Below are 57671 nucleotides of genomic sequence, written 5' to 3'. Positions count from 1 at the left end.
ATTCGCTTTAACGATACTTTCATAGAAAGCTTCGTCCCCAGGAGTGCTCCAGTCCAGCAGCAGGAATGCCCGATCAAGCGCTTTCATTATAGCCTGCCGTTCCCAGCTGTTCTCGCCTAGAACATCAACCGTATGCCACGCGGCCAAAGCTGTATGGTACAAATCATCCGTGTCATTCTCCAGAATAGCCAATGCTGACATTTCAATTTTGTGCTCCAGCACCGTCTTCTCTCCTGTGTCCCCATTCAAGCCGCTCCATATTTTGAAAAGCAGCTCGATCTTCTGTCCAACCAAGCTTTCCGGGAAAAAAACTTCCTTATGATTGCTGCCGACTCCTTGAAAGGGACGACCATCGACGTAAAGCAGTGATTCGAAGCCGGAATTGTGACCAGCGCCGGTTTTGCCAAAATCGAACAATCCCAGCACCGTTTTACCGCCCCATGCTTGGGGAATAACAACCTCTGTCTTGAGCCAGGCGGTTACATCCCACCCTGTCCATCGCTCTCCTACGGATATTTCTCCCCACTTCGCATCACTGGGAGGCATGGCTGCTACCTCTGCTTCTTCATCCAGCAGGAATTCATAGGTGGGAATATTCAAGTGGTGGCTGTACCGATAATTGTCGAGCTCGTGAATACGTCTTCCAATTTTCTCAAAGGTCAGAAACATATGAATCCTCCTGAATGAATGATATAAATGATTAAATGATTAATGTCTTCGTATTTTTACTTATTGATTAAGTTAATTATAAGGGATGCACTATCTTCTGTAAAGAAAAATTCCTATTGTTTCCCAATTAGACGGGATGAATAGCTTCGAACTCAAGCCATGACGATAGACTCCCCAGTGGAGGTATTACCAGTGCCAGCTTCTGCTCCACCGCTTCCCCCAAAGTCAGCTTTGGCGGAACATTAAACATTTCCAAACCAATATTATAATCACGGCCAAAAAACGGATAATCCTGATCAGCCTTGAAGTTCTGCCAATACCACAAATACGGCCAGATGCTGCCATCCCAGCGTACTTCAAGTGCGGTGCCGCGCTGCGGATTTGTCAGCCTGTACGAGTTGTCCTCCGTAAGGACATACAACAAGTCGCGCTCCGTACCAGGGGCGGGCATTCGCGAGATATCGAGGGTTTCTCCACCCCGTTCCATATGAGGCCAATTCCAGCTCTCTCCGCTTTCCGGATGATGAATTGTCGCGTCTTTTCCCAATGTTATGAAGGATTCTTCCGTAAGAAACGGCGGACCATAAGCAAGGTGATGACCCCAATTGGCTTCCATGGAAGTGGTAGGGGATAGATTGAACACCGTTTCATCGATTCTTACGGTTTCACTGCCAGCTTTCAGCGTAATCCGCTTCTCTGTACGAAGTGGAAGCGACCGGATCTGATTGATCAGGACGACCTGAATTTCCTCGGGTTCGTCCTTGATAATCCGGTAATCCCATGGCGTTACCGCAGATTCGCCGCGATGCACCGTAGCTCCGCGATAAGTGGAGGTATAGCTGACCTCCGGGAACATCTCCTGCCACCCTCCCAAATAGCTGATTTCATATTCGCTATACAAGGCATTGGGAGGGACGATTCCCTTTTGCGATATCCAGATGAAATCAGTATCTGTAGGCTTGTGCAGCCAACGAATCGGCTCTCCACCTTTGTCGAGGAGCAAATGGATGAGGAGCCGCTCGTTCTCCAGAAGCAGGGAACGGTACCCCTTGAAGACGACATCATCGATAATTCTGCAGCCGTAATTGCGCAGCGGACGGTATATATGATTTTCCATTTTCGACCCCTTCCTTATGTAATTTGACCTCAAAAAGAATTGTCTTAAAATCTACCTTTCAATAAGCAGCTTCACTGGTTCATTCAGCAAATAGCGGAACAGCAAGGCAGTCGCCCCAACGGCACTTTGCGACGCTCCAAAGGTAGACGGTTCGAGCCGCAGACGGTCTTTGGCAAAGGCATAGAGCCTTGACTGCAGCCGCGATTGAACGGATGAAATGGATGGCGCCAAATACGGAAATAATCTCCCTCCCAGGACCACCAGCTCCGGATCGTATAGATTGAACACATTAATTAAGGCCGTTTCCAAATAAATCAGCGTATCTTCCAGACACTTCAGTGCTTCCGGCTCTCCTCTATCAACGGCAGCTTTGAAAGCATCCATCGTACTGCCTTCGGACCAGCGGCTCAGAATGCCGGGAATGGAACCTATCGGCTCCCAGCAGCCCCGGTTCCCGCAATCACATACCTTGCCTTCCATCACAATCGTCATATGTCCAACTTGGCCGCATAGTCCGTTGGTTCCACGTACAATCTCACCCTTGGAAATGACACCGCCCCCGATGCCTATTCCCATTGTAATGAACACAAGATCCTCCACATTACGGCCAATGCCATACCAACGCTCTGCCAAAGCTGATGTGCGTGCGTCATCCTCAATCAAGGTCAGCAACTGAAAGCGTTCATTTAGCGTTTGCTGCAGCTCGAACCCGCCCCACCCGGGAAAATTCGGAGGATTGAGCAGCGCACCCTTGCCATAATCAATCGGTCCGGGCACACCTACGCCCAGGCCCAGAATTTGATGTCCAGCCTGCTCAATTTGCTCTTTGATTTCAGCCAGAACAGGCTCAATTTCCCGAAAATAAACATCAGGCCCCTGCTGATCTGCGATTTCCCGGCCCACCGTTTTCAAGATACGGCCGCACAAATCAGTTACCGTAATTTCGAATGTAGAGCGGCCTATATCCAGGCCAAGTATGCGGTAATAGTCCGGGTCAAAACCGAGCAAAACTCTTTTGCGCCCTACATTACCGGATACCGATGCATACTCGCGAATCACTCTGAGCTCAATCAGCTCATGGGTCAGGTTCGTAATTGTGCCCGAGGTCAAGCTGGTGTGATCGACAAGCTCCACACGCGATACCTGCTCGTACTTCCAGATTTGCTTCAGAATTGCTGCCATGTTCTGCTGTTTAACTTGCTGTAAATAAGCAATTTTATTTGAATTGATGGGAATACCCTCCATTAACTTAATCATTGAATTGATACGTATATCATACATCAACTGTTAAAGACGGCACAAGCGAAAATGAGAGCCTGTATCGTGAGGGTAATCACGGGTAAATGAGTAAATGAGCCTATTGAAATCTGGGCAGCCAATCGCCATGCGCTTCGATCATATCATCACAGAGTGATACGATGTCATCCATCGACAATTCCGCGGCAGTATGAGGGTCAAGCATCGCGGCATGATAAATGTGTTCCTTCTTATGGGTTACAGCCGCTTCTATCGTTAACAGCTGTGTGTTGATATTTGTACGGTTCAATGCGGCGCACTGCGGCGGCAAATTCCCGACATAAGTCGGAAGTACGCCATTTCGGTCAACTATGCAGGGCACTTCCACACATGCTTCCTTTGGCAGGTTAGGGATCAAGCCAGTGTTCATCACGTTACCGCCAATTTTTACGGGTACGCCAGTTTCCATCGCTTCAAAAATTAATGGCGCATATTCATGAGTCCGCCGGTGCTCCAATTTTTTGTTATTTACAAGCTCTTCACGCATCGTTGCCCAGCCTTCGATTTGACTGCGGCAGGTACGGGGGTAATCGTCCAGCGGGATATTATAGCGCTCGATCAGTTCAGGATAGCTTTTCTTGATGAAATACGGATGGTACTCTGCCGAGTGCTTCGAGGATTCCGTTACAAAATATCCGAATTTCAACATCATTTCGAAGCGGACCATGTCATCATGCTTTTCCTGCTGCATCTTCTGCGCGATGCGTTTCATTTCCGGATACAGATCAACGCCATCCTTGCTTACTTCAAGCAGCCAGGCCATATGGTTGATACCAGCAATTTTCCACTGCACACCTGTGGAATCCATCCCCAGCTTTTCGAAAGCTCTCGGCACACATACCTGTACGCTGTGGCAAAGCCCAACTGCTTTCACCCCGCCATATGTAAGCATTACATTGGTCAATACAGCCATCGGATTCGTGTAATTTAAAAACAAGGCATCAGGACAAACTTCCTGCATATCCGCAGCGAAATCAAGCATCACCGGAATCGTCCGCAAATTGCGGAATATGCCGCCGATTCCCAGTGTATCGCCAATCGTCTGACGTAAACCATAACGCTTGGGAATTTCAAAGTCGGTAATCGTACACGGATCATACCCGCCAACCTGGACGGCGTTAATGACGTATTTTGCCCCGCGCAGTGCCTCCTTTCTCTCGGAATAAGCCTTGACTCTGCACCCGCTGCCCAGGGAATGCTTCAGATTATTCATCATATTCTCCGAATCGTTCAGCCGCACAGGGTCAATATCAAACAAAGCAATTTCGAATTCCTGCAAAGCCGGGATCAGCATACAATCGCCTAGAATCTTTTTGGCAAATACGGTGCTTCCTGCACCCAAAAATGTAATTTTGGACATGGGTTAATTGCCTCCCTTAATGGCTGCTTATTCGCTGCTTATTCGTTGCTTACTGGTCACACAATCGCTGCTTAATCTCACTTAATATTACTCATTCGTTCATTAGAGCTTCTAATTCGCACTCCCGGGCATCAGCAAATTCCTCAAGGCGGGTATCGTTTCCTGATGCAAGCCCTCGAAATGGTAACCCGTGCCTCCTAGGCTCGTTGGACGATGAATAATGTTTTTGCGCGGGCGGTAGTAGTAATCCCAATCCTCGTATCCCACTTTACGTCCATAGTCACCAAGCTTCACGATATCGAAATTAGCTGTACTAATCTGCTGCACAATATGTCCTAAGTTGCGGGCGATAGACAACGCCTTCAGGAACACCTCCGGTCCTGTTACGGTTGAGCCGAAATTGGCGAATACGCCGCCGTCCAGACGGGATACCGTATGGGCATACAGATGGAAATCTCTGCCGCTGGCACCACCTTGAATCGCAAAATCAACATCAGGATGCTGCTGAATCGCATCAGTACCGATCGTAACATGCACTGTACAGGGGATTCCATGCCGGCTGCATGCCTGCAATAAACTGAAGCGGCTGTAGGGATACAACTCTTCGTGTGAAGCCATATGGGCAATCAGACTCTCTCCATAGCCAAGTCCCTGAGCGTATCCCTCACGCAACGCCGTATGCAGCAGCTCACCAGGCTCCCGCCACATCCCGAGCTTGCCCTTGGCCAGCGATTCACCGTCTCTCTCTTCTGTCTGCCCAAAGGCAGCCAATTCGAGATCCTGAAAGGCTCCGGCTCCATTAAGCGCCAGATGGGTAATAAAGCCCGCAGCAATCAGCTCGCATATGACAGGAGATACGCCGCTGCCAATTACGTTGCCGCCAAGCGATACAAGCACTTCTCGGCCTTGCTCATGAGCTTTCGCGATGGAGCCTGCAAACGTCTTGAACTTCTCGTCATCGGCATTTGCCCAAGTCACATGTCCTTCACCGTCGTGCTTCATAGAAGACTGCTGTGAGGATTGCTGTGAGGATTGCTGTGAGAACTGCATAGAGGGCTCCAAATGGTCTGCCTGCAGAGCTGCTTGCCGTTCGGCGACAGGAAACAATGTAACACCCTGAGCCGTCAATCGCTCTTTCCGCGAATAATCGGGAAATTCGATACCAAGCTCCTGCTTACGCTTAAGTACACGATGAAATAATTGAGGGATGGTCATTTGGTGCAATCCCTGGAACAAATATCCTTGGCCACCAACCTGTCTCAGACGATCAAGGAAATTACGGCGCGGACGATAATAAAACTCCGCTTCACTCACCGAGGGAAGAGGCTCCTCGAAGACCGGCAGCAGATCAAAATTAGCAGCCGTAATATGAGACATCGGCAGTCCTTGATTCCGGCAGATGCTCAGCGCCTTGAGGAAAATTTCCGGTCCGGATATGGCTGAGCCGAAATTTAAAAACACGCCGCCGTCAGCCATTTCAGCCACAGACTGGCACATCGTATCGAAATCCCGCCCGCTTGCCCGGCCAAGAGCTTCGAAATCAACGATAGGATGCTGGTGAATAATATCTGTGCCTATCGATATGTGACAAGTATACGGAACCCCCGAGCGCTGGCATTGAACAAATACACAGTCATCATAATGCGGAAAGCGCTCCGGATGGCGATTCAAATAATGATACAGACTTTCGCCATAGCCATATTTGTCTACTCCCTGCTGAATCGCTTCATTCATATACCTGCCGGTTTCTTCCCACATGCCGAAAGAGCCGTCTTCAATAGCCCTGGCCACATCCTCGGACGTTTCACCAAGAAAAGCCAGCTCGAAATCATGAATACTGGTCGCCCCGTTCCCCGAAACATGAGTCAGAATGCCCCTGCGTACCATTTCGATCACATAACGCGACATGCCGTTCTTGATGACATGCGCTCCCATCGACCATATAACCGGCTTGCCCGCTGCCCGCGTTTGGACAATTAAATCAATCAATTCGTCAAATCGCTGTGATTCAGCTGCAGCCCGCGGCCATTCCTCATACGCATCATCCATAGGTTTGGCCATGTTCTTAATCGTGACCAGGTTAGTTCGGGTGTAAACCGAATTAGTTTTTACTGCTGCAAAAGACAGCCTCTTATGCCTTGTCATTGAAAGCTTCTCCCTTCCAGTTGATTTATTCGTGTGTAATTAATTCGGTTCAAAGCCAACATTAGTGCTTGACGGACATGAGATCCTTTATTTGCCCAAAATCAGTCTTAAACAGGGGAAAAATGCCTCATTAATTGCTGCTGTGTCCGTAAGCTTTTCAAATCATCCGATTTGTCACAAATAGCGGCTTTATCCTCTATCCCATGGAGTCCAGCACTAACTTGGATACAGACCCAACTTAAAACCGTCCAATTAGAGGCACAAACTAACTTTATACACTTTAAATATTGTTACGTTCTTTTTACTTAATCATTAAGTTATATTCATATAAACTAGCTACTTGATCGTCCACGAACTTGAATTTTATTATATAACGGACAGCGGGTTCGAACAAGAGTTTTCTTAATCATTAATTTAATTTACAAAAATGCCTTAAGAACACCTTGGGGGATCCTTTGTGGTGCGTGTCAAACGTGGATGCATAGAGGGTGAGCCGGCTACGAGCAGACCCTATTAGGCCGCACTCTCCCCTGCTGCTGCTGTTTTAACGATGTTTTTCATCGCTAAAAGCACCGGATCGCCTGCGCCTACTTGCTTTAACGATGAAAACCATCGCTAAAAGTCTCATTTTCAGACTTATAGCGCCCTGCATGCCACTTTAATGATGTTTTTCATCATTAAAGTATTGTTATACCTGTAGATCCTTACTTTAGCGATGAAAAACATCGTTATCCAAATGCAGCAAGCCTAATTCAGAGAAAGCATAAGTTTCTAGTGCAAAAGGGAATCCTTCCGTGATAAAATTGAGGAAAAGAAATACACAGCTAAAATGTATGCTTACATGGCGCTTTCTTTAAATGCTCACTAAGAGCTCAGAATTCACATGTAACCGCCGAGGAGTAATGGAAAGTGAAGCTTGAACAAGATCCGTTTGACCGAAGTTTTGACAGTCTGCAGGCGCTTGCCGATACAATTAGCGAGGTCATCCGCTCGCCGATAACGATAGAAGATGCCCACTACCGCCTGCTTGCTTACAGCAGCCATGAGCCCAAGACAGATCCGGCGAGAATTGCTACGATTGTCGGGCGTCGTGTTCCTGAACATGTGACTAGCGGCCTATGGCAAAGCGGCGCAATTACGAAGCTTATTGAGAGTGACAACCCCGTACGGGTAGAGGCGATTAGCAGCATCGGGCTAGGAAATCGCGTTGCCATTTCGATCAAGCACCAGAATGATGTTATCGGTTACATCTGGGTCATGGAAGAAGAGCAGGAGATAAGCTCGGATTTCTTATTTCACCAGCTAAAGAAGGCCGCTGTGGCAGCCAAAACAAAGCTGCTACAGCCGCATATGCAGAAGCGCAAGGAAGAAGAGGAATACCAAGACTTGTTCTGGCAGCTCTTAACAGGTCATGTGGATTCGGACACAGCCGCCAAAAATAAGGCCACCAAGCTGGGCCTCAAGCTGCCTCCTGTCTTTCAGGTGTTTATCTTTGAATTTGCCTCAGACATCGATAAAAAGCTGCAGCAGCAGCTGCAATACCTGTTATCCGCCTCTGCAGGACGGCTTATTCGAACCATCCTCCATGTTACGGATCGCAACCGGTATACGATGCTTTGCTCTCCTCCTGCAGACCACATACATGCTTCTTTAAAAAATTCCAGCGAAGCCATCGACATTTGTGCCGCGCAGTTGAAGGAACGATTCGGGACTACCTTTGTTGCAAGCAGCTGCGGCTCTCTATATAAAGATTATACGGAAGTTGAGAAGAGCTATAAAGAAGCTCAAACTGTACTGCAAGTGAAATCTTATTTTCCAAGTGAGCTGTCCGATGTCCATCACTACCAGAAGCTTGGCTTTTACCGCTTACTGCCATTAATGCTGGAGCAAAAGCAGGCTTCAAACTACGAGAATGAGAATCTGCTGCGCATTAAACAATACGATCATGAGCATCAAAGCAACCTGCTGCAAACCTTGAAACAATATTTAGTAAGCGACTGCAACATGAAGGCTGCTGCCGATGCCCTGCATGTGCATACCAATACGCTGATGTACCGGCTGAAACGAATTACGGAAATAGGCGACATCGATTTAACAGATATGGATCAGAAAGTAACCCTCTACCTTGACTTAAAAATGCTTATTATCCAATAAACAGTACCATTACAGTACCTACAATACCTAAGGGAACATTCGAATGCTCCTAGTGATTTGATGGATTTGATGGATTTGATGGTTCGGATCGTTGATCGTTTGGCTTCTGAACCGCCTTCTTCACTGAATAAAACACCCAAAAATCCTTGCCACGCAAGGGTTTTTTAATATAAAAAAATGAACCCAAGCCACAGAGGTGAAGGTTCGGAGGGGGCTCGGTGTTTCAGCAATAACTCTAGCGCGGCGGAGCCATTTACACTAGTCTCATTCTGTTACTACTACTACTTTAATGCTTCAAAGGCGCGTTTCACGAGCACGATTGCCTGCTCCCGTGTCGTATTACCGAGCGGGTCGATGCGGCCCCCGCCGACACCCAGCATGATTTGACGAGAATAAGCAAACTTTACTGCGTCAAATGCCCAGGGAGCTATTGCAGCCTCGTCTTCAAATGCAGGCGTCACGCCTGAATCTAGTAGAAGATCTGGCTTCGCAGCCTTGACCGCCTGAAGGATCATGACGGTTAATTCTTGTCTGGTGATCGTAGCTTCCGGAGCGAATTTGTCTGCCGCAATACCGGATACAATACCGGCTTTGCTCGCTTTCAGCACATCTTCGCTTGTAGTGTCTGTAAACGGATTTGGGGACACGGCCTCCGCTTTGTTCCCGCTTAACGATTCGTACAGCTTCACTGCTATTCCGGCAAAATGCTCGCGAGTAATAGGCTGCTGATAGTTGCCGATTACTGAGTTAGTTGTCAGTTGCTGCTTAATCGCCTGCTTCAGCACTGGCTTGGCCCATTCGCTTGAGCCCTTTACTAGCTCCTCCAGCACCGCATTATCTTGATTCCCTCCGCTAGAAGTCATACTTTCGCCAGTCTTGCCACCTGAAACACCATTAGAAATGCCATTGGACGTGCCACTGGACGTACCATTGGAACTGTTTCCTGTGGTGCCAGAATTGGTCGAGCTTCCATTAACACCCTCTCCGAGGTTCGTTAAATCAATCGATTTGATCGTCTCCGCATCGAAAAGATCCGGCAACTTTTGCACGATAGCGTCCTTATCAACTTTGACCATATTCTTGGGTAGAAGTGTTACAACTTTACTGACTATGGTTGACATATCTATCTTATCTCTAAATTTCTGAATCCCACTAGGCGGCTTATTGGTCACGCTCGCGAATTGAACACTTGGCCTGACTTCTTTATCAATTACGACTTTATCAATCACCGGGATTATCGTATAAAGGTAAAAGGTAGCTTCACCCGTGCTCGTTTCTTTGTCCACAAAGGAAAGCGGTCCGAGATGATCACTCGTGTCCTTCACGATAAAGGTTTTCTCGCCGTCCTTGCCTCCACCACGATTGATCTGGTAGTACGACTCCAGATTGGAATTGTCGTTCCAACTCAGCTTTACCGATCCATCTGTATTCGCCGTGGCGACGAAATGACTAGCCGAGCCGGGCTGCCAGACTCTGATTGGAGCCAACTCGATTGTCGGAAAACTATCACTACCGATTACAGGAGAATAATGGGCACTTACTCGAATCTTGACAAACGTTACTGCCGGATCAATAGGAAAACGGAAGGTGCCTCTAATAAAACCATTATCATCTACCCAGTGAAAATCGGGGACAGGCTGCCAATTCACCCAATCTGTCGTATACGAATAACTTACATCCTCAAGTGTGGTACCCATCCCTCTGTCATCAAAGAAGTTAATTCGGATCTCTTCTCCTCCGACATAGAAGAGATCCCATTGATATGACATAGTAATACTAACTTTAGCATGCGCTCGGGACATTGGTAGGAACGCAACAATGAACAAGCATAAAGCCATGAAACCTACTACTACTTTACGGGACATAGTCACGCTCAATTCCTCCACATGTTTGTTTGTCTTATTACCTGCGCGGCGAATTCCTTACGGCTTTGAGAATCGAAATTACCTATTTTAACGCTTCAAAAGCCCGTTTCACAAGTACAATCGCTTGTTCCCTCGTCGTTTTGCCGAGCGGATCCATACGGTTATCGCCAATGCCACTCATTATTGACAAATTCGAAGCGAAGCGTACCGCGTCTATCGCCCATGGCGCGATGGAGTTCTCATCGGCGAAGGTAGACTTGTGGCTCGTATCCATCGCGAGTGCAGGCTTTGCCGCTTGCACCGCACGCTGGAGCATGACGCATATTTCTTGCCTGCTGATCGTAGCGTCCGGTGCGAATTTGTCCGCCGCAACACCAAATACAATGCCCGCATTATTGGCCTTAAGCACATCTTCACTTGTCGTATCCGTAAATGGATTCGTGGATACGGCCTCCGCTTTTTTCCCGCTTAACGTTTCATACAGCTTCACGGCGATCCCGGCAAAGTGCTCCCGCGTAATCGGCTGCTGGTAGTTACCGATAACCGCAGCTGTCGTCAGCAGCAGTTGAATCGCTTGCTTCAGCTCTCCCTTGGCCCAATCGCTTGAGCCCTTCACAAGCTCTTCCAATACGGCATCGTCCACTGGTGACCCTCCCGTACTTGCTCCCCCCCCCGTTGAACTGCCGCTGCCACCACCTCCCGGGGTCGGTAAATCGGGCCATTTGATCTCCTCTGGATCGAGAAAATCCGGCAGCTTTTGCACAATGGCATCTTCATCAACTTTGGCGTAATCCTTAGGAAGCATTGTTATAACTTTGCTTATTATGGCGGACATTTCCAACTTTCCAAACTTTTCTTTAAATTTCAGAATGCCATTCTGCGGCTTGCTGATCACGCTCGCGAATTGCACGCTAGGCTTTACTTCGTTATCCATCACGAATTGATCGATGACCGGGATTATCGTATAGAGATAAAAGGTATCTTCGTCAGTGCTCGTTTCTTTATCCACAAAGGAGAGCGGCCCAATATGATTCATCGTGTCCTTCACGATAAAGGTTTTCTCCCCATCCTTGCCTCCGCCGCGGTTGATCTGGTAGTACGACTCCATGTTGGAATTATCGTTCCAGCTCAACGCAACAGATCCATCTTGATTAGCTTTAGCGACGAAATTGCTAGCCGATCCGGGCTGCATCATTTCGTACGTATAAATATCGGTAGTTGGAAAACTGTCACTACCGAGCAGGGGAGAATACTTGGCACTTACACGCAGCCTAATTCTCGTAACTGCAGGATCAATTGGAAGACGGAACGTTGCGGTCTCGTATTCGCCATCGTATCCTTCCTGATGGAAATCAAGCACATTACTCCAATTTTTACCGTTATCACTAGAAAACAATATTCGTAAATACTCAAGCGAAGTGCCTATCGCTCTGTCATCCATAATTCTTATCTTGATCTTTTCTCCTGCAACATTGTAGGCTTGGGGTCCGAAATCGAGTGAAATGTTACCGAGTTTAACTGCAGCATGAGCATGAGATATTGGCAGTAACGCGAAAATGAACAAGCATAATGCAGTGAAACCCGCTATCTTACGAATCATATTCAAGCCCAATCCCCCCATAAGATTTATCTTAAATCAGGCGCCGCGGAATTCGCACCGCTTAACATCCTCATAGTATCATCCCTTCAATTTGAAGGATATTGTTCGAAGGTAGTATTAAGGTAGAGGTAAAGTAGTATAGTGGATGATCCAGATGAAAAAAAGCCAAAAAAAATGAACCCAAGCCACCGAGGCGAGGATTCCAAGTGTTTATATATTAAAAAGGGGGTCATGCCTATTATATTACTCCATATATATTAAGGAATGCAGTCAGTAATATTACATTTGTGTAACAAATAACTAATTATTAATCGATTTCACTTTTTGTGGAAAGAAATTATGCGGGTTGATCATTTTTACGGGACGGTACAAAAAAGATGATAGCAAAAAACATAACAGCGGCAAACAGCATCGGTATCGATAACAGCTTAATCGCTTGCAGCAGCCCCGTTCTATCGGAGATATAACCAATGATGGCCGTACTGAAAACATCACCTAACACATGCATAATAAACAGAGCCAGCGCCTGGGCCGTATTCCAGATATGCCTGCTGGATACATCAAAAATAATCGATGAAGCGATCCCGACATGCCACATCATGAAAAAGATAGACACATAAAGCATAAAGAGATTCAGCGTCGAAAGTCCGATTGCCAAAAATAGGGCTGATAGCAGCATAGCAATCGATACCGTATAAATCCTGCCGCGCGGGCTTCGTTTCATCCACATATCTGCCAAGATTCCTCCGAGGGGCGCACCTAGCAGGCCAGCAGCTACGATCATCACGCCAGCAAGTGTGCCGGAAAACTCTACTGAATAGCCGAACTCCCGATGAAACAGACTCGTCCCAAAATAAGCAATGGCTCCAAACGCAAAGGAAATTCCGGCATATCCCAGAGCAGCAAGCATAAACGGTGCATTCGAAAACAGCTCGAAAATATCTTTTTTATTAAATGTCTGCTTTACTGCTGCTCCTACAGTTACTTCTGTAGCTAATTCTTTAGTTTCTTCTGATGTTACATCTGTAGTTTTTGTGCGCACTGCTTGACGAACGCCTTGTTGAGGAAGCTTCCATGTGAAATAAGCCAATACTAACCCTGGCAGCCCTACAATAAGGAACGCCCATTGCCAGCCAAGCTGTCCGCCGATCGCCCCTCCTAAGGTGACGCCAAGCGCACTGCCGATCGGCAGGCCAAGATTGAACAAGCCCAGAATGCGGGCTCTTTTGTTTTGCGGGAATAAATTGGATAGAATCGTACTGCCCGTTGTCACAAATGCCGCTTCTCCTATTCCCACCAATGCGCGAAACAAATAGAGCGAGGAGAAGGACCAGGCAAACGCAGAGCAAATGGTAGCCAGACTCCAAATTAATGTACCAATAGCAGCAACCTTGTAAGGATTCCAACGGTCAGACCATATGCCAAAAGGAATGGCTGCGATCGAATAAGTGATCATAAAAGCAGTCCCAAGCAGTCCGATCATCGCATCATTGACTTGAAAATCTGCCTTCAACAGCGGCAAAACTCCAGACGTTACGTTCCGGTCCAAATAATTTACAATATTTAACATTAAAAATAAAACAAAAATGCGCTTCGGATTCATCCACTTGTCTCTCCTCGGGTTGGTTGGAGTTTTGGTATTCGAAACAAGGAAATTTTTGATTTCATTTTACCACACATTCCTCCATGCAAGCAGATGAAAAAAAAGAACCCAAGCCTTTCCAGCTAGGGATCCAAATTAAGGGATCAGTGAAATTTTATGTATTATAATATAGGCAAGTTTACTTTTTATTTTCTAAAGCCCCTGGCTTATCCGATACTCATAATTATTCTGGCAAAGCTTTAGCAGCTCATATTTCAGTCCCCGTTTGGGCTGTGTAATTTTCAGCGGCTTGCTTCCCCTAAGACGTAGTAAGGCGTTTACCTTGCGGGAATCTGCTATCTTATTAAGAATAAGCTCATCAGGCCGCTCGTGAACATATCGCGAAACAAGAAATCGGTCACAGGCCAATTCTCCATGCTCATGCTCCTGTTCAAGCTCAATCATCTGAAAATCGAGCAGCATCCCCTCCCGGACTTTCGCCACCATCACCCTGCCTTCTCCAAAATACAGCACATCCTGGTCAATAACGGCTTCCCGATCCACGATCTGCTTGTCCGGCACCTTCTCCAGATTGCGGATATGCTGCAGTATATTGTCTGCCTTTTCGAATTCGAGCCTCTCCGCATAAGCTTCCATCTTGGCAACCATGGCTTCAATCAGCTTCTCACCACGATTGCTCAGCAATTGTGCCGCCTGCTTCACTCTACTCAGGTATTCAGCTTCAGTAATCATCCCTTCGCATATCCCGCTGCATTTACCAATGTGGTACAGCAAGCACACCCGCTTGGGCATGGAGGTACAAGTACGAAGCCCGAAATGATCAGTTACAAATTCAAGCAGGGCATCGCGAAACCTTCTGCTCTGGAATGGACCGAGCCGCTGCACGGCTGCAGCCTCTTCCCTCACATCTGGCTTAAGGCTTGTTGGTTTATCAATTAAGCTTGCGCCTGCACGGTGACGCTTGCGGTAATACACATCTAACCGGGGAAACCGCTCAGCAGTAAGCTGTAAATACGCATACCCGCTATTCTCTTTAACCAAGGCCCTATTGAAGGGCGGCTTGTGAATTTTAATCAGATTATTTTCCAGCAGCAGACTTTCCGCCTCATTATTAACTAACACCACTTCAATCAAGGCAACGAGACTAACCAGCTGCCGAATCCTTTTATGAGCAGATTGCTGTTGAAAATAGGAGCGTAGGCGATTCCGTAAATGCTTGGATTTGCCTACATAAAGAATGCGCCCCTCTGCATTTTTCATGATATAACAACCCGGACTGGTAGGGTATTCATTGGCTTGGAACAAGAAAGACATTTGAACGATACTCCCTCTGTTCAATAATAGTTTTCAAGTAAAGTAGTTTTCTAGATACTCTTGGGCGAATGCACGTTCTTGTAGTCATTTTACATTTCAAACTCTATTATTTCAAGACAAATGATAGGAAAATAAATAGACAACAAAAGAGTGAAAATTTCTGCGCTTATACTGGCTTAAAACCTTTCTAGCGGATATTATATCCAAGCACATCGTTTCGTGGTTTTCTTTAAAGGGTATACTAATAGCAGTAAGTCTCAAACCACTTATGAAAGGAGATTTCATTATGACTTCTACTACACAGAACGAAAAACAAATGGTTCCTCCCCAGCATCAAGACCGTCAACCTGGCATCGAAAGCGAAATGACACCCAAGCCCATCGCCGTTGACCCTAAATATAAAGGCAGCGGCAAGCTGCAAGGCAAGACAGCCATTATTACTGGAGGAGATAGCGGAATCGGGCGTGCCGCAGCCGTGTGTTATGCAGCTGAAGGAGCCAATTTAGCGATCATTTATCTTGATGAGCATAGTGACGCCGAAGAAACAAAGCGGCTTATTGAAAACGAAGGCGGGCAATGCCTGCTGATTGCTGGTGATATTGGTGAAGAGGCATTTTGTGCCGAAGCCGTCAAGCAGACAGTGGACAAGTTTGGACGCTTGGATATTCTCGTCAACAATGCTGCCGAGCAGCATCCGCAAGCCAAGATCGAGGATATCACGCAGCAGCAGCTGGAGAAAACATTCCGCACGAACATCTTCTCCATGTTCTATTTGACGAAAGCGGCCATACCGCATCTGAAGGAAGGCTCCGCCATCATCAATACAACCTCAGTGACAGCCTATAAGGGCAGTCCACAGCTGCTCGACTACTCGTCCACGAAGGGGGCTATCGTTTCCTTCACAAGATCGCTTTCACAGAATTTGATTGAAAAAGGAATCCGGGTTAACGCGGTAGCCCCGGGTCCGATCTGGACCCCGCTCATTCCGTCCACATTCGACGAGAAACGAACCTCCGAGCACGGGTCCAGCGCACCGATGAAACGGCCCGGCCAGCCCGAAGAATTAGGACCTTCCTATGTATTCCTGGCCTCCGACGATTCCTCGTATATGGCCGGACAGGTGCTGCATGTAAATGGTGGAGAAGTCGTCAACGGTTAACCTCCGAATATCCGGAACCAAGCTAAGAGCTGTCCTTATCGGGCAGCTTTTTTTGTTTGAAATTTCCTTGGTAATCACTCACCCCTTCGTACAAGAACCAGACGTCTGCTAGCTGTCCATTTACCCAGCATCCAGCCTCCCCCGAACTGTGTGCGTGCTTGTTCTTGTTCTTGTGCTTGTGCTTGTACTTGTGCTTGTACTTGTACTTGACTTGACGATGTTTTTCATCGTTAAAGTAAGGATTCCAGGTCAATCCCTCACGTTAATGATGATTTTCATCATTAAAAGAGGATGAATGGCCTCTCTGCCTGGTAAAAAGAGATTTTAACGATGTTTTTCATTGTTAAACTAAGATTGAGGACCCGGCCTCGTGCTTTTAGTGATGAAAAACATCGTTAAAGTAGCAGATCCTTCGCGGCTGCACGCGCTCTTCTTCCCCAGCGCCTTTGAACGCGGGAAATCTCTTCCAACCAAGAGAAAATACCTTGCTGGCGGTCCATTTGAGCATGGTGTTCGTGTGATTGAAGCTGGAGGAGGGAATGGCTGTGGGTGGAAGAGCGGTAGCGTCCGCCTTTAAAGATTTGTTCCAACCTCCTCATCCTTTTCCATTCAAGGGAACAAATCTTTAACAGCGGCTGGAGCCCACAGCCATTCCCTAACATTACGAACACGCTCCTCAAAGGACGCCGCAATGACCTTTTTCTTAATCCTATTGGTCGATTTCATTATATTTGTCACTTAAGAATTCCATCAAGCGTAATATGGGATACAGGGTAATGGGATATATGTCGTAGGTTATAGAAGTCAGGAGGTGGCAGCTTATCCACGCCCCATTTATGTCCATTTGTATGCCTACGTTTCAACGGGCAGCACATTTAAAAGAAGTTATTCCTTCTATTTTGAACCAGACCTTTCAAGATTTCGAAATCATTATCGTTGATAATCACTCTACCGATGATACGGCTGAAATAGTAGCCTCATTCAAAGATGAGCGTATTCATTTTTATCAAAACGAACGAAATATTGGGGCAGCCAGAAACCATAACCGCTGTTTGCTCGAAGCTAAAGGGACATACATCAAGTTTCTGCACTCTGATGACCGGTTCACTACGAACCGGGCTCTGGAGAAATTGTACGAGGCTGCCATCCTCTATCCGGAAGCTGGACTACTTACATGTGGAGCAGCATACCCCAGTATGGGAAAAATACTCACGGTACCTTTTGACCATAAACGAACCAAAGGGTTTGCTGCTCTAAGAGAAAGCATGACCGTACACAACTTCGGCTTGCCCAGCGACTGGCTCTTTAAACGGGAGATTCTGCCTTACACTGGCTTGCTTATTGATTCCCATGTATGTGACTGCGATTTTGTAATGAAAGCTGTTTATTATTATGATTGCTACTCCATTGCTGAACCTCTTATCGAACATTTGATTCATGATGGTAATGAGACCCTGATAGCGAATCGATTGAACGGGTGGGAAGCAATGCGCTTCAAGGCGTTACCTAGTCTGCCTTTTTATTCGGAGCTGACTATGGAAATGAAAGCTGTCTTAAGTAACTATTTACACATGTCCATCATCAGCCGGCTGCTGCAGGGGCTTTGGCAGGAAGCTTACCCCAATCTGGTTCTGGGTGTGTTGGATCTCTTAAAGCTGGATCCTCATTTAACGTATTTCCAAGGAGAAGACCGTCAAAAACTTTTGTCCCATCTACTAGAGCTTTTGGTGGACCGGAGTAAGCCAAGCACGATTTATGAATTTATGGTGAATCAAACGTTTAGCAAGCCCTATTCCCATACGTTCTTATATGGCTTTGCTTTTAACTACCAATTATATAGTTTGACCAAAAAGCTGAAGCCCCTCAATAAGAAGATTGTCGTGTATGGCGATACGGCTGATTGCCACTATGTACGCGAGGCCCTACCTGAACTAAAAGATTTGATTTCCGAGGTCATGGAGGTCAAAGCACTGCAGCCTGAGCAAAAAAACGCAGAAAAAATTGTTTTTGCCGATGGATCGTTCATACCTACCAAGGATTCATTCCTTATTTTGGCTGATATGAACAGCATGGCATCCACAAGATACCAACTGCAGCGCATGGGTTTAGTTGAAGGACAACATTTCCTTCCTACGCGGGAGCTTTTTTAAGAGGTTTTCTTATCTCTGTATGGGCGGACGAGCAAGTCCTTGTACTGGAAAACTGCCATCTGTAGGCTTGACTTGTACGGCAAGTGATGACTAAGGATGAAAAAGATAGGTTAGGGTGATTCGAGTTGAAGCTATCCGACTATGTCATTGAGTTTATTGTGAAGCAGGGCGTTTCGCATATTTTCGAGATGGTGGGCGGAGCGATTGCCCATCTTCTGGATTCAGCCGGTAAGCGTGCGGACATTTCATGTGTCTCCGTGCATCATGAGCAGGCAGGGGCATTCGCTGCAGAGGGCTACGCCCGAACCAACCGAAAGCTGGGTGTAGCTATGGCAACAAGCGGTCCCGGTGCGCTCAATATGCTAACGGGCATCGGAAGCTGTTATTTCGACTCTGTTCCGTGCTTATTTGTCACGGGTCAAGTAAACACGTACGAATACAAATTTGAGAGGCCGCTCCGGCAAGTCGGCTTTCAAGAAACGGATATTGTGAGCATTGCAAGGCCAATTACTAAATATGCCGTCATAGTGACGGATCCTTCAAATATTCGCTACCAGCTGGAAAAAGCAGTTTATCTAGCACAGACGGGACGTCCTGGACCTGTACTGCTTGATATTCCGATGGATGTGCAGCGGTCCGAGATTGAACCTGACCAGCTCGAGTCATTTTATGAAAGTGAGGAATATCTCGCCGCGAACCTTCAGACCTCTAAATGCAATTGGAATGAAGAAACGTTCAGTGAAATCTCTTCTCTGTTATCCGCTTCGAAACGCCCGCTTGTATTGGTTGGCGGCGGGGTCCGGACTGCTGGAGCGGAAGCCGAGCTCCTTAAGTTCATCGATCACACAGGGATTCCTGTCGTCACATCTTTGCTGGGCATTGATGCTCTTCCTCACCAACACCCCTCTTTTTTGGGGTTAATCGGATCCTACGGGAACCGGTACAGCAACCTGGCGTTGGCGAATTGTGATTTTTTACTTATTTTGGGTTCCCGCTTGGATTCGAGACAGACAGGGACACGTCCGCAGCGCTTCTCGAGAGCATCCCGCAAAGTGCACGTCGACATCGATGTCCATGAATTAAATGCCAAGGTGCACGTAGATATGGCTCTGCAAGGAGATGTGCGGTCTTTTTTACAGCAATTTAACAACCACCTGCTCCAGACCATGCCTCAAGAACGAGACGACAGCACCTGGTACAGCATCCTACATGAATATTGTCATCGCTTTCCTGATACACCTCCCTCTGACTCTTCTCCCACCATTCATCCCAACCGGTTTATGAAATTATTGTCCCGGCACTGTACATCTGAGCAAATGATCTGCCTGGATGTTGGGCAGCACCAAATGTGGGCTAGCCAATCTTTTCGTCTGAAGGCAGGACAGCGCCTGTTCAACTCCGGTGGAATGGGTGCAATGGGTTTCGCCCTGCCAGCGGCCATCGGTGCGGCTATGGCTTCGGGGCGGGAGATCATTGTGATTGCGGGGGATGGCGGGTTTCAAGTGAATATTCAAGAGCTGGAAACCATTAGACATCATAACCTGCCGATCAAGATGTTCGTCATGGACAATAACAACCTCGGTATGGTAAGGCAGTTTCAGGATTTGTACTTCCAAGGAAGAAGGCAGTCATCCAGCAAGGGATATAGTTGTCCTGATTTGTCCAAGGTTGCGGAAGCCTATGGAATTCCTTCGTTAAGTATCCATACATGGGAAGAAGCAGAGCGACAGATTCAAGCCGCTATGGACCATAGCGGTCCGCTGCTGATTCATATCAAGCTGCAAGAGGATACGGTTGTGACGCCGAAACTGGTAGTAAATCGGCCTATCGAGGATATGTTTCCCCATCTGGAGGAGCAGGAGCTGAAGAAATTAATGGTTATCGAGGAAACCTCCGAGACCGAGAAAGGGGATGAGTAGAAAATGGCTAACGATGCAGAAGAGCTGCGCTCCCGAATTCTGGAGCTTACCCGGGAATACCAGCAGCAGCAGTGGCCGCAGCGCCCATTCCGCCCTGGAGTAGACTATATCCCGGTAACGGGTAAAGTGTTTGACAGTGAGGAACTGGTCGCCCTGATGGATGCTTCGCTCGATTTTTGGTTGACAGCAGGAAGATATGCTGACAAGTTCGAGGAACAATTCGCCGCTTTTATGGGCAGCCGCTACGCTCTATTGACTAATTCAGGCTCCAGCGCTAACCTGCTCGCGGTATCTGCCTTAACTTCTCCTATGCTAGGAGACCGGAGGCTGCGGCCAGGGGATGAAGTGATTACCGTGTCGGCGGGTTTTCCAACAACGGTCAATCCACTCATTCAAAACAGGCTGGTTCCCGTCTTTGTAGATGCTGAAATTCCTACGTATAACGTGGACAGCAGCCTTGTGGAGCAGGCAGTTACACCGCGTACACGAGCTATCATGCTCGCCCATACGTTAGGAAATCCTTTTGCGCTAGATGAGGTAAAGCGGGTTGCGGACAAATATAAGCTATGGCTCATCGAGGATACCTGTGATGCAGTTGGGGCTCTTTACAAAGGGCAAAAAGTAGGTACATTCGGAGATATCGCCACCACCAGCTTCTATCCGGCGCATCACTTGACGATGGGAGAAGGCGGTGCTGTACTGACCTCCTCACCTCTATTGAAACGCATCGTGGAATCTTTCCGTGATTGGGGACGGGATTGCTGGTGTCCACCTGGCAAGGACAATACCTGCGGCAAAAGATTCGGATGGAAGTTGGGGAGCCTGCCCGAAGGCTATGATCATAAATATACGTACCGGCATATCGGATACAACCTGAAGGTTACGGATATGCAAGCTGCTGTGGGTGTCGCACAGCTAGAGAAGCTGCCCGGCTTTATTGAGCGGCGTCAGTCCAATTTCGCATATTTGCGAAAAGAACTTGCCGGGCTTGCTGATGTTCTGATACTACCCGAAGCTACAAATGGCAGCACTCCCAGTTGGTTTGGTTTTCCGATTACGGTTCAGACCGGCTCACCTGTTTCCCGCAATCAGTTGGTGCAAGCTCTGGAACAGCATCGCGTAGGTACACGACTGTTGTTTGGTGGTAATCTGCTTCACCAACCAGCTTATGAAGGTATGGATTGCCGGATTGCCGGATCATTAGAACAAACGGACCGAATTATGCACAACACCTTTTGGGTGGGCATTTATCCTGGGCTGTCGGAGGAGATGCTTGACTACATGGCTGAAGTTTTTTATCAAGTATTTGAGAGGAAGAGATAAATGAAAGTTGTCATACTTGCAGGGGGGTATGGAACCAGAATTAGCGAAGAATCGGCACTGCGTCCTAAGCCTATGATTGAAATTGGCGGGCGGCCGATGCTTTGGCACATCATGAAGCTGTACTCCCACTACGGATATAACGATTTTGTGATTTGTCTGGGGTACAAGGGCAATATGATAAAAGATTATTACATGAATTATTTCTTCTATGAGTCTGATGTTTCTATTCATATGGCAGATGAGGGCAGATGCCAGATTCATCAATATGAAGCCGAACCATGGCTGGTAACCCTCGTCAACACGGGTGAAGATACGATGACCGGAGGTAGGGTTAAGCGAATTCAGAAGTATATTGGCGATGAGCCTTTTATGTTAACCTATGGCGATGGCGTCTCGGCGATCAATATTAAAGAGCTGGTAAGCTATCACCAATCTCATGGGAAGCTGGCAACCGTTACCGCGACTCAGCCTACCGGTCGTTTTGGCGTACTTAGCCTGAGTGATAACGGACAGGTGGACAGCTTTAAAGAGAAGCCAAAAGGAGAAGTCGGCTGGGTGAACGCTGGTTTTTTTGTGATGAGTCCCAAAGTGTTTGATTACCTGGGTGGCGATGAAACGGTTCTGGAACAGGAACCGCTAGAGTCACTTGCTCAGGACGGGCAGCTAATGGGTTATAAATCGACGAACTTTTGGCATCCAATGGATACCTTACGCGATAAGAACTATTTGGAGCAGCTTTGGAAATCTGGAGCGGCCCCATGGAAGATGTGGTGATATGATGCTGGATTCGGTCTTTTGGCAGGGAAAGAAAGTTTTTGTTACTGGCCATACCGGCTTTAAAGGAACTTGGTTAAGCTTATGGCTGACACAGCTCGGAGCGATAGTGACCGGATATGCTTTGAAGCCTCCGACTAGCCCCAGCATGTTTGAATTGTGCAAAATGGTACATGTCATCCCAACGGTTTATGCAGATATCCGCGACCAGCATGCCTTACTCGAAGCTTTGAGTGCCGCCAAGCCTGAGATCGTAATCCATATGGCTGCGCAGCCCCTTGTCCGTTCTTCCTATGCAGATCCAGTCATGACTTTTGAAACTAATGTGATGGGTACGGTATATGTACTGGATGCTGTGCGCAAGGCTGTTGATGCGGGAGGTCAGATCAAAGCTGTTATTAACGTGACTACGGACAAGTGCTACGAAAATCAGGAATGGATTTGGGGCTATAGAGAAACGGACAGATTGGGGGGACATGATCCTTATTCCAGCAGTAAAGCCTGTTCTGAATGGGTTACCTCCAGTTACCGGGAGTCTTATTTCCCTCAATCGGAGTATGTAAAACATGGCGTCGCCCTTGCTTCAGCTCGTGCAGGGAATGTAATCGGAGGCGGTGATTGGGCTTCTGATCGATTAGTCCCTGATTGTATTCGGGCACAACTCCAACAAAAATCGATTATCGTTCGCAGCCCCGACGCTATCAGACCTTGGCAGCATGTATTGGAGCCGCTCTGCGGCTACCTCTTACTCGCACAAAAAATGGTAGAGCAAGGGGCAGATTTCGCTGAAGGCTGGAATTTCGGACCCGATGCGCAAGACGAGCGTTCCGTTATCTGGGTCGTAAAGCGGATATGCAGCCAGTGGCCGGAAGGTGATCAAGCCGGATATACGATTCAATCGCAGGGAGATTTGAATGAAGCCAACCAGCTGCGGCTGGATTCTTCCAAAGCGAGGAAGAGACTATCCTGGCGTCCACGTTGGAATACGGAGCAGGCGATCGACAAAGTACTTGAATGGATCGCTGTTTATCGGAGCCACGGAAATTTAACAGAGGTTTCTCTGCGGCAAATTATGGAGTTCACCAGAACGGATTAAGCTACTTGCGCTCATTCAAGCACTTTTAGCATTTGATATCCAGGTGAATCTAAAATATAGGATTTATTAAAAGCTGCCTTTTTTTGTGGGCAGCTTTCTTCCATGCTACCTTAACTTGAGCCACTCCTCCCTATGCTATTCTTAGAGGAATGGTTACCTTTTGGTTTCTATTTGTCTTTGCACTGTAGCACTCGGAATCCGTTCACCGACTTCACAAATTTCGAAAAATTTTACAAACCCAAGCTTAAGCAGCTCGATTGGGCTGCAAACAAGTGCCATAAGAAGCCCTTGCCCGTTGTTTGGTACATATCATGGGTAAGATACAATCTTAGTTCGAATGAATACGATTAATCCCTTACTTATAGAGGTTAGATTATTCTCGTTAAAAAAAGAAAAATCTATATGTTTTGCTACTTTGCGCCACAAATAATTTTCTGGAGCCGTGCAGTAGATTAATCCGAAATTCATTTGAGATCCCGATCGGTGCGTATGCAGGATTCATAACACCACGATATCCAAAGGATTTCATAGGTATTGTCATATCATATTACCGCGGTGATGATATAATTTATTTATCCAAAAAGAAAGACTGCCGAGACTTTCTCGACAGTCTGAGATACGCCTTTCATAAGCTCATTTTTATTACGAAATTGTAATGCCAGCACTAGCATACCCAGTAACTGTATTAATAAGGGTTAGCCCCGAAGCAGTGGCTGAGAATACCATTAATAGACGTGTCTGTGGTGTGACAGGAATACTCAAACCAGTTGTTATCGAATTTACAAAACTTCCTAAATTGATAGTTCCTGTGAGATTTGGAAGAGTTACAATTGCACCTGCAACTGGAACAAATGTGTTATTTGGAGTAGCTGATTGGAATAATTGTCCTCTTATAGTAATATCAGTACCAAGAAGACTTAAAGATACGGTATTACTGAAATAAGCAGCAATTGATGTGATCGTTCCAGAACGAGGTACCGAAAAAGCAAAGTTGATAATAGGTCCAGCTAGAGTACCTGTCAGATCTATGTTACCACCAACAAGAGTAATCCCCGTAGCAGAACTTCCAAATCCAACAAGACTTGTTGTTCCAACTAACCCCAGCGCTACTGTAGTCATGATAACAGGTCCTCCAGATGCCAGAGGTATGATTGCTCCTGCTCCAGGAGCTCCTGTTGCTCCCGTTGCCCCTATGACTCCGGCTTCTCCTGTTGCTCCGGTTGCCCCTGTTGCTCCAGCTTCTCCCGTTGCTCCGGTTGCCCCTGTTGCTCCAGCTTCTCCCGTTGCTCCGGTTGCCCCTGTTGCCCCTACTGCACCCGTTGCTCCGGTTGCCCCTATTGCTCCAGTGGCTCCACTTGCTGCCAGTAATGTGTAATCTCCTGAAGTATCTGGCGTTCCGGTCGGTGGTGCTGTGTTTACAATATACGTGCTTCCATTATAGGTGACCACTTGACCTACCGGATACGTTGGTGCTACCACTGGATCAAATTCTACTATTCCATCTAAACCTACCCCTGTGGCTCCAGTAGCCCCAGTAGCCCCAGTTGCCCCTGCTGCACCCGTTGCTCCGGTTGCCCCTATTGCTCCAGTGGCTCCACTCCCTGCCAATAACGTGTAATCTCCTGAAGTATCTGGCGTTCCGGTCGGTGGTGCTGTGTTTACGATATACGTGCTTCCATTATAGGTGACCACTTGACCTACTGGATACGTCGGCGCTACCACTGGATCAAATTCTACTATTCCATCTAATCCTATCCCTGTGGCTCCTGTGGCTCCTGTGGCTCCTGTGGCTCCTGTAGCCCCAGTTGCCCCTGCTGCACCCGTTGCTCCGGTTGCCCCTATTGCTCCAGTGGCTCCACTTGCTGCCAGTAATGTGTAATCTCCTGAAGCATCTGGCGTTCCTGTCGGTGGTGCTGTGTTCACGATATACGTGCTTCCATTGTAAGTTACTACCTGACCTACTGGATACGTTGGCGCTACCACTGGATCAAATTCTACTATTCCATCTAAACCTATCCCTGTTGCTCCTGTAGCCCCAGTTGCCCCTGCTGCACCCGTTGCTCCGGTTGCCCCTATTGCTCCAGTGGCTCCAGTGGCTCCACTCCCTGCCAATAACGTGTAATCTCCTGAAGTATCTGGCGTTCCGGTCGGTGGTGCTGTGTTCACGATATACGTGCTTCCATTGTAAGTTACTACCTGACCTACTGGATACGTTGGCGCTACCACTGGATCAAATTCTACTATTCCATCTAAACCTACCCCTGTTGCTCCTGTGGCTCCTGCTGCACCCGTTGCTCCGGTTGACCCTATTGCTCCAGTGGCTCCACTCGCTGCCAATAACGTGTAATCTCCTGAAGTATCTGGCGTTCCGGTCGGTGGTGCTGTGTTTACAATATACGTGCTTCCATTATAGGTGACCACTTGACCTACCGGATACGTTGGTGCTACCACTGGATCAAATTCTACTATTCCATCTAATCCTATCCCTGTGGCTCCTGTAGCCCCAGTTGCCCCTGCTGCACCCGTTGCTCCGGTTGCCCCTATTGCTCCAGTGGCTCCACTTGCTGCCAGTAATGTGTAATCTCCTGAAGCATCTGGCGTTCCGGTCGGTGGTGCTGTGTTCACGATATACGTGCTTCCATTGTAAGTTACTACCTGACCTACTGGATACGTTGGCGCTACCACTGGATCAAATTCTACTATTCCATCTAATCCTATCCCTGTGGCTCCTGTAGCCCCAGTTGCCCCTGCTGCACCCGTTGCTCCGGTTGCCCCTATTGCTCCAGTGGCTCCACTCGCTGCCAATAACGTGTAATCTCCTGAAGTATCTGGCGTTCCGGTCGGTGGTGCTGTGTTTACGATATACGTGCTTCCATTATAGGTGACCACTTGACCTACCGGATACGTCGGTGCTTCTAGTGGATCAAATTCTACTATTCCATCTAAACCTACCCCTGTGGCTCCCGTTGCTCCTGTTGCTCCTGTAGCCCCAGTTACTCCTGCTGCACCTGTTGCACCGGTCGCACCCGTTGCTCCAGTTCCTCCGGTTGCACCAGTCGCTCCAGTAGCCCCAGCTCCAGTAGCCCCGGTTGATCCAGTGGCTCCACTCCCTGCCAATAACGTGTAATCTCCTGAAGTATCTGGCGTTCCGGTCGGTGGTGCTGTGTTTACGATATACGTGCTTCCATTATAGGTGACCACTTGACCTACCGGATACGTTGGTGCTACCAATGGATCGAATTCTACTATTCCATCTAAACCTACCCCTGTGGCTCCCGTTGCTCCGGTTGCTCCTGCTGCACCTGTTGCACCGGTCGCACCCGTTGCTCCAGTTCCTCCGGTTGCACCAGTCGCTCCAGTAGCCCCAGCTCCAGTAGCCCCGGTTGCTCCAGTGGCTCCACTCGCTGCCAATAACGTGTAATCTCCTGAAGTATCTGGCGTTCCGGTCGGTGGTGCTGTGTTTACAATATACGTGCTTCCATTATAGGTGACGACTTGACCTATCGGATACGTCGGTGCTTCTAGTGGATCAAATTCTACTATTCCATCTAAACCTACCCCTGTGGCTCCCGTTGCTCCCGTAGCCCCAGTTGCTCCTGCTTCACCTGTTGCACCAGTTGCTCCCGTTGCTCCAGTTCCCCCTGTTGCACCGGTCGCTCCGGTTGCACCTGTCTCACCAGCTCCAGTAGCCCCGGTTGCACCGGGCGCTCCTGTTGCACCAGTTGCTCCCGTTGCTCCAGTTCCCCCAGTTGCACCGGGCGCTCCGGTTGCACCTGTCTCACCAGCTCCAGTAGCCCCGGTTGCACCGGTCGCTCCTGTTGATCCTGTTGCTCCTGTTGCTCCAGTGGCCCCGGTTTCACCAGCTCCTGTTGCTCCGGTTGCACCCGTTGCTCCAGTAGCTCCGGTCACTCCAGTAGCTCCGGTTCCTCCTGTCGATCCAGTAGCGCCTCTCGCTGCCAACAACGTATAGTCGCCAGAAGTATCTGGTGTTCCGCTTGGTGGCGCCGTGTTTACTATATATGTGCTTCCATTATAGGTAACGACTTGACCTACCGGATATGTTGGTGCCAATAGCGGATCAAAAGGAACAATTCCAGTTAAGCCAACTCCAGTAGCTCCAGTTGGACCAGCCGGTCCGGTGGCTCCTGTTGCTCCACGCTCTCCTCCAGAAGGTCCAGTTGCTCCTGCGGGCCCTGCAGGTCCTGTAGCCCCAGTCCCTCCTTCTCCATACTCCCCTTGTCTTCCTCTTTTACCGCGGGGCCCACGCGAGCCTTTCGGTCCTCGTGGACCTTGCGGACCTCTTGCAGATGGTTTTGGGGAAGGACAGGTAACTTTTATTATTTCAGTATTGCAATCTTTTTTCTTGTGAGATTTCTTCTTAGACTTTTTTTTCGGACAATCCATTAAATAGCACCTCCGTTTTAGTATCTTCTTATCTTATGTACTGTTCCTTAATACGGAGTGGACTTGCACCCAATTATTCAATAGACTTCAAACTATTTATAGAAACATAGTATACTAATCTGAAAATTTCTACGAAAAAAAAAGAAGAGTCCCCTAAATGCCAAGGAATCCTTTTTTTGTAAAATTACAGAAAACTAATTAATTGTAACACCTGCACTTGCATAGCCTACCACAGTATTCACAAGCGTAGTTCCTGCTGCTGTTGCAGAAAATACCATTAATAAACGATCTCCTTCGGATACAGAAATATCCAACCCGTAATTTGTACCCCTGCTGCTGGCGCCACTTGCAATTGGACCCGGGATAGGTGGAGCTAATGTTACACTCGCTTCTGGAATTGGTCTAAAGATGTTGGTTGTGGTTTCAGTGAATAATTGAGCTGTGATGGTTATTGTCGTTGTTGCAATGGCCAGTGCCACTGTTGCGCTAAAAAATCCAGAAATAGAAGTTATTGTCCCATCACGGGGCACTGAAAATGCCATATTAAGAAGCGTGCCACCAGCACCTGTGAGATCTATCACTCCACCTGCAAGAGCAATATTAGTAGCTGAACTTCCAAATCCTATGAGACCCGTAGTGCCTACTACTCCACCTCCTATAGTGGTCATTGTAATAGGAAGTCCAGACGCATATGGAATTATTGCACCAGGACCCGCATCTCCTTCTCTACCTCTTCTGCCCCGGGGACCTCTTGGACCCTGAGGTCCTCTAAGACCACGAAGACCCTGCGGAGCTTTCACCTTTACATTTGTAGGAGCACAATCTACCTTTATTATTTTCTTATTGCAACTGCTTGGTGTATCACATCCACTTTTTGAATGCTTTTTTTGACAGCTCATAAATGAACACCTCCGTTTTAGTATGATTCATTTTATGTAGGATCTCTTAATCTGGATTGGACTAGCATCTATTTTTAATAGACTTCAATCTATTCTGTCAAAAAAAATGTGTAAGCATATAAGAGAAACAAGCTTTAATTCAAGAGCTAGTGCAATTATATTGCTGGAACATTCTTAATAGGCAAAAAAAACAGACCCACAGCCATTTGCTGTGGGTCTTACGCACAATTTTGTATTACGTCGTTCCGTTATTACCATAGCGACGCACACGCAGCAGCGCTTGCTCCTTATGTCCCATGAATCGCTCAATCTCGCACAACCGAGCCACATATTCTCCAACCAAAACGCTTGCTTCGGGCGTGCAGTGCTGGTAAGTGCAGGTTTTAAGAAATTTTCCAACCCATAATCCACCCGTGTAGCGTGCTGCCCCTTTTGTAGGGAGTGTGTGATTTGTGCCTATTGCTTTATCGCCGTAAGCCACATTCGTTTCAGGACCCAGGAATAGTGCGCCGTAGTTCGTCATATTTTCGAGAAAATACCTTGGATTTTCCGTCAACACCTCAACATGTTCATAAGCAAGCTTATCCGCCTCAATAACAGCTTCTTCAATACTATCTACCAAAATGATCATACCGTTATCCTTCCATGCCACTAGTGCTATATCTGCTGTTGCTAGTGTCTGCAGCTGTCTTTCTATCTCTATTAATGTCTCCTCTGCCAGCTTGGATGAAGTAGTAATCAGTACTCCCGGAGAAGTAGGACCATGCTCGGATTGACCTAATATATCGCAAGCAACCATTTCCGCATCCGCGGTGTGATCGGCAATAACCATGACCTCTGTTGGGCCTGCAAATAAATCAATACCTACTTTTCCGTACAATTGCCGTTTGGCTTCAGCTACATACGCATTGCCTGGACCAACCAGCATATCGACCGGTTTTATGACTTCAGTGCCTAATGCCATAGCGACCATAGCCTGGACGCCTCCAAGAATATAAATTTCATCCGCACCTGCAAAAGCCATCGCACAAACCGTCGCAGCCGGTATTTCCCCATCGATCGGAGGGGTACAGGCAATTACTCTTTTCACACCAGCAACCTTCGCAGTAAGAATGCTCATATGCGCGGAAGCGACCATCGGATAACGGCCTCCAGGAATATAACAGCCCACGCTGTTTACAGGTATGTTCTTATGTCCAAGCGTCACTCCGGGGAGCGTTTCCACCTCAAGATCCGTGATCGTCGCTCTCTGCTTTTCGGCAAAATTACGAATTTGCTCCTGGGCAAACCGGATATCTGTTTTCACCTGCTCAGGAACACTAGCCACAACAGCCTCTATTTGCTCCTGACTAAGACGAAAGCTTGAAGGCAGCCAGCTATCGTACTGCTGTGACAATTCGCGCACCGCCGATTCGCCATGTTTACCGATTTTTTCGATGATGCGCCGGACTGTTTCATAGACCTTTTGATCATGCTCGAGAATTTCCTCCTGTGTCTTGCCTGCCTTTAAAAAAGTTGCCATGTTTGTTCCCTCCAAATATAAGTAAGTTGTTTACACGCTGCCCATCTCATTGATATCACTTATTCTGAATACGTATTCATAAAAGATTAAAAAAATTAGCTTAGTGCAGCAGTCGTTTTTCTGACATTCAAAACGGGCTGCAGCAAAATTTGACGAGGTTCCGCATTTACTTCCGATAGCTCGATCAGTTCAATCAAATTATCAGCGGCAATTTCCCCCATGGTCTGCATATCACTGCTGCCGACAGTAGTTAATTGAATCGCCTGGTGGGACGAAAGCCTGATATCGTCAAAACCAGCGATGCTAATATCTTCAGGTACACGTAAGCCCCTCGACATAATGATATCCATACAAATAAGCGCTATCGTATCCGTTACACACATAATAGCGGTAGGAGGCGGGTCCATCGCCAATAGCTTCACTGTCGCTTCTTCAACTTCATTACTGGAAGTACCAATAAAGTGGATCATTTCAGGAATCAAATTCACATTGGCTTCGGCCATTGTTTGCTCAAAACCAAGCTTGCGGTCAAGAAAAGTAGAAACATCCGTGCGTCCAGAAATATAAGCAATTCTCTGATGTCCTAGCTCTAATAGATGCTGTGTCAGCATTTTTGCCGCCAGTTGGTTATCCAGAACAACAAAATTACCTCCATGACGCGGCTTGCGATTAAAAAACATACAAGGTATTTTCGTTTTCTTGATCCTTTCCAGCACCGGATCGTCCAGCTTGATCAAAGAAAGGAGCAATCCATCGACCTTAAAGCCCATAACAGAATCAAAAAAATCCGGGACCTCATCCTCATCCTCGAAATATGTGATCGTTTTGTAGCCTTTGCTTTTAGCCGAATGTACAATAGAATCCGTCGTCTCAGCGAAGAAGCCATTCTTCAGCGTGCCAGATACCAGGGCAATCGTTCGGGTTGTGTTAGTAACTAAGCTGCGGGCAATCAAATTAGGATAGTAACCTAGTTCTTCCATAGCTTCCAGTACTCTATTTCTGGTTTCCGCCTTAACGCTGTCGGGGTTATTAAGCACTCTGGAAACCGTTGGCTGCGACACCCTCGCTCTCTTGGCAACATCTTTAGATGAAATCATGGAAGCACCTTTTTCTGAATACGTATTCACAAAAATATAATATAAATTTATTACAGCCTAGCCGATTTGTCAATAGTCCAATATGTATAGTGCTTATCTAACAATTGCTCCCCCTCTTCAGAAGCCAACTCTTCCAACGTAAGGCAGCAAAGAGTGACAAGCATATGCTCCAGCCTTATTGGATGTTGGGAATGCTGAAGCTTTTCTGCAAATCGACTGAGATTTTGCGCAGCTTGAACTAACAAAGCCTGCAAAATATACATGGCCGAGTCCGAAAGCGGTGGATTGCCCTTATAGTTCTGCAATCTGCCTCCTTCCCTATAAGAGGGATACTGCTCCAAACCAATAAAATGAAGGAACCACTCTGCCTTGTAAGTACCATTTGCGGCAGTAATTCCAGCATAATCAGCAATAAGCTCATCCATCATATTATTTTCCATGGACGAAAACACCCTGCGTGTAAAATAGTGGGCAGCTTCATGCTCTCTTCGAATCACTAGCGATAATTCATTCCATACTTCCGCGCTCATGCTGCTGTCGGGGATTACAGAGCTATAGGGACCATCCGTCAACAGGATCAGCCGATCCTGATAAAGCTCCTTCTGGGCTATAAGCAAGCTGAATTGCTCCTGCCATCCTCCATTTTCATGCGCTCCTCCATGATTCTGCTCCCAATGCTTCTTGTGCATCCATATTCGATCCCAGTTATTATACCCTCCTATCATGCACGCTCCCATAGAATCAGGTATGGTAACTGGTTCATTTTTTCGGGTCAACGCTTGCACAAGCTTCACAAAATCCGGTCTGTGTCTGGTGGTCAACACTGGAATTTTTCCCGCAGCAGTTTGGTGAATGTTCAAATCCATTAAATCTGGACGGCTAAAACACACTCCATCATTCACTCGAATATCACTAGTCATTACGCCCTTTAGTACTGCTTGACGATAAGCAGGGGTTTGACTAATTCCTTGCTGGATAGGAAATTGCAGTTGAATCAGCTTCGACCGGAGAACGTCAATCAGATTTCTGTCCTTTGTCTCTTTCAAGTAGGCTTCCCAAACAGGAACAAAGCCTTCATCAGCCATTGGAAATTGGGGCAGACTTTGAATTTGCTCCGCAGATTGTACAAACCTATTTTTGTTATAGGCTAACAGTTCCTCTGCCTCCGCGATGCCCGCTCCAAAAGAACGAAGCACTTCTTTCCTCCACGCTTCAGAAACCATAATTATCTCCTATGTCTGTGTATAGTATCCTTATTATACTTTATTATTCAGAGCACCAGTACCCTGACTATGTGATGAAGAAATGAAAAATAACCCCGCCAATGGGGTTAGCTGTTCATCACTTCCATATTCCTCCTGTCACCGGATAAAGAGATCCTGTGACATAGGAAGCAGCATCTGACAGCAGAAAGGCTGCCACTTCATTTATTTCATTAGCTCTACCGCTTCTCCCCAGCAAAGAGATTTCTTTCATCATATCCATATGCTGCTGACCAATATTGGCCAGTACTTCATCGGATTTGAAATCACCTGGTACAACCACATTGGCACGAATGCCATAAGGCGCATATTCAACTGCAATAATTCGTGTCAAATGCTCCAATCCAGCTTTGCCTGCGCCGTAACCTCCATTGCCGATTCGGGGCATAGTTCCAAGCACGGAGGAAGTATTAACGATGGAACCGCCACCTGATTTCATCATGAGGCTGGCCGCATATTTAGAGAAAAGAAAGGTGCTGGTCAACGTTCCACGAATATTATCCTCCCAGTCCTGCAGCGATTGGTTCGCAATAGTCCCCACCTTATTTACATAAGCATTATGGTACGAGCCATCCAATCTACCAAAGGTTTGTTCGACAAGCTCCACCAAATCCTTGACATCTTCTTCTTTACACACATCAGTCCGTTTGTAAAGCAGACGTCCGCTGCCGTAACGTTCCAGCAATAGATTTTTTTCCGGAAAATCTTGCTCCGACTTAATATCGCACGCTGCAACGATGGCGCCTCTTTCCAAGAACAAGTTCACAGCCGCACGGCCTCCAGCGCCTAATGCACCAGAAATAAGGATGACTTTATTGTTTAACTGCATCGAATCCATACCTTATGCTCCTATCCATTGATGATGATAACAGATCGAGCCGCATATTCTCCTGCGCAGTCCCGATCTGCTCCATTGATTATCCTTTAACTCCACCAAGAGTCGCGCCTTCCGCAATTTGTTTTTGGAATACGATGTAGATGATGATCGTTGGAACCATGGCAATCGTAACGCCTGCAAATAAAGTCACCCAATCTGCTTTATATTGCATAATCTGATTAGCATGATACATCGCTACCCCGATCGTGTACTTCTTGGCATCGCTCAAGTAAATAAATGGTCCCAGGAACGAATTGTATAGACCCAGGAACTTAAAGATCGCAACAGTCACGATACCTGGAGTCGATAGAGGGAGAATGATGCGAATAAACACCTGAAAGAGCGAAGCTCCATCAATAAAAGCACTTTCTTCCATTTCTTTAGGCAAGGATTGCATGAATCCACCGAGCAGCATCAGGAAAAACACGCTTTCACCAAAGCTGTCGAGAATAATGAGACCTGTCAAGCTGTTCGTAAGACCTAAATCCCTCATTAATACATACTGAGGAACTAATGCATTAATCCCTGGTAAAAACAACGAAATCATAATAGTGCCCCAAATAAATTTACGTCCGGTAAATTCAACACGAGTAAGCGTATAAGCACTCAACGTCGCCAAAAAAGTACCCAGTGCAAGACTCACACCCACGTAATAGAGCGTATTCAGCATGGTGGATCCCAGGTGATACGATTTCCAGGCATTTGTGTAGTTTTCCCATCTGAGCTGCTCAGGAAATGCCCACACATTTGCAAAAAACTCTTTATTTGTTTTGAGTGATTCGAGAATAATCCAGAACAATGGGAAAATAACGGTTAATGCACATAAAAACATGATAAACCGCCAGATGACATCAATAAAAGTGCGTTTATTAGTATCCACGGGAGCCCTCCTTCCTGAAGCTTCGAAGCTTAAAATTCAATTTGATCCTTAGGGCTGAGTCTGTCGATAATGAGCTTCAAGATGATCAGGATGACAAACAGGAACATGCCGATCGCCGATGCATACCCATAGCTATGAGAATCTTTACCGAATGCCATATTGAACATATACAATCCGATTACTTCCGTCGATCCTGCCGGTCCACCATTGGTCATGATCAGCATAATTTCAAATCCTTTAAATACACCAAGTACGAGGAACAAAGTACTGATACGGACAATTGGGTTAATCAGTGGAATCGTAATTTTCCACAGTCTTGTCATATGAGAGGCCCCATCCAGTATCGCCGATTCATATAAAGATGAAGGGATAGATTTCATAGCGTTCATGAAGATAATGACATAAAATCCGACTCCACCCCAGATAAGTGGCGGCAAAAGAGCCCAAATGGCTGTTCGCTTGTCACCTAACCAGTAAAACTCATTGTTGTCAATGCCAAAAACCTTCAAAATGGCGTTCAATAATCCATTGCTCCCGTCATAAATGAACGACCATAACAAGGCAATTACGATAATAGCCAATACGTTTGGCAGAAAATAAATGACTTTATAGAATGCCGACTCGCGGTACCCTTTGACATTAAGCAGATACGCAAGAAGAATGGAAGGGATAATCGTCAAGATAGGAACTGTAATCATCAATAGGAGGTTATGCCCTAGATCTCTCCATACATAATGATCCTTGAATAAATAAATATAATTATCAAGCCCGACAAACTTAGCCGCGGTAAGTCCGTTCCACTCGAGCAAGGAGTAGTAAGCAGACAATATATTTGGATATAGCGTGAATAGTAAATAACCTAAATAACTTGGGCTTAACGCCAGAATAACAAAGACCCACTTTTGCACTTTCTTTTTACTTAAGCTGGTCGTCTTCACGGTATTCCCATATTGAGCTTTAGCCATCTGCTTGCCTCCTTTCACAGTTGTTTACAGCTTATGTTGTTTTTACTTTATAAAGCGGAGAGGGACCGGAGTCCCTCTCCCCTGTTTTTCAATTGAAAGCTCTATTAGCCCAATTTATTATTTTTTTGCTTCTATTACTTTCTTCATTAACTTATCTGCTTCTTCAAGCACTGGCAGCGGATCTTTTTTACCAGCTGTTACTTCAACGATCATTTCAGTAATCATCTTAGTAGCTTTGGCTGCATCCGGCTCAGAGAAGACAACGTCGCGAACACCGGAACCAAATTTACCATTGTTGTTTTTCACATACTCAAGAACAGCTTGTGGAGCTTGTTGCAGCTTAGCAACGTTTTCTGCGTTATCTGCAAAATCCTTACGAATTGGAGCAATTCCGTTTTCACCGTTAACTGCTTGAATGTCGTTAGTCATCAGGAACAGGTTAAATTCTTTAGCCCATGCTTTAACCAGGTCAGGCTTGTTTTTCCAGATCATCAAGCTTCCGGAACCAATTCCGTTCTCCACCCAAATCGGATCTCCAGCTTTTTCGCTGAAAGGAATTGCCATGAAGCCCCACTGAAAGCCATCAGGAGTCGAATCGATCATTTCATTCTCTACCCAGTCTCCAGTTGCAGCCAAGGCAGCTTTATGTTGAAGGATTTGCATTTGTGATTGTGTATGGTTTAGTGCAGCAACACCTGGAGGGAAGTATCCCTTTTTACCCATATCGTAAATACGTGACCACATTTCCTTATATTCTGGTGCAGAGTACATATTTATGCCAGCTCTGAAATCTTTTGTGAAAGCTTCGAGGTTACCTTGATGCTCAGCAAGCTCAAAAGGTTTCATTGTGAATCCAAAGTACAAGTAAGTTGCATAAACACCAGGGTACGTAATTGGAATAATTCCGTCTGCTTTAATGGTTTCCATCAAAGCCATGAACTCGCTGTAAGTTTTCGGAGCGGTGTTCCAGCCTTTTTCTTTGAAGAAGGCTTTGTCATAAAACAGTCCAAGAGAGTAAGCGCCCATTGGAATTTGATAGAACTTGCCATCAACCTTAGCAGCATATTCCATTGTGTTATCCAATACAACATCTTTCAGCTTCTTGCCAGGAGCATCCGGAACTTCACGTTCCCAAAGATCTGACAAATCTTCGAACAAACCAGCTTGTTGAGCAATAGTACCTTCGTCTCCGTTAAAGCTTGGGGAGATGATATCGAACATATCCTCATCATTTTTTGCCGCCATTTTCGTACCAATCAGGTCACGAATAACTGGGGAAGATGTCATTTCGAAGCTTACATTCGGGTATTTCTCGGTGAACTTCGCTACAGCGTTATCTGCCCAAGCGCGTCCGTAACCGTTTTCCCAATAGCCCCATTTGATTTTAACTTTTTCAGTTTTGGAAAGCCCGTTCTCTGGATAAACATCGCCACCAGCGTCTGATGGAGCCGGTGTTCCAGTACCGCTTGTCGGAGCAGGAGTCGATGTTCCTTTTCCACCACTGCTACAACCAACCAACACTGCAAACGCTAACAAAACAATGAAAAGCTTTGCCGTCCAACTTTTTGCGGAATACCCCATTTTCTTTTCCCCCTCGAATATAAAAAAAGTTCATCTCAGATAAGGTTACATGCGCGTTAATTAAAATAACACATAAGGTGAAGTTAATTAACATCAACCGTACAACTATCTGAAATGTTACACACATATTACACCGATTATATCGAAACGTCAACAAAAAATTTCACCAGTGGAAAAAACTTTGTATACATGAATGAAACGATTGTAAGCGCTTTAAATATTGATAAAAAATTTTAATCCTTTTTATTACACACTCTGTAAAATTATTACTTGTAAGCGTTTTAGTTAACTGGTAAAAAATTTTAACTTGCTAACAGTCACCACGTTCCATCTCATAGTCCAGCTTTCCAACACCCATCGTTCTTTTGCATTAGGGATGTCCCCTCAAGCATTGACTTACATTAGATTCGGATCATTGGCATCAATATTCATAAAAAATCTGTTCGTGCAATAGATTCCAGTGTTAATGAGTGTACTTCGCTGAGGTGTCTTCCCTCCTTCGAATTGAGGCTATTTGAGCGGTATTTGGGTTGAAGTGATTTAGGGTCAATTTCCAGTGCCGTGAAGATTTTAGGAAGGTATTTATGGCCCGACCGTTCGCCGTGAAGAATGTAGTTAAGATAGACCTTGGTCGTTCCAACTTCCTCAGCAAGCTGCGCCTGGGTTTTGCCGACGTCGAGAAGCCGTTTCCTAATGATCACCCCGATCGGAGACAACTCCCTCTTTTTCTTCAAGTCTGGCCGCTCCTTTCCCGATGTGGTCCATTGCTGCTTCTTTGGAACTTTTTTAGTGTTTTTGACTGGAAATGTTGTGGTAAGATTCCAAGTGGTGAACTTGTTAATCTAACTATAAAATACACGAATATCCGTGCTAAGTCAACAGTTTAAATGCATTTTTTTACGTGTATGAAAACTTTTCACCTCAAAACACTTCTACTAACCTGGTGGTATATGAATGAATATCGGAGCAAGAATCAAGGAATTACGGGGCAAATCAAGGATTAACCAGGAGCAATTAGCAGAAAACATCAAGGTTTCCCGTGGCAATGTCGGAGATTGGGAACGAGGCAGGGCAAAGCCCGGAGCAGACGCACTCCTCTCTCTCTGGCGAAGTTCTTCAAGGTTTCAGTCGATTGGATTCTGGAAGGTGAATCCCTTCAGACCTACAAAGACACACGCATATTAGAGAACACCCACACGGAAAGAGCATCTCCCGCTATTCTTCCGAATCGCTTCCAGTAAATGAAATGTCCTCATGGCATCATTAATACGCTGTATATACTGCATTCAGAATTAGCTTAGCTTGATTAACTTGAACAATGTCTTAGCTAATCAAGTTAATCAAGCTAAGCTAAAACGAATTTATTGTTTATACTTGAGTATTTACACAGGTGAAACTGCTGTATAGCTCTCTTCGATTTGTGAGCACAGCGCTTCCTCTGTCTCCAAACCTGCCCAGTACAGCTTTAATTCCTGATTGATCCGGGATAATTCGCTTGCACTGATGTTAAGATCCGTAAAATAGCGGAAGCTCGGAATCGTTTCACGGAAAAGTGAAAACCGCGTAGGGCGATAACGCTTTTCTTCCCCTACGTACTCCGCGGCAGCTTTTCTCGCAGGCAAACTGTACGTATGCTGGCGAACGAAAAGCTGTGCCTGATAGGAGGTGAGAAATTCCACCAACGTAACAGACGCTTCCTTAACCTGTGATTTACGATTAACGGCCAGCCCCGTATTTAACAGCATCGTCATGGGTGTCCCCAAATGAGGGACAGGTGCCACATCAAAGGACAAGTGCTCCCCAAGTAAATAATTCAGGTAAAAATAACTGGTCATAATCATCGACACTTTGCCCTTAGCAAGAAACAGCTCCGATTCACCGGTGACACTTCCATCCCTTAGAGAAGGAATATGCTGCTTCATTTCACCGCAGTAGCGCAGAGCGTCCATCATCCTTGTCCCCGCCAGCTTCAGCCGCCCATCCTCCTGACGCTCGAATTTACCTCCATGCTGCAGCAGCAATAGCGGCCAACGATTCATGGAATATAAATCGCAGTGAAAGCCAAGCCGTTCATTCGGAATAGCCAGCTTGGACGAAGCTTCAATCAAATCTTTCCACTGCCAGCTGCTGTCCGGTTCAGACAGCTGTGCTTCCCGAAAGTGCTCGCGGTTATAGCACAAAATAAGCGGTGAGAAAATAAAAGGCTGCACAAGCTGACGGCCATCCGCCATAAAGGCATCCGACAAAATCGGATACAGATCGGGATTGCGTTCCTGCGGCTCCAATAGCCCGGCAGCGTCATTTTCCATAAACTCCTGAAAGTTTGTATAGTTCATCATCACTACATCGAGCATACCGTTCGCTAAATAATCACGGATATAGCTATAATTATTACTTGCTGTCGGTACAGCAAGAACCCGAATATGCGGATTAGTCTGTTGAAACAGCTCCAATAGACGATGCATATCCGCTTCGCCGGTCACTGAGCTGTGGAATCCGAGTTTAACTGTCGGGATGGAATCATCATGGAGACCGATTACTTTCGTTCCGACACGCGGTATTTTTTCAATCAATCCTTCGGCTACAAGCGTTTCAAGCCCTTTGCGGACGGATTGGTTGCTTAGATTATAATCCTCGGCCAGCGTTTTCTCAGCAGGCAAATAATCCCCTATCGGCCGTTTGCCTGTTACTATTTCCTCCCGCAGCATGTTTATGAGCTCACTCAAACGCTCGCGGGATGATTTGCGACTTGTGCGTTTTTCCATCTATTATACCTCATTTTCCAAGCTGCATTCCCACTGGCGAAAGGAATATATAGCCTGTATCCTTATTCTGTATATCCACTGATGTTGATGCTATTATAGCAACCAACTACCATTACTTGTCAACACAATAGATTTCACGGCATAATCGAACATTATGCCGTGAAATCAACAACAGTCAAGTTTACATGAATTTAACTTTGACACATGTTACTGCCTAAAAGACTAAGAAATTATATAATTGCCAATGCTATGCTTTATTGTTTCCTTTTCTATGGGCAATGCGGTTCGATTTACAGACTCTTCCACACAGGATGTGAGGAACAGATAGCTTCCGCTGCCGTAAGCAGCATCCACCATTTCATACTTGCCGCCTTTAAAGTGCGTGCCAAATGCTCTCAGCTTGTTAACCCCGCCTTGAATATGCAAATGGGCAGTGTCCGGATCAGCAGCTACGCTCGTTAGATTTGCCAAGGTCCAAGTGACAGTACCGGCTGTATTATTGCTTTTGAGTAAAGCCTTCTCGGCATTTGTACCACTGAGTACTGCCCCTCCATCGATCATTACAGATTGATCGGATGTTCCAGTGACGGACGGATCGAAATTTCCCGTCAGCAGCAGTCCACTGTTCTGGAACCCGCCGCCCTGAATGACGACCTCCACACTTCCGACCCGGACGGGTCTTGCTGCAGCCGATACACCTTTGAACCAGGTGTTGATCAGTACAAGCCGGTTGATACTGCCAATATTGTTATTGTCCACGTTAATAAACTCACAGTTTTGAAAGGTGAAATCTGCTGAAACCGGCAGGTTTCCGACGGCTGGGCTCCTTACAGGACGCGCAATTTCGTAATCCGGCATCATCCCGAATGTGCAGCCGTCGGCCATATTTTTTCTTTTGGAGCGTGAGGAGCTTTGGGATAAGGTAAGCATCATCTCAGCTGTACAGCCCCTCATTTGCAGGCCATCTGCATTCGCCCAGATCGTTCCGGAGTTGGCCAGTCCCTCCTTCTTGAAGGCGTGGATATCTTCGAACGTTATGTCTGTAATCTTCTTATGGGCTACAATCCGTGTTGCGATATGCTTCTTAACCGTAATCCGCTTGGCGCTGTCGCCCCAATTCGTCCCGCTGTTGGCGAACGACATTAGGCCGGAATTGCCGATATAGACAAGATCATGTTCGAACTGGCCATGTGTGACGAAGGGACCGTAATCATCGCCATCGCCATGACAATTCTCAACCATGCAATAGCCCGCACAGGTGAAATCATTCAAATGCCGCGCATTGCTTGTATTACAATCTTTGACATGCCCATACAGAACATTCAACTGCTGGGTCAAGTAGCCGGTACCTCCCCAATCCCTCTCCTCAGGGTTATACAGCTCACAGCGTTCCGTCACATAGTGGGTACAGTAACGCCTTTGGACAACCGGCCAGAAAACCTGGGTAGCTACAACTCCAGTAACGTCACATCTCACTGCAAATTCATAAGCGACCGGATTTGAACCAATCTGATCCCATGTCTCAAAGGGTCTAACACTTGTCGAAGTGGTCGGCGGCACAGGAACGCCAACAAATTTCATATTGCGAACATGGCATCTGGAAACCGGGTTTATTTTCTTATACGTAATCGTCCGTCCGGCAGCAAGCGACCAGCCCAGCTTGTAATTAACGCGAATATGCTGAGCATCGATAATCTCCGTCACCATCAGCATATAATCCAGCTCCCGCTGGGCTTTGCCGCCAGGAAGATTGCCTACTTGGGCAATCCACCAGTCTTCTACCTTGAACACTGAAGAATCGGCAACTTCCAGAATATCGGTAAGCTCAGCCAGATCGGCCGTGAGCGTAACCGTTTGTGACTGACCTGCTTCTGTTCCTTGGAAGAATAGAATCGCTCCAAACGGATTATCACGGGTGTTGAGCTCGATGCCCTCGGTTGTAACGGTGCAGCCGTTAAAGTCAATCTCAATCCCGCTTCGATGAAACGTATGACGTCTCGCGAAATTCAGATTCGTGTGTCCCTCGATACGGTAAATAGCAGGATCATTTACCATCGCATCAAGGGCGTTATCCGCATGACTCGAAGCGTTAAAGATGCCGAACCAACGGAAATCTGCAACTCCGCTATGCAGCGTCTCCCAGCGGCCATCGACGCGCTTCTTGTCCGGCTTAGGCTCATGAACAGTACCGCCATTGTTAGCCTTGGTGCTTCCAGCAGCCCAGCGGACAAGCTTGCCTCCGCCATCACCATCCTGATAATAGCCTCCCACATGAACCTTCTGGCCATCCTTCAGCAATTTCGCAGGCAGCTCCAGCAAATGCTGTACCGTAGAAACCTGAAGCAATTCACTGCTTCTATCTGAAGTTTTGTCGCTGTTGCCATCCTTTTGTTTCGCCTGATCTTCGTCGCTATTCGCAAATGCCAGCTTGGAAGCAATTGTGCTTCCCGCCAGCAGCACTCCGCCTATACCGATTGTTCTGAGTACATTTCTTCTACTCATTCCCAGCTTGGCTGAGCTATCGGCGTGATGATCCTCCCGGCCTTCCCCTGCACCGTCTACACGCTTACTTTCATCAGCACTCAATTCTTCTCCATACATCTCAAGCAGCTCCCTTGTATCAAGATGAATACATATTCAATTGACTTTGCAAGCTTAGTTCTCTGCTTTAAATGTAATCGTCTTGCCTTGTGCTGTAGAAACCTGTTCTGCGTAGTAATCAAAAATCGCCTTGCCACCATATTTGTTCATAATTTCTTGACGGTATCCAGGCCATTTGGAGGCGTCCTTATCCTTGAACAGCACTTGAATAAGCAGCTCGTTCATACGTTTGCGCATGCCGCCCAAATCCATGCCCTCTTTAATACCCAAGCTGGTTCCAACAGAAGGCAAAATTTTGTAGGAACGAATTTTTTCAACAATTTGCTTATCGCGCTCCGTTATATTGGGATCAATAATGTCGAAACCGAAAACCTCTGGCTTTCTTGGTGTAAACCAGCCATAAATCTCAATGAAGTTGCCGTTATCGACAATATCCTTTGTATAGGCTTCTTGGTTCACTTCGATCTTTTGCCCATCACGCTTGTAATGAACGCCTTCAAGTCCGTAACGAGTCATCAGGAAGCCCTCTTCACCGGCAAGCCAGTCAAGAATTTCAATAGAACGCTTCACTTTCTCATCCGGGGATTTGGAGCTGATCACGAAAGGATTGCCCGGGATCGTCTCGATCCAGGTTCCGGTTTTCTCCCAAGGGTGGAACGGTACCCAATTTGCATTTGGATTGTTCGTAATTTGCTTCGTTTTCATTTGCAGTCCGGCCGGGTTGTTGTCGAATGCCAGATCTCTTCCCATGCCAAGCACGATGCCAACTTTCCCCTGCTGCGCTTTCTCATATTGCTGACCGTTTTTATTCAAGAGCCAATCAGGATCAACGATCTTCATATCGATTAATTTCTTGATATCATTCAGAATGCCTTCCATACGGATATCGGTCCGCACATCAATCAAGTTATCATTTTCTACATAAGTATCCCCAACCATCCCGTTATTCAGGAATTGCGGGAAATCCATCGAAATATTGGTACCATTGCCTGCAGCCGTGAAGCCATAAGTATCATTTTTATTGTTGCCATCCGGATCTTGCTCAGTAAAAGCCTTCATCACCGCGATCAATTCATCATAAGTAGTCGGGATATTCAATTTAAGCTTATCGAGCCAGTCTTGACGAATATAGAAGGTCCGATACAAATCAGTTTCATAAGGAATCGGCGCACGCTTGAAGACACCCTGTACCTGGTACATCTTTAAAGTATCTTCTTTCACCCAGTATTTAAAATAGTTCGGCATGCTCTCAGGTGTCACAATCCCGGTCAGGTCGCGGGCTACGCCGTCTTTAATGTAAGCATTGGAATCAATACCTTCTGAGAAAAAGACATCAGGAATGTCGCCGGAAGCTATCATGGTGTTCAATTTATTTTTGTAATCGCTTCCCATTGGCATATAAGTCAGTTTTAAATCTACATTAAATTTCTCTTCGATCGCCTTCTTCACGAAATCTTTATCTGCTGAAGGCAGCTGAAAGGAGCTCCCTGCAATTACGTTCCAATTCAGCTCCAGCTTCTCCTTTTGTCCAGACGGGCTTTGTGCAGGATCGGAGCTGTTCACCGGAGCTGGCGAAGAGCCTTCCTTGGCACCTCCGCATGCAGTCAAAATCAGCGATAACACAAGCAGTACAGACACTATTTTTAAGTATTTTCCGAACAAAACGATCTCCCCCTCAGATTTACTTGATTTAAAATAAGATTGCAGCTAGCTCGCCTTTCTTTCCTCCACCGTCTCCTTGATTGACTCCGTTTCTCCGCATCCCCCCCAAGCTTAATATACTTGACGCACACGATTAGCCTTTTACAGCGCCGAGCAGCATCCCTTTGATAAAATATTTTTGCAAAAACGGATACACGACAAGCACAGGTACAATCGCCACGACTACCGTCGCCATCTTGATCGTTTCTGGTGGCAGTGCCTCCAGCGCCGACTGAGGAACAGCGAGCTCCTGACTGATTGCAGGTGAAATAATCATATTGCGAAGCACAACCTGCAGCGGATACAGCGTGCGGTCGCTTAAATACATAATGCCGCCAAAATAAGCATTCCAATGACTAACTCCATAGAATAAACCCAGTGTTGCCATGATCGGCATGGAGAGCGGGAGCACAATTTTCAGCATCGTTCCAATATCACTGCATCCATCTACCTTCGCCGCCTCTTCAATCTCATCAGGCAAGCCCTGGAAATAAGTTTTCATTATAAGCATATTGAAGGTGGATACGAGTCCGGGTATAATCAGCGCCCAAATCGAGTTCATCAGTCCCGTCGCCCTAACCGTTAAATACGTCGGGATCAGCCCGCCGGAGAACAGCATCGTAAAGACAATTCCCATAAGAATGATGTTCCGTCCCGGCAGAAACTTTTTGGAGAGCGGATAGGCCAGCATCGTCGTAATCGCCAGATTGCAAGCCGTTCCTACAACCGTAACGAAAATGGTAATCTGCAAAGCGCGCGGTACCACATTACTGCCAAATATCGTCCGAAAAGCCTCCAAGGTGATCTCAGTAGGGAAAATAACGAAACCACCGTTGCGCAGCACCTCTGTATAAGGGGTAATGGACATAATGAAGACAAAATAAATCGGGAACAGCGTCGCCAGCGAAAACAGACCCAGAATTCCGTAAAGGATAGCATCTACGATGCGGTCTGATTTGGATTTACTTAACACATGCATTTGCAAAATCCTCCCTTTACCATATTCCGGAGCCGCCTACTTTTTTGGCCAAACGGTTTGCTCCGATGACAAGTATTAGCCCTATGATCGACTTAAATACGCCCATGGCCGCCGGCACACTGAATTCCATTTGTTCTATCCCTCGTCGGAAAATCCAAGTATCCAGAATATCACCCACATCATAAACCCGCGCATTCAAGAAAATGTAGACTTGCTCGAAACCAGCGTCCATAATATTCCCAATTCTAAGAATTAACAGTAAAATAAAAACTTCACGAATCCCAGGCAGCGTAATATGCCATAATTGCCGCCAGCGTCCAGCCCCATCCACGACAGCAGCTTCATAAAGCTCATGATTAATTGAAGCAAGCGCTGCCAAATAAATGATAGCTCCAAAACCTGTGCTTTTCCAAACCTCCGTAAGCAGGAGCATCGGGCGGAATGCCGCTGAATTGGTCAGCACATCCAGATCTCCCCAGCCCAGATCGCGGAACAAAGTCGTAAACAGTCCGGCACCAGGTGCAAAGAATGAAAATACAAGACCATACACGATAATCCAGGAAAGAAAATGAGGCCCATAAGTAATGGTCTGAACGACCCGTTTAAACCAGCGGGCGCGAATTTCATTGAGCATTAGGGCCAGCATAACGTCCGGCAGCATATTAAAAGCAATCCGGTAAAAGCTTAGCAGCACTGTGTTTTTAATCAGTACCGGAAAGTCTGGCGAGGCAAAGATCGTCCGGAAATTATCAAATCCCGCCCAAGGACTGTCCCAAACCCCCTTCATCAGGTTGTAATCCTTAAAAGCGATTAAAAGCCCAAACATTGGGATATAATGATACACGATATAATACAGAACACCTGGTACAAGCAGCAGATACAGCCATTTATAGCGGATGATGGTCTTTAAGAAGCGTGAACGCTTTCTTGGCTTCGCGGGTTCATTTGCCGGTTCATTTGCCGGTTCAGCAGGCTCCTTCGAAAGCCCATTCGAGGGTTCAATAGAAGCCATATTTCCGGTTGCTTGCATTTCCCGTCACCTCCATGTTGAATCTAGTTCATAAAGTTTATAAAGTTCATTATAATTAAGTTCACTTGCAGCACATTATGTACCGCAGGCCTCCCTAAGCGTAGTTAACTACAATCCCCATCATTTGCTGCGGCATCTCTGAGCATTTCAGATACATCGCCGGAAGATCCTCGAGAGCGCATTCATTTCGGATAAGCAGCTTCATATCAATCCGCTTGTCTGCCAGCATACGTAAAAACTCGTACATGTTCCTGCCCTCTGTCCAGCGAACATAACCTATAGGATAATCTATGCCCTGCTTTTCATATGCATATTCATAACGGCCAGGCCCGCCTGCACGTGATATATGAATGCTGGCTTCCTTCATAAACAGTAAGTCGCGGTTGAATTCTGTGCCCGTATCTCCGACAATGACTACCCGTCCGCGATCACGCAGCCAATCGATGGCATCGTCAATCATGCTGTGCTCCCGATTACTCGCACAAAGCAGCACGGCATCGGCCCCCTTGCAGAACGGATCGGATTCGATCGCAGCCTGCAGCTCTTCCTTAGTGCGGCATGCTGTCGCGCCGATCGATTCAAGCATAAGGCAGCGCTCCTCTATCGGTTCAAGTCCAATCACCCGATAATTCGAGGCATGAGCAATACTTGCAATAATTTGCCCAAGAATACCTAGCCCTACAACGATAATCGTTTCGCCAAAGTTTAAATCAGCTTGCCGCAGTGCATGGATCGCTATCGCGCCAATCCCGACGAATGCCGCTTCTTCTGCTCTAACCCCATCAGGAATCGGAACAACCAAATGCTTCGGTACATGCAAGAATTGCCGATGGGTTGGAACTCCATAACAGGCAACACGCTGCCCGGGAACCACATGGGTAACCCCTTCTCCAACCTCCTCAACGATACCGGAAGCACTGTAGCCAAGATCAGCGTCCTCATTCACACGTATCATCAATAGCTCGGTCCCGACACTAACTGCGGAATAATCCGTTTTCACTTTTACAAACTGTGGTTGGACAACTGGATCAGGCAGCTCGACTACATGCGCCGAACCCTTCAACCCCTTAACTGCTCTCATGGTGCAAAACCCCTCACTGGTTCTCATCTGATTTGTTATTTGAAAGGAAATGAAAGTAATTTAATATTTGTGGTTTGTAATTGATTTGTTAATTCATTATATATGCCACTTTTCCTTTGTGTCAATACTGAATTTTTGCTTTTTCGAAGTACTATTGGAGCACTAATTAAGAAGATAGCCACTAAAAGTGCAAGAATGCCGAAGAATAGCTAAAAAAATCGAATAACTAGCTAGCTTTTACCGCATGAAATTCTTATTCAGGTTTACTTCTGATTTAATTCTGATTTAATTCAGGTAAATCAGACTGCTTGAGGTAGGCATGGCCGTCATCGACGATCTCAAATATGACCACCCTAAAATCGACAGTCACTGAGGTAGCAAACCTTGTTATACGGATACCTCTTTCCCAGCCTTGGCTGACCAAACACTTTATCACTGTAAATCTGCACTGTATTAATTGCATTTTTCGCTCCAGCTACCCTAAAAACTTTATACTTTCTAAGTCCAAAAAAAAGGGTTGCCAGGTCGTTTGAAACGATCCGAACAACCCTTTTTGCCAGTAAAACCTTGAAAGTGAAACTACATCTCGTTAAACTGCCACACTTTATAGCTCCGCGAAGTTTCAGCCATAAGAGCTCCTCGAACTCTAGTGCCGACAAACGCAGACGATACACCTGTTTCATCGGCAATCTCCATTTGGCTTCTTGGAACGGTCTTTTAACCATATCATTAGGGCACGTTTTTGTTCCAGGCTCTCTTGACAATACATTCCACCACCTCCAGGTCACTCATAAATATAAATATCAGATTTCGCGACCAAATTCAGTTGCGACATGTCTTATTCAAATCAGATGTTGGCGGGATTTCCTGTCTCAGATTACCCGGATATCATGACTGTATTTCGTTAAGATATCATTTCTGCAATACAAAGTTTATCAATATGTAAATTATCCATAATAGGCCTAACATTGTAATACCCATTTTTTCACGTCTAGATTTATACTTTTTTTGATGAGGATATAGAGTATTAAAATGGGCCAAACAATAAGAAGTATAGTACTAATATCCACACACTTCACCTCAAAAATTCTATTTAAAAAACTAACTTCGCTTTATCTAGTGTATTATTATAACAAAAACAAATGGATCTACTATGACATAAACCTAATAAAGTTATTCTAATTCATTTATCATAGAGTGTTTAGAATTGCATAAGCACTTCCCATTGCACTATCTGCGTTACTGCCAGCATCCCATATTGCAACTGCGAAACCTGCAACAGCTATCGATCCTCCAATTGTACCTAACACTGAAGCTGCAGTCAAAGCGGTCACACCTAGAGCTCCCAAAAGTAATGGTACGTTATAGTTGATAGTATTTCTAGCTGCAACAACAGTACCAGCATAGTGCTTAAAATTTATTATTTTCAACTCTAACTAAACAGGCACTTTTAGGTGAGCCGACTCGGCTCACTTATACAGCGATGCTGCTATCTCTTTTTATTGAATTGTGGAACGCATCCCAACTATTAAAGACCTCAGGAATCGTTTGAAAAGAAATATAGAATTTAGCACGGATTGTGGCATTAATGGGTCTGAGATCCAGCAACACAAAATGCGTTAGTTCAACAAGCCTTTCACGAAGGGTTATCCACGCCTCTACATTATGGATGCCACTCATGTTGAAGGAAATCGGAGAAGAAAAAAGACACTCCTGACCTACTCGCAACTGAACTTCCAAAGAAAAAGCGTGGCCGTGCTCCGGTCAGCCCCGAAAACTTATACATTCCAGTAACTCTACAAAAAAAGGGACCCAGCCAACGGGGCCGGGTCCAAAGTGTTTATATTAAAAAAGGGGGTCATGCTTATTATAATAGCCTATTAATATGATAAAGCCATAACAGCCATATTTCATTTGTGTTACAAAACTCCCTGACCTCTATTCAGGCGAGAGTTAATGGCAGGGCGAGCCCCGAAGTGTTGGACTAAAATTTTATACGAAGCCTAAGTGTCTTAATTCGAATAATGATGAAACATTATAATCCGCCCAATAATCACTGTCTACGATAATATCCTTGTAAAGGCCGTCCTCTCTCTTGACCTGAACCGTTGTCCAGCCTAAGCATTTTGCCGTTATAAAGTCTTTTTGGGGATTATCACCAATATATACACATGCGGAAGGAAGAATTCCAAGGCTCTCTGTCATTTTGATATAAGGTAGTGGACAAGGCTTCCAACATGCTCTACCCAACTCATCCGAATATACAATGTGATTGAAAAAGGGGAGTATGCCCAAAGCTATGACTTTTTGACGTTGGGCTGCCCAAAAACCATCCGTAATTAGTCCTGTCCTCGCTTTACTTGACACATATTGCAGTGCCCACAGGGCATCCTCGTAGAGCTTGATCCGCGGTAGATGTTCACGGTAGATCGTTAGCATCTCGCGAATAATGCTATAATCATGTTCTATTCGTAATGTTTGTAAAACTTTATCGAATATATTTCCTTTGTGTCCCTGATACAAAAGTCGTTCCGCTTGCTCAAAAAATCCTTGACGATTCAAATGTATACGAATCCAGCGGTCTACTTCCTGAAATCCGCTAATTACGTACTCTTTCTCACAATAGAGTGTATCATCCAAATCGAAAACAATGGCTTGTTTCATAGCTGCCTGTTCACATCAACAAAAAATGCATCATCATAACGCAGCATGACAAGCCCATCCTGCCAATCGTCCATATCCATCCAACTTATGGGTCTCTCTAGAAGCCATTGTATAATCGCTTTAGGATAGTTAGCCCCGGCAACGAAGGAAAGTGGGACGCCTCCTCCAAACCGCGGGTTTATTTCAATAAAAACGATCTTCCCTGCACTTGTTACAAAGCACTGTAAAGTAATGCAGCCTATGGCGCCAGGCAGAGCTTCCGCTACTTTTTTGGCGGTAGTCATTAACGTACTGTCTTTGACCGTCATCCCTTTGCAAACCTCTCCCGCTCTTGTCTCTAAGCGTAAACGCGGGACTGCCGCATGCGCTTTTCCCTGAAAGTCCATCAGGACGTCGATGGTATATTCCTGGCCTACAATGTAATCCTGCACAATCGAGTTAGGAATATATTTTAGAAAAAAAGCCAGCTCTTCAGCGTTATTAATTTTTGTTGCCCCCACACTACCGCTCCCATTAGCCGGTTTTAACATGAGAGGATAACAGGTATGCGGATTAGATAGGATTTGCTCACCGTTCAAAGTTTGGGGCGTATTTACTTGTATACTTTTAAAAAAAGCGGATGTTTTTCTCTTATCGTAACAAATGCGGGTAACCTCGGGAGAGCTTACGAGCACACACGTTCCTACCCCTTCAAATTCTAACCGATGTTCGGCAAGCACTTGCAATTCAGTGTCGATCAGAGGAATCAGAAGTTTGATGTCATGCTGCGAACAAATTTCCAGCAGCCTTGAAATGTAGAATGGATCTGTTGCATGAGGAAGCAGCTCATGAATATCTCCTACACAAGCAGCAGGAGCGTTATTTTTCATATCAGCGGTAACGATCTTCCCGTCCAAAGACAATTCTTTCAACACTTCTTTAAAATATCTGACTAACGATACTCTCCGACCAACGCTAGTAAACAGAATATTGAAGGCTGTCATGATATGTTCCATACCTCCTCTTGACGCAATCTCATCTGGTTTTCCCTGTATATTTCCAAAGCTCATCAACAAACTCTCTAACCCTGATACGGGTAGTGTGCCGGGAATGAACCAAATCAAAGCCCTTCTTTCTAATGTGATTCCGCTCCTCTTTATGCATTAGATAATAATAGGCCCTTTCCATAAAATTATCTTTATCAATTCTCACGAAGTTTTCTTTATCGACAAAACCCAAGTCTCTAAGTTCAGGAAAATCGGAAGCAAGCAGCAATGTTCCACAAGCTGGAACTTCAAAGTATTTGCCAACCGCAAAATCATATTTGGAGCCACAAGTGAGAAATATTTTCGCACGGCTAATTTCCATCGCATAGTTTTCATCCAGGAACTTGGATTTTGCGGATTTCTTCGAAAACCATTTATACCCCGGATGTTTATGTGAAACGAAACCGTCTATTTGATTCATGTTGTTGAAAATTTCTTCGCGAAGAGGATATAAATAGTTGTTGATTTTGCCCATCATTAAATATTTGATGGTTCTTTCTAATTTATAATTGTGGAACACCGGTTCATAAACATGATTCGGCAGCCATCTTGCTTGATTGTGGAATTCAGGAAAATAGGCTGAAAAACTGTCCCGGTAGTGGGTAAAAACCAAGTCAATGTGATTCTCTTTCACAAAGCTGTGAAAATCCTCCCTGACTCTGTAGACATCGTGAAACAAAATCCCTTTCGGTATATTTACCTGATTCAATCCACTGGGGAGCCCATAACAGCCTCTAATGGATTGGAAATCATCCAAGTAGATAAAATCTGGAATGAAATCCAGTTCACTTATAATATCCGGCAAATATCCGCCTTTTTTTCCTCTACTGAACTCCCCGTACACAAAATGGACGTTGACATCTGGCAGCTTAACTAGTTCCAACTTGAAATAGTGATCAGGTTTGTAGGTAAAAGTAGACCAATTGATTGTAAAATATAAGATATTCAATTTATTCGATTTATTCGATTTGTTCGATTTATTCATCAATGAATCTCTCCTTTACTAAATCCTGGAATGACCCGGTTAATAACGGACCGTATCTCATTGGATAGGTCAAATGTCGGATCATGTGCAACCATTTCTTCTAATTTCTTTAAAGTTTCATGCAGGTGCTCTTCTGAGAAAGCTAGGGATTCACAAACGTAAATAGAATCGTGTTTGACGGCTTTTAGTTTTTCCTCGGCTGTAAACAGCTCTTCAACCAGCTTTTCACCGGGGCGTATGCCAGTGTAGACAACTTTGATATCTTCATCCGGCGTTAATCCAGACATACGAATGACCCGATATGCCATATCCAGAATTTTCACTGGTCTCCCCATATCCAGTATAAAAATCTCCCCTCCCTTAGCCATCACACAGGATTGGAAAATAAGATGCACAGCTTCCGGAATTGTCATGAAATAGCGGATCATATCAGGATGAGTTACTGTTACAGGCCCTCCAGCCTCGATTTGTTGGGTAAACAAAGGGAGGACGCTTCCCCGACTGCCTAGCACATTCCCGAACCGAACCGTTAGCAGTATCGTGTCTTTAGATGTCCCTTCCATACTTTGCAGCATTAATTCGGCCAGTCTTTTGGTTCCTCCCATGATGCTTGAGGGGTTCACTGCTTTATCCGAAGAAATGTAAACGAATCTTTCGGCTTTATAGTCGAGAGCGCACTCGGCAACATTGCGGGTTCCAAAAACATTATTTTTTATCGCTTCAGAAGGATTTAACTCCATTAAAGGGACATGCTTATGGGCTGCCGCATGAAAAATGATTGCAGGCCGAAAATGGGCAAATACATCTTCCAGTCTTTTCTTGTCTTGAATGTCTGCGATTACGGATTCAATAGCCGTATGGGGATGGTTGATTTTTAATTCTTTTTCAATATTAAAAATGCTATTTTCACCATGGCCAAGTAATATTAACTTCTGTGGATAGAAACCAGGAATCTGCCTGCAAAGTTCAGACCCAATCGAACCTCCGGCACCCGTTACTAGAATCACCTTTCCTCTTACAAATCCGGCAATTTTATCTGCATTCATTTTCACCAGTTCTCTTCCTACTATTTCTTCCATACTTATTTCATCAAGAGTATTCGGCGGGAGAGGAATCCGGTTAACTTTTGCGAAGCTTGCCAACTTAATTCGAATGTTTGTTATAAGATTACTAATAAATTCCTGCACATGAACTCGTCTCCCTTTTAGGCACTTACTTTTTCGTACCTCTAGAATTCATAACTGTAAGTATACATTTAATGACTCGATCTTGGTCTTCCTCCGAAAGATTGGAACCCGAAGGCAGGCACAGACCATCTTTAAAGAGCTGTTCAGATATACTCTTATCCTGAGTATGCGGAAAGTACTTACAATCTTTAAATAGTGGCTGCAAATGCAATGGTTTCCAAACAGGACGCGCTTCTATGTTTTCTTCAGCTAATGCTTCTATGATTTCCCCCGAGGATATCCCGGCATATAATGGGTTGACAGTCAGCGCAGTAAGCCAACGAGTAGGCAGGCTATTGGCAAGTTCAGGCATAAACATAAAGCCATCCAAATTGGAAAGTGCTAAATAATAACGTTGAAAGATGGACCTTCGCGCAGATATTCGTTTATCCAATACTCCTAATTGTCCTCTCCCTATAGCAGCTAGGACGTTGCTCAAGCGATAATTATATCCAAGTTCGCTATGTTGATAATGCACAGCCAGGTCACGGGACTGGGAAGCCCAGAAACGCATCTTTGTTAATGCCTCCCTGTCATCGGAAACAAGCATACCTCCGCCTGAGGTCGTTATGATCTTATTACCGTTAAATGAATAGACCCCAAACTTCCCAAAAGTTCCACTAGCTTTTCCATGGTAAGTTGCCCCTAGTGATTCCGCAGCATCTTCAACAACTGGAACGCCATGTTGATCACAAATCCTCAATATGGCTGACATATCCGCACTCTGTCCGAACAAATTAACGACGATCACCGCCTTAGGCAGCTTTCCCATCCGTTCATAATGAGCAAATGCTCTTGCTAAAGCCGATGGCGACATATTCCATGATTCACATTCGGAGTCTATGAATACAGGAACAGCTCCTTGATATACTATAGGATTGGCACTAGCAACAAATGAGAACGTGGAACAGAAAACAATGTCTCCTTGGTCTACCCTCAAATACCGCAATGCTAAGTGGAGTGCACTCGTTCCGGAGTTTACTGCCAAAGCTCCATTTACACCAACATATTCTGCCATTTCCTTTTCGAATGCCTCTACTTGCGGACCTAGGGGTGAAATCCAATTCGATTCAAACGCCTCTTGTACAAGGCGCTCTTCCTCGCAACCCATATGTGGGGGAGATAAAAAAATCCGTTTGTCCAGACCCATACCTCAGTTTCCTCCCTCCCTATCTCAAAAGAACTTTAATTTGGCATATTTTTTATAGTATAGAATCGGAGAGCCTTTTGCTTGGACAAATACAATACATATTCAAATAATTACATCACTTAACTTTTGCTCAAACGGACTGCCCACTGATGCTTGGCGTCCTTTGAGGTGCATGTTCGTGCCTTGGGTGCGTTGCGGAGGGAATGGCTGTGGGCTCCAGCCGCTGTTAAAGATTTGTTCCCTAAATGGTATCGATGAGGAGGTAGGAACAAATCTTTAAAGGCGGACGCTACCGCTCTTCCGCCCACAGCCTCTCTTTAGCTACAATCGCACGAATCACACGAACACCAAGCTCAAACGGACTGCCAGCAAGGCTTTTTCTTTTGGTTAGTAGAGATTTCCTAGCGGGCGCAGGCAAGGTATCCGTACCTTTCAGCCATTCTAAAGTGCTTTCTCCATCGTCCGCGGTATCGATCGCCAGGTACCCCTCAAACACATCTATAAATATGCTTTCCAGTAACTCCACAAAAAAAGGGACCCAGCCAACGGGGCCGGGTCCAAAGTGTTTATATTAAAAAAGGGGGTCATGCTTATTATAATAGCCTATTGATATGATAAAGTCATAACAGCAGTATTTCATTTGTGTTACAAATTTTTTTACTCCTATTTCACGCGGCTACACACTGCCATTGCGTACAATTCTTCCCATCATTTCTGAGTTGGGGTAATTCACTTCCTGATACAACTGCACAACTTTTTCAATATCGTAAGCAACCCTCTCAATTGAAGTACTTATCCGTTTGTGGTCTACCTCAACAATGGCGTATGATGCCTTCGCAAGACCGTCAAAGGGCAGGCCTACGCTGCCAATATTGATGAGAACTTTGCCGCCAATATAGCGGATAAAAGGCTTATGTATATGCGCATACACGTATATCGTGGAATCGGCTGCTGACATTAACTTTGCCTGAAGAACTGCATCTTCCGAGCTTCCTGGAACGATTTCAAACAAGCTTTCTGGCGTCGCATGATAAGCACTGATGGACACGCCTTCGATCTCCAAATGAAGCTCAGTCGGCAAGTCCTTCAAATAATCAAGATCTGCGGGATCTAATTGCGAAACCGTCCACTCACGTTCGGAATTCATTAATACCAAAGCCTTGTCAGGAACCTCGCCTTCACGAACACCCCGGACTACCCATTCATCCGCATTTCCTTTAATCACCTTTGTATCCAAAGTGCGAATCGTATCAAGAGACCGCCTAGGCTCAGGCCCGCGGTAACAAAGGTCACCCAGCACATAAATTTGATCTATCTGCTTGTTTTGTATATCTGCCAGAACTGCATCCAACGCGACTGCATTTCCATGTATATCCGAGATAAATGCGACTCTCATTTGATCCTCTCCCTTCATATAATAGTATAAATTAAGCAAGATGGTTGTAAATAGGAGCATATGTTTGCTATAATGAAATTTCTTCCTCATAAATTGCTCAGCTTACAAGAAATTCGGAGGCATATGTCATGTTGCAAAAGACTCACAGCTTGGCGGGTTTATTAGCCGCGGAGAGCGTCATGCTTTATTTTAACCAACCTTTGGTTTCATGGGAATCTGCTGCCGCGCTTATGGTCGGATGTTTAGCGGGTCCAATGGCTGACATCGACAAACCCGGCTCCACAATGGCCAAAGTTTTCATGCCTTTATCTTTTTTACTGCGCATTGTCGGTGTTCGTCACCGTACGCTTACGCATTCCTTTCTTTTTCTATTTGGATTGTTTATGCTGCTTTCCCAACTGCCAGAGCCTTTATTTTGGACATGCTTAATTGCTTACGCCACGCATCCCTTTCTGGACTTATTCAACGAACAGGGCGTAGCACTCTTATGGCCAATAAAAACCAAATTCCGTCTAGTCCCTAAGTTCATGGCAATCAAAACCGGTTCTTTTTCGGAAGCCTTGATTGGTATCTTTCTTATTATCGCGACTGTACTTATTCCTGCTGTATTCTTTTACCAGAATGGATATTTATAGGCGTGGAAGCTGAAAATGATGTCCAACCTGTGGTGGCCCCTTATCTGATAAGGGGTTTTTCTTTTTCACCCAATAGCATCAACTTATAAGAATAACCTATATAGGTTATACCTTTTATATATTTCCTCAATAAAGAGAATTGTGTTAAAAATAAACTATACCCTTAAAGGAGCTGACGAACGATATGAGTCAACTATGGAATGCACGACATTATGATACAGACATGGCTTTTGTCTCCCAATTCGGAGAATCTCTTATCGACTTGCTCCACCCTGCTCAGGGCGAACGTATTATCGATTGGGGCTGTGGAACTGGTGATCTTGCAGCAGCTATAGCGGATAAGGGAGCAGTGGTGACAGGCATCGATGCCTCCCCTGAAATGATTGAAACTGCACACAACAAATATCCTCATATTCAGTTTGTTCATGCAGATGGACAATTTTACAGTGCAGTTGAGCCCGTAGATGCCATTTTCAGTAATGCAGCTCTGCACTGGATGACCAACGCAGAGAGCACTGCAGCTTCTATCGCAGCCCTACTTCGTACAAACGGACGTTTTGTTGCCGAATTTGGCGGGGATGGTAACATTGCATCCATTGTGAAAAGCCTGCCAAATGCCTTCCAGGCGGCTGGAGTGCTGGACCAGTTGCAATTACCTTGGTATTTTCCGAGTATAGGCCAGTATGCATCTTTATTGGAGCGCAATCAAATGCGGGTCGATCTGGCGCTCTGCTTTGACCGCCCGACTCCCTTGCTAGCTGGCGAGGATGGGCTTGCACAATGGCTTAGTACTTTTGCTAACGGCATATTAAGTGTATTGCCCGAGGAGAAGCGGCAGCATATCATCTCATTTATGGAAGCGGAGCTGAAACCATCCCTGTACGAGAATGGCCAGTGGGTCATGGATTACCGGCGCATACGGGTTGTGGCTGTTAAAAAGTAAATAGCTATGAACTAGTGAGAGTTATGAAACAAGTGAGAGCTATGAAACATGCGAGTGAGCCGTCTAGCAGAAAAATTGGCTAGACGGCTTTTGTATTTATCAGCTTTGGGAGATCAGAACCAAAATTATCGCCCACCCGCCTCGAATTGGGCTGGTTTTTTTGTTGTTGCTAGCTCGCCTATCAACTTAACGATGTTTTTCATCGTTAAAACAAACATTTCCAGGCGAATCTGCGAAATAATGATGATTTTCATCGCTAAATACGCCAGTTGGCCCCCTTTGAGCTGAAAAGGGGACTTTTAATGATGTTTTTCATCGTTAAAACAAAAATTTCCAATTGATCAAGCACTTTAACGATGAAAAACAGTTACTACTTAGGTAGGCTAAAAGGAAAATTGTCCGCGATAAGCAGAAGTCAAAGAGGAAAGAAGAGGAAGTTTTTGTTTAAGGAGCGTCGAA

At 45.8% G+C, this 57671-nt stretch carries 43 protein-coding genes (1 of these 43 running past the window's edge); 10 read left to right on the top strand and 33 right to left on the bottom strand.

Translation table 11 applies throughout. The features are described from left to right. The 5 genes from J2Z66_RS34850 to J2Z66_RS34830 all read right to left on the bottom strand — a co-directional run. A protein-coding gene (locus J2Z66_RS34850; protein WP_209977396.1) for an alpha-mannosidase crosses the window boundary here: on the bottom strand, nt 1-669 show its start. It extends 2739 nt beyond the left edge of the window; the window shows 669 of its 3408 coding nt (coding positions 1-669); it begins with the start codon at nt 667-669; its stop codon lies beyond the left edge, outside the window. A gap of 127 nt (nt 670-796) precedes the next feature. Further along, on the bottom strand, nt 797-1786 hold the full coding sequence (locus J2Z66_RS34845) for a DUF4432 family protein (RefSeq protein WP_209977395.1): 990 nt from the start codon (nt 1784-1786) through the stop codon (nt 797-799). A 51-nt stretch (nt 1787-1837) separates the two neighbouring features. Continuing rightward, a complete protein-coding gene (locus J2Z66_RS34840; RefSeq protein ID WP_209977394.1) occupies nt 1838-3043 on the bottom strand; it encodes an ROK family protein in 1206 nt (401 codons plus the stop codon). A gap of 100 nt (nt 3044-3143) precedes the next feature. Continuing rightward, on the bottom strand, nt 3144-4442 hold the full coding sequence (locus J2Z66_RS34835; protein WP_209977393.1) for an alpha-glucosidase/alpha-galactosidase: 1299 nt from the start codon (nt 4440-4442) through the stop codon (nt 3144-3146). Nucleotides 4443-4553: 111 nt separating this feature from the next. Next, nucleotides 4554-6587 (bottom strand): GSU2086 family protein, encoded by a 2034-nt coding sequence (locus tag J2Z66_RS34830; protein ID WP_209977392.1) that lies wholly within the window; start codon nt 6585-6587, stop codon nt 4554-4556. A 909-nt stretch (nt 6588-7496) separates the two neighbouring features. Between J2Z66_RS34830 and J2Z66_RS34825 the strand changes: the two genes are divergently transcribed. Beyond that, on the top strand, nt 7497-8741 hold the full coding sequence (locus J2Z66_RS34825; protein ID WP_209977391.1) for a PucR family transcriptional regulator: 1245 nt from the start codon (nt 7497-7499) through the stop codon (nt 8739-8741). Between the two features lie 281 nt (nt 8742-9022). Here the strand turns inward: J2Z66_RS34825 and J2Z66_RS34820 are convergent, their stop codons facing one another. The 4 genes from J2Z66_RS34820 to J2Z66_RS34805 all read right to left on the bottom strand — a co-directional run bounded on the left by J2Z66_RS34820 (nt 9023) and on the right by J2Z66_RS34805 (nt 15123). After that, complete coding sequence (locus tag J2Z66_RS34820; protein WP_209977390.1) at nt 9023-10510, bottom strand: S-layer homology domain-containing protein; 1488 nt, start codon at nt 10508-10510, stop codon at nt 9023-9025. A 178-nt stretch (nt 10511-10688) separates the two neighbouring features. Further along, nucleotides 10689-12206, bottom strand: coding sequence for an S-layer homology domain-containing protein (locus J2Z66_RS34815; RefSeq protein ID WP_245376080.1), 1518 nt, complete (start codon nt 12204-12206; stop codon nt 10689-10691). Between the two features lie 337 nt (nt 12207-12543). Beyond that, complete coding sequence (locus J2Z66_RS34810) at nt 12544-13809, bottom strand: spinster family MFS transporter (RefSeq protein WP_209977388.1); 1266 nt, start codon at nt 13807-13809, stop codon at nt 12544-12546. 192 nt (nt 13810-14001) lie between these two features. Continuing rightward, nucleotides 14002-15123, bottom strand: coding sequence for a GIY-YIG nuclease family protein (locus tag J2Z66_RS34805; RefSeq protein ID WP_209977387.1), 1122 nt, complete (start codon nt 15121-15123; stop codon nt 14002-14004). A 286-nt stretch (nt 15124-15409) separates the two neighbouring features. Between J2Z66_RS34805 and J2Z66_RS34800 the strand changes: the two genes are divergently transcribed. The 6 genes from J2Z66_RS34800 to rfbG all read left to right on the top strand — a co-directional run bounded on the left by J2Z66_RS34800 (nt 15410) and on the right by rfbG (nt 23544). Beyond that, the gene (locus J2Z66_RS34800; RefSeq protein WP_209977386.1) at nt 15410-16282 is read left to right on the top strand and encodes an SDR family oxidoreductase; all 873 of its coding nucleotides are present in this window, start codon (nt 15410-15412) and stop codon (nt 16280-16282) included. Between the two features lie 848 nt (nt 16283-17130). Next, complete coding sequence (locus J2Z66_RS34795; RefSeq protein WP_209977385.1) at nt 17131-18432, top strand: glycosyltransferase family 2 protein; 1302 nt, start codon at nt 17131-17133, stop codon at nt 18430-18432. Nucleotides 18433-18557: 125 nt separating this feature from the next. Continuing rightward, nucleotides 18558-20351: a thiamine pyrophosphate-binding protein gene (locus tag J2Z66_RS34790; protein ID WP_209977384.1), complete on the top strand. Its 1794-nt coding sequence runs from the start codon at nt 18558-18560 to the stop codon at nt 20349-20351. 3 nt (nt 20352-20354) lie between these two features. Beyond that, nucleotides 20355-21674, top strand: coding sequence for a lipopolysaccharide biosynthesis protein RfbH (gene rfbH / locus J2Z66_RS34785; protein WP_209977383.1), 1320 nt, complete (start codon nt 20355-20357; stop codon nt 21672-21674). Next, a complete protein-coding gene (rfbF, locus tag J2Z66_RS34780; protein ID WP_209977382.1) occupies nt 21675-22448 on the top strand; it encodes a glucose-1-phosphate cytidylyltransferase in 774 nt (257 codons plus the stop codon). Between the two features lie 4 nt (nt 22449-22452). Next, nucleotides 22453-23544 (top strand): CDP-glucose 4,6-dehydratase, encoded by a 1092-nt coding sequence (gene rfbG, locus J2Z66_RS34775; RefSeq protein WP_209977427.1) that lies wholly within the window; start codon nt 22453-22455, stop codon nt 23542-23544. Nucleotides 23545-24186: 642 nt separating this feature from the next. On the opposite strand, the gene J2Z66_RS43605 is transcribed toward rfbG, so the two are convergent. From J2Z66_RS43605 to J2Z66_RS34725, 10 genes are all read right to left on the bottom strand, one after another. After that, entirely contained in the window at nt 24187-27948 is a 3762-nt protein-coding gene (locus tag J2Z66_RS43605) for an exosporium glycoprotein BclB-related protein (protein ID WP_209977381.1), read from the bottom strand. Nucleotides 27949-28142: 194 nt separating this feature from the next. Further along, entirely contained in the window at nt 28143-28847 is a 705-nt protein-coding gene (locus J2Z66_RS34765; RefSeq protein ID WP_209977380.1) for an exosporium glycoprotein BclB-related protein, read from the bottom strand. Between the two features lie 235 nt (nt 28848-29082). Beyond that, nucleotides 29083-30369, bottom strand: coding sequence for a histidinol dehydrogenase (hisD, locus tag J2Z66_RS34760; RefSeq protein WP_209977379.1), 1287 nt, complete (start codon nt 30367-30369; stop codon nt 29083-29085). Nucleotides 30370-30464: 95 nt separating this feature from the next. Then, the gene (locus J2Z66_RS34755; RefSeq protein WP_209977378.1) at nt 30465-31466 is read right to left on the bottom strand and encodes a LacI family DNA-binding transcriptional regulator; all 1002 of its coding nucleotides are present in this window, start codon (nt 31464-31466) and stop codon (nt 30465-30467) included. 50 nt (nt 31467-31516) lie between these two features. After that, the gene (locus tag J2Z66_RS34750; protein WP_209977377.1) at nt 31517-32689 is read right to left on the bottom strand and encodes a DUF7005 family protein; all 1173 of its coding nucleotides are present in this window, start codon (nt 32687-32689) and stop codon (nt 31517-31519) included. 118 nt (nt 32690-32807) lie between these two features. Beyond that, nucleotides 32808-33566, bottom strand: a complete 759-nt coding sequence (locus J2Z66_RS34745; RefSeq protein WP_209977376.1) for an SDR family NAD(P)-dependent oxidoreductase — start codon at nt 33564-33566, stop codon at nt 32808-32810. A gap of 79 nt (nt 33567-33645) precedes the next feature. Further along, complete coding sequence (locus J2Z66_RS34740) at nt 33646-34485, bottom strand: carbohydrate ABC transporter permease (RefSeq protein WP_312894933.1); 840 nt, start codon at nt 34483-34485, stop codon at nt 33646-33648. A 29-nt stretch (nt 34486-34514) separates the two neighbouring features. After that, complete coding sequence (locus J2Z66_RS34735; RefSeq protein ID WP_209977375.1) at nt 34515-35450, bottom strand: carbohydrate ABC transporter permease; 936 nt, start codon at nt 35448-35450, stop codon at nt 34515-34517. A gap of 117 nt (nt 35451-35567) precedes the next feature. Continuing rightward, nucleotides 35568-37031, bottom strand: a complete 1464-nt coding sequence (locus J2Z66_RS34730; RefSeq protein ID WP_209977374.1) for an ABC transporter substrate-binding protein — start codon at nt 37029-37031, stop codon at nt 35568-35570. Between the two features lie 428 nt (nt 37032-37459). After that, on the bottom strand, nt 37460-37765 hold the full coding sequence (locus tag J2Z66_RS34725) for a helix-turn-helix domain-containing protein (protein WP_209977373.1): 306 nt from the start codon (nt 37763-37765) through the stop codon (nt 37460-37462). Between the two features lie 220 nt (nt 37766-37985). Between J2Z66_RS34725 and J2Z66_RS44200 the strand changes: the two genes are divergently transcribed. After that, entirely contained in the window at nt 37986-38216 is a 231-nt protein-coding gene (locus J2Z66_RS44200) for a helix-turn-helix domain-containing protein (protein ID WP_209977372.1), read from the top strand. A gap of 197 nt (nt 38217-38413) precedes the next feature. Here the strand turns inward: J2Z66_RS44200 and J2Z66_RS34715 are convergent, their stop codons facing one another. The 14 genes from J2Z66_RS34715 to J2Z66_RS34650 all read right to left on the bottom strand — a co-directional run bounded on the left by J2Z66_RS34715 (nt 38414) and on the right by J2Z66_RS34650 (nt 55634). Next, nucleotides 38414-39796 carry an extracellular solute-binding protein gene (locus J2Z66_RS34715; protein WP_209977371.1) on the bottom strand — a complete coding sequence of 461 codons (1383 nt, stop codon included), beginning with the start codon at nt 39794-39796 and terminating at the stop codon, nt 38414-38416. 222 nt (nt 39797-40018) lie between these two features. Next, nucleotides 40019-42397 carry a putative phage tail protein gene (locus J2Z66_RS34710; protein ID WP_209977370.1) on the bottom strand — a complete coding sequence of 793 codons (2379 nt, stop codon included), beginning with the start codon at nt 42395-42397 and terminating at the stop codon, nt 40019-40021. A gap of 54 nt (nt 42398-42451) precedes the next feature. Next, nucleotides 42452-44059: an extracellular solute-binding protein gene (locus J2Z66_RS34705; RefSeq protein WP_209977369.1), complete on the bottom strand. Its 1608-nt coding sequence runs from the start codon at nt 44057-44059 to the stop codon at nt 42452-42454. Between the two features lie 133 nt (nt 44060-44192). After that, nucleotides 44193-45077 (bottom strand): carbohydrate ABC transporter permease, encoded by an 885-nt coding sequence (locus tag J2Z66_RS34700; RefSeq protein ID WP_209977368.1) that lies wholly within the window; start codon nt 45075-45077, stop codon nt 44193-44195. Nucleotides 45078-45093: 16 nt separating this feature from the next. Beyond that, a complete protein-coding gene (locus tag J2Z66_RS34695) occupies nt 45094-46107 on the bottom strand; it encodes an ABC transporter permease (protein WP_245376076.1) in 1014 nt (337 codons plus the stop codon). 94 nt (nt 46108-46201) lie between these two features. After that, nucleotides 46202-47188 carry a zinc-dependent alcohol dehydrogenase gene (locus J2Z66_RS34690; protein ID WP_209977367.1) on the bottom strand — a complete coding sequence of 329 codons (987 nt, stop codon included), beginning with the start codon at nt 47186-47188 and terminating at the stop codon, nt 46202-46204. Nucleotides 47189-47462: 274 nt separating this feature from the next. Further along, the gene (locus J2Z66_RS34685; RefSeq protein ID WP_209977366.1) at nt 47463-47651 is read right to left on the bottom strand and encodes a hypothetical protein; all 189 of its coding nucleotides are present in this window, start codon (nt 47649-47651) and stop codon (nt 47463-47465) included. Between the two features lie 1529 nt (nt 47652-49180). Beyond that, on the bottom strand, nt 49181-49852 hold the full coding sequence (locus J2Z66_RS34680; RefSeq protein ID WP_209977365.1) for an HAD family hydrolase: 672 nt from the start codon (nt 49850-49852) through the stop codon (nt 49181-49183). Then, the gene (locus tag J2Z66_RS34675) at nt 49849-50835 is read right to left on the bottom strand and encodes an ATP-grasp domain-containing protein (protein ID WP_209977364.1); all 987 of its coding nucleotides are present in this window, start codon (nt 50833-50835) and stop codon (nt 49849-49851) included. The genes J2Z66_RS34680 and J2Z66_RS34675 overlap by 4 nt, the downstream gene beginning before the upstream one ends. Nucleotides 50836-50866: 31 nt before the next feature. Next, entirely contained in the window at nt 50867-51862 is a 996-nt protein-coding gene (locus tag J2Z66_RS34670) for a glycosyltransferase (protein ID WP_209977363.1), read from the bottom strand. Continuing rightward, nucleotides 51862-53049, bottom strand: coding sequence for a UDP-N-acetylglucosamine 4,6-dehydratase family protein (locus J2Z66_RS34665; RefSeq protein ID WP_312894932.1), 1188 nt, complete (start codon nt 53047-53049; stop codon nt 51862-51864). Before J2Z66_RS34665 ends, J2Z66_RS34670 begins: the two co-directional genes overlap by 1 nt. Nucleotides 53050-53074: 25 nt before the next feature. Continuing rightward, a complete protein-coding gene (locus tag J2Z66_RS34660; protein WP_281068923.1) occupies nt 53075-54238 on the bottom strand; it encodes a DegT/DnrJ/EryC1/StrS family aminotransferase in 1164 nt (387 codons plus the stop codon). A gap of 289 nt (nt 54239-54527) precedes the next feature. Then, nucleotides 54528-54764 (bottom strand): hypothetical protein, encoded by a 237-nt coding sequence (locus J2Z66_RS34655; protein ID WP_209977362.1) that lies wholly within the window; start codon nt 54762-54764, stop codon nt 54528-54530. Nucleotides 54765-54914: 150 nt separating this feature from the next. Beyond that, nucleotides 54915-55634 (bottom strand): metallophosphoesterase family protein, encoded by a 720-nt coding sequence (locus J2Z66_RS34650; protein WP_209977361.1) that lies wholly within the window; start codon nt 55632-55634, stop codon nt 54915-54917. A gap of 128 nt (nt 55635-55762) precedes the next feature. On the opposite strand from J2Z66_RS34650, the gene J2Z66_RS34645 reads away from it, so the two are divergent. Then, entirely contained in the window at nt 55763-56269 is a 507-nt protein-coding gene (locus J2Z66_RS34645) for a metal-dependent hydrolase (RefSeq protein ID WP_209977360.1), read from the top strand. A gap of 184 nt (nt 56270-56453) precedes the next feature. Continuing rightward, a complete protein-coding gene (locus J2Z66_RS34640; RefSeq protein WP_209977359.1) occupies nt 56454-57212 on the top strand; it encodes a class I SAM-dependent methyltransferase in 759 nt (252 codons plus the stop codon). Nucleotides 57213-57671 lie beyond the last annotated feature (459 nt).

It is taken from the genome of Paenibacillus eucommiae (genome assembly GCF_017874215.1).
Lineage (GTDB): Bacteria > Bacillota > Bacilli > Paenibacillales > NBRC-103111 > Paenibacillus_AI > Paenibacillus_AI eucommiae.
Note: the sequence above shows the minus strand (reverse complement) of the source record. Positions and strands in the feature narration are given on the sequence as shown.

Bases quoted from the DNA above. Each gene is read 5' to 3' on its own strand.
- J2Z66_RS34730 (WP_209977374.1), bottom strand. From the start codon at position 37,031: ATGGGGTATTCCGCAAAAAGTTGGACGGCAAAGCTTTTCATTGTTTTG.
- J2Z66_RS34765 (WP_209977380.1), bottom strand. From the start codon at position 28,847: ATGAGCTGTCAAAAAAAGCATTCAAAAAGTGGATGTGATACACCAAGC.
- J2Z66_RS34640 (WP_209977359.1), top strand. From the start codon at position 56,454: ATGAGTCAACTATGGAATGCACGACATTATGATACAGACATGGCTTTT.
- J2Z66_RS34670 (WP_209977363.1), bottom strand. From the start codon at position 51,862: ATGAATAAATCGAACAAATCGAATAAATCGAATAAATTGAATATCTTA.
- hisD (WP_209977379.1), bottom strand. From the start codon at position 30,369: ATGGCAACTTTTTTAAAGGCAGGCAAGACACAGGAGGAAATTCTCGAG.
- J2Z66_RS34840 (WP_209977394.1), bottom strand. From the start codon at position 3,043: ATGATTAAGTTAATGGAGGGTATTCCCATCAATTCAAATAAAATTGCT.
- J2Z66_RS43605 (WP_209977381.1), bottom strand. From the start codon at position 27,948: ATGGATTGTCCGAAAAAAAAGTCTAAGAAGAAATCTCACAAGAAAAAA.
- J2Z66_RS34680 (WP_209977365.1), bottom strand. From the start codon at position 49,852: ATGAAACAAGCCATTGTTTTCGATTTGGATGATACACTCTATTGTGAG.
- J2Z66_RS34700 (WP_209977368.1), bottom strand. From the start codon at position 45,077: ATGCATGTGTTAAGTAAATCCAAATCAGACCGCATCGTAGATGCTATC.
- J2Z66_RS34675 (WP_209977364.1), bottom strand. From the start codon at position 50,835: ATGACAGCCTTCAATATTCTGTTTACTAGCGTTGGTCGGAGAGTATCG.
- J2Z66_RS34735 (WP_209977375.1), bottom strand. From the start codon at position 35,450: ATGGCTAAAGCTCAATATGGGAATACCGTGAAGACGACCAGCTTAAGT.
- J2Z66_RS34695 (WP_245376076.1), bottom strand. From the start codon at position 46,107: ATGCAAGCAACCGGAAATATGGCTTCTATTGAACCCTCGAATGGGCTT.
- J2Z66_RS34830 (WP_209977392.1), bottom strand. From the start codon at position 6,587: ATGACAAGGCATAAGAGGCTGTCTTTTGCAGCAGTAAAAACTAATTCG.
- J2Z66_RS34820 (WP_209977390.1), bottom strand. From the start codon at position 10,510: ATGTCATATCAATGGGATCTCTTCTATGTCGGAGGAGAAGAGATCCGA.
- J2Z66_RS44200 (WP_209977372.1), top strand. From the start codon at position 37,986: ATGAATATCGGAGCAAGAATCAAGGAATTACGGGGCAAATCAAGGATT.
- rfbH (WP_209977383.1), top strand. From the start codon at position 20,355: ATGGCTAACGATGCAGAAGAGCTGCGCTCCCGAATTCTGGAGCTTACC.
- rfbF (WP_209977382.1), top strand. From the start codon at position 21,675: ATGAAAGTTGTCATACTTGCAGGGGGGTATGGAACCAGAATTAGCGAA.
- J2Z66_RS34750 (WP_209977377.1), bottom strand. From the start codon at position 32,689: ATGGTTTCTGAAGCGTGGAGGAAAGAAGTGCTTCGTTCTTTTGGAGCG.
- J2Z66_RS34710 (WP_209977370.1), bottom strand. From the start codon at position 42,397: ATGTATGGAGAAGAATTGAGTGCTGATGAAAGTAAGCGTGTAGACGGT.
- rfbG (WP_209977427.1), top strand. From the start codon at position 22,453: ATGCTGGATTCGGTCTTTTGGCAGGGAAAGAAAGTTTTTGTTACTGGC.
- J2Z66_RS34745 (WP_209977376.1), bottom strand. From the start codon at position 33,566: ATGGATTCGATGCAGTTAAACAATAAAGTCATCCTTATTTCTGGTGCA.
- J2Z66_RS34685 (WP_209977366.1), bottom strand. From the start codon at position 47,651: ATGCAATTAATACAGTGCAGATTTACAGTGATAAAGTGTTTGGTCAGC.
- J2Z66_RS34845 (WP_209977395.1), bottom strand. From the start codon at position 1,786: ATGGAAAATCATATATACCGTCCGCTGCGCAATTACGGCTGCAGAATT.
- J2Z66_RS34715 (WP_209977371.1), bottom strand. From the start codon at position 39,796: ATGGAAAAACGCACAAGTCGCAAATCATCCCGCGAGCGTTTGAGTGAG.
- J2Z66_RS34645 (WP_209977360.1), top strand. From the start codon at position 55,763: ATGTTGCAAAAGACTCACAGCTTGGCGGGTTTATTAGCCGCGGAGAGC.
- J2Z66_RS34660 (WP_281068923.1), bottom strand. From the start codon at position 54,238: ATGGGTCTGGACAAACGGATTTTTTTATCTCCCCCACATATGGGTTGC.
- J2Z66_RS34690 (WP_209977367.1), bottom strand. From the start codon at position 47,188: ATGAGAGCAGTTAAGGGGTTGAAGGGTTCGGCGCATGTAGTCGAGCTG.
- J2Z66_RS34650 (WP_209977361.1), bottom strand. From the start codon at position 55,634: ATGAGAGTCGCATTTATCTCGGATATACATGGAAATGCAGTCGCGTTG.
- J2Z66_RS34755 (WP_209977378.1), bottom strand. From the start codon at position 31,466: ATGATTTCATCTAAAGATGTTGCCAAGAGAGCGAGGGTGTCGCAGCCA.
- J2Z66_RS34805 (WP_209977387.1), bottom strand. From the start codon at position 15,123: ATGTCTTTCTTGTTCCAAGCCAATGAATACCCTACCAGTCCGGGTTGT.
- J2Z66_RS34835 (WP_209977393.1), bottom strand. From the start codon at position 4,442: ATGTCCAAAATTACATTTTTGGGTGCAGGAAGCACCGTATTTGCCAAA.
- J2Z66_RS34810 (WP_209977388.1), bottom strand. From the start codon at position 13,809: ATGAATCCGAAGCGCATTTTTGTTTTATTTTTAATGTTAAATATTGTA.
- J2Z66_RS34795 (WP_209977385.1), top strand. From the start codon at position 17,131: ATGCCTACGTTTCAACGGGCAGCACATTTAAAAGAAGTTATTCCTTCT.
- J2Z66_RS34800 (WP_209977386.1), top strand. From the start codon at position 15,410: ATGACTTCTACTACACAGAACGAAAAACAAATGGTTCCTCCCCAGCAT.
- J2Z66_RS34815 (WP_245376080.1), bottom strand. From the start codon at position 12,206: ATGATTCGTAAGATAGCGGGTTTCACTGCATTATGCTTGTTCATTTTC.